We start from the raw sequence: 57,671 nt of genomic DNA, 5'->3' as shown, positions 1-57,671 counted from the left end.
TTCGGTGACCCAGGCGCCCTGGACGCGCATCGGCTTCGACGCGCCCATCGGCAGGAAGAGCGCGTCACCCTGACCGATCAGCTTCTCGGCACCCGGCTGGTCGAGCACCACGCGCGAGTCGGCGAGGGAGGAGGTCGCGAACGCCATCCGGCTGGGCACGTTGGCCTTGATCAGGCCGGTGACGACATCGACCGAGGGGCGCTGCGTCGCGAGCACGAGGTGGATGCCGGCGGCGCGGGCGAGCTGGGTGATGCGGACGATCGACTCCTCGACGTCGCGCGGGGCGACCATCATCAGGTCGGCCAGCTCGTCGACGATCACCAGCAGGTAGGGGTAGGGCTGCATGACCCGCTGCGAGCCGGGCGGCGGCTGCACCTTCCCGGCGCGCACCGCCTTGTTGAAGTCGTCGATGTGCTTGTAGCCGAACGCGGCGAGGTCGTCATACCGGGTGTCCATCTCGCGCACGACCCACTGCAGCGCCTCGGCGGCCTTCTTGGGGTTGGTGATGATCGGCGTGATCAGGTGCGGAATGCCTTCGTATGCCGTGAGTTCGACGCGCTTGGGGTCGACCAGCACCATCCGGACCTCGTCCGGCGTGGCGCGCATCATGATCGAGGTGATCATCGAGTTGACGAACGACGACTTACCGGCACCAGTGGCACCCGCGACCAGCAGGTGCGGCATCTTCGCGAGGTTGGCGATCACGTAGCCGCCCTCCACGTCTTTGCCGACGCCCATTACCATCGGGTGGTCGTTGCCGCGGGCGGCGCCGCTGCGCAGGACGTCGCCCAGGCTGACCTTCTCGCGGTCGGTGTTGGGGATCTCGATGCCGATCGCGGACTTGCCGGGGATCGGGCTGAGGATGCGGACGTCGGCCGACGCCACGGCATACGCGATGTTCTTGGACAGTGCGGTGACGCGCTCGACCTTGGTGCCCTGGCCCAGCTCGACCTCGTAACGGGTGACCGTCGGGCCGCGGGAGAAGCCGGTCACCTGCGCGTCGACACCGAACGAGTCGAGCGTCTGGGTCAGCGCCTCGACCACCCGGTCGTTGGCCGCGGAGCGGGCCTTCGGCGGGGTGCCGGGCTTCAGCACGTCGTTGGCGGGAAGCGTGTAGGTGACGTCCCCCGCCAGCTGCAGCTGCTCGACCCGCTGCGGCAACGGTGTGGTCGGCGGCGCCTGCAGCGGTGCGGCGGCCGGCTCCGGCGGTGCGCCCTTCGTCCCGGGCAGCGGCACCGCGCGCGTGTCCCCCACCGGTCGTGGATCGGCCGGCTTCGCCGGCGGCGTCTCGCCGTCGACGTCGTAGACGTCGCGGTCGCCCGGGTCCTTCTCGCCCGGGTCCTTCTCGCCCGGACGCAGCACCCGGCCGCTCTTGGTCCGCCGGGGCACGACGGTCGCAGCCTGCTCGAACGGCTCGTCCCCGTCGAGGCCGGCCTGGTCCTGCGGCTGATCGTCGTTCTTCTTGCGGCGGCGCTTGCGTTTGCCGCCGTCGATCTGGTCTCCGTGCAGATCCTGCGCCACGGCGTCGACGGGCTCGTCGTCGTCATACGACTCCGGCCGCCCGTGCTCGAACAGCCGCACGCGCAAGGTCGCCAGCCGTGCCGGGATCATCGAGACAGGGGTCGCGGTCATCACCAGGACGCTGAAGAACAACAAGATCGCCAGCAGCGCCATGGCTCCGGCCGTGTGCACGGCCGCAACCAGCGGACTGCTCGCCATGAAGCCGACGATGCCGCCGGCCCCGCGGAGTGCGTCGGTCTCACTGGGCTGTGGAATGCCCTTGGCGATGCTGGTGATCCCGCACACCGCGATCGCGAAGAGCGCGAGCCCGACCATCACCCGGTTGGTGCCCTGGTCGCCGCGCGGCGACCGCATCAGGTGCACGCCGATCAGGACCAGCACCAGCGGCAGCACGAGCGCGCCCAGCCCGAAGGTGCCGGCAACGACGGCGTGTATGACGTCGCCGACGGCTCCCGTCAGCCCCCACCATTCGCGGGCAGCGATGACGATCGCGGCGGCGACCAGCGCGAAGCCGAGGCCGTCGCGGCGCAGCTCCGGCTCGAGGTCGCGCGCGGAGTGGCCGACGCGCCGGGCAGCGCCGCCCGCCACGTGGGCCACACCCATCCAGGTGCCCCTCGCAGCGCGCAACGGCAGAGGCAGCCCGCCACTGGACGGCTTGCCTCCCGACCGAGGTTTCGCACCGGTCGCCTTCTTGGCGGGCGGGCGCGTCGAGGTGGGTCCCGACGCAGGTCGGGAACGCGAACCGGATCCTGCGGACCCGGATTTGCTGCGGGTCGCACGCGTGGTCGCCTGCGACGATGACGGACGGGTAGGCACGAAAACACCGTACGCGAGAGTCGCAGCAACCACATACGTCACACGCCGAGACGGCTTGCGAGCCGCGCCATACCCCCGTTCCGGTCCGCGGACCGGGTTTGACTCCGCCGCCGGAGATCCCGCTACATTTGACCCAGGTCATGAGTCTCAGCGACAAGCCCCGGCTTGCTGAGCGGCAACCCTCCAACCGCGGTGGGGTGCTCCGGGTGACGACCGGGCCGACGTGAGAAGCACGCCGGCAAGCGCGGATCGACTCTGCTTGCACCGCTGTCGATCCCTCGATCGGCGAAGGAGCAGCACGTTGAGCATCACCATCGACCCCCAGCAGGACACCACGCCGCACCAGCTCGGCATACCTCGCGTCTCGACGCCGGCGCCGAAGCGCGCCGCGGAGGGACTGCCGAAGACCGTCTCCGCAGACCTCGGTGTTCCCACGGTCCATCGGACGGTGACCGATTACGCCAACTTCGATCATGGCGCGACCACGCCGGCGCTGGTGGCCGTCGCGAACGCCGTCGCGACGGTGCAGCGCCGTTACGGGTCCGTGCACCGCGGCGCCGGCTACGCGAGCCGGGTGACCACCTCCTGGTTCGAGGCGGCGCGGGCGGAGGTCGCCGAGTTCGTCGGTGCGCGCCGAGGTGACGAGGTGGTCTTCACCCGCAACACGACGGATGCATTGCGTTTGCTGGCGCATTGCGTCCCGCAGGACGCCGAGGTCTTCGCCTGGGAGTCGGCGCACCACGCAGCGCTGCTGCCGTGGCCGGAGGGACGCACCACCCGCCTGCCGGTGCCGCGCAGCACCGAGCACGCACTCGAGCTGCTGAGGGAGGCGCTCGGCCGGTCCGCAGCGAACCACAAGCTGGTCGTCCTCACCGGCGCCTGCAACGTCACCGGCGAGATCTGGCCAGTCGCCGAACTCGCTGACGTCGCAAGAGAGCTGGGCGCACGCGTCGTGCTCGACGCCGCGCAGTACGCGCCGCACGTCACCATCGACCTCGGCACGCTGGGCGTCGACTGGGTCGCGTTCTCCGGTCACAAGCTCTACGCCCCGTATGGCGCAGGCGTGCTCGCCGGACGCAGCGACTGGCTGGATGCCGCCGACCCCTACCTGCCGGCGGGCGGCGCGACCGCTCGGGTCCGCCGAGGTGGGACGCAATGGCAGACCGGACCGGCACGGCACGAGGGCGGCACGCCGAACGCCGTCGGAGCGGTCGCGATCGCCGCGGCGTGTGCGACCCTGCGCGAGCACCGCGCCACGATCGAGGCGCACGAGGCACAGCTCTACACGAGGCTGCGCTCCGGCCTGGCGGCGATCGACGGCGTGCGCGTCGTGGAAGCTCTGGGCGATCGGCCGAACGTCGGCGTGGTGACCTTCACCATCGCCGGCTACGACCCGTCGCTGGTGTCGCAGGTGCTGGCCGACGAGCACGCCATCGCGGTGCGGGACGGCCGGTTCTGCGCGCATCTGCTCTGCGACGCCATCGTCGGCGACGGGGCGACGGCGGTCCGCGCCAGCCTCGGCCTCGCGACCACCGGCGAGCACGTCGACCGGCTCGTCGCCGGCGTGCGCCGACTGGTCGAGCACGGCCCGGCACTCTCCTACGTGCACACCGACGAGGGCTGGTCGGCTCCGGCCGACCCTCGTGATCTGGCCGAACCGCTCCCCTGGTGACGTTTCAGCGGTGACCTGTCACGGCACCAGGCCTAGACGCCGGGACGCGTCCGACATACGCTGTCCGGCCTCTGACCACCACTCAGGGCGCCTGGCGTCGCGCGCGACACTACGGTGACGTCTGTGACGGATGTGCCGACCGAGGTGTGACGCTCACTACACTCCCGAAAAAAGTCACGAAATGGTCACGCTTCGACTTGGAAATGCCGGTCGGACCACGTACCTTCGTGGATCGGTGGTTCAAAAACTTCGTCCCCCTGTCGAAGGTCAGATCCATCACGGAGCCGCGCTACCCGGCATGGCTCCGGCCCTTTATGCCTGTGGTCCGTTGCGCACAACCTCGTTGAGCGGACACCGACGCCTGGGACGGTCCCGGAGGCACAACGAGGGTGGGGAACCCAATCCGGCCGGTCTCCGGCCTTGGGGTGAGAGCAGGCCACAAGCCTGCCGGGCACCTGACAGCCCGACCCGACAGCTAACCCCGCATGCGCACGTCAGGAGAGGAATCCATGGACCTCAGCACGAACATCACCCGTAAGACCCGCGTCGTCGGCATCGGGGTTGCCGCCGCCGCAGCCCTCGCCGCCGCCGGAGTTGCCACCGCAAGTGACGCCCACGCCGCATCGGCGAGCACCTGGGACCGCGTCGCCGCCTGCGAGAGCGGTGGCAACTGGGCCATCAACACCGGCAACGGTTTCTACGGTGGCCTGCAGTTCACCCACTCGACCTGGATCGCCTACGGCGGTGGCGCTTACGCCTCCAACGCCAACCTGGCGAGCAAGTCCGCCCAGATCACCATCGCCGAGAAGGTGCTGGCCTCCCAGGGCCCCGGCGCCTGGCCGGTGTGCTCGGTGCGCGCGGGTCTGACCCGTGGCGGCGGCTCGCCCGTCGTGGCGCCCCCGGTGGCCTCCGCCCCCCGGACCAGCACCCCGAAGAAGACCTACACGGCCCCGAAGCGCACCTACACCGCGCCGAAGGTTTCCCGGTCTGCCACGCGTCCGACGGTCACACGGGCCTACACGGCTCCCAAGGCCGCCGCGCTGCCGCAGGTGAAGGTCTCCAAGAAGACCATCACGGTCAAGTCCGGTGACACCCTGAGCCAGCTCGCGCAGAAGCTGCACGTCAAGGACGGTTGGAAGGCACTCTGGGCCGCCAACAAGGGCACCGTGAACAACCCGAACCTGATCTTCGTCGGCCAGCACCTTCACCTGCCGGCCTGATCTGGTCCGATCGTCACCGCCACCGCGGCGACAACCTCGAAGGCCCCGCTCCCACCTCTGGTGGGCGGGGCCTTCGGCGTATGACGGGGGCCGGCCCTCCCCCGAGATGTGAGTTGTCGTCGTTTCGAGCGCCTCATCACCACAACAACTCATATCTCGCCGAGTGCCCAACGATCCCGCCGGTTGGGGCGCCGCCGAGATCGAAGCCGCGGCGACGACCCGTCCGCCTGACTCGCCGAGTCGAAGCGGAGGACTACGCGTCGATGACGATGGGAATGATCATCGGCCGGCGGCGCAGCTTGCCACCGACGAAGCCGCCGACGGTGCGCCGGATGACCTGCTGCAGCTGGTAGGTGTCGCTGATGCCCTTCTCGCGTGCCTCCTCGAGCGCGGCCTCCAGCTTGGGACGGACCTTGTCGAAGACGTCGTCCTCCTCGGCGAATCCGCGGGTCTGGATCTCCGGGCCGGCGGCGATCTTGCCGGTGTCGGCGTCCCGCACCACGATGATCGTCACGAATCCCTCGTCGCGCAGGATCCGACGGTCCTTCAGCATGGTCTCGTCGGTCGTGCCGACGAGGGAGCCGTCGACATACACATAACCGCACGGGACCGCGCCGACGATCTCCGCTCGCCCGTCGACCAGGTCGACGACGACACCGTCCTCGGCCAGCAGCACGTGGTCGCGCGGCACGCCGGTCGCCTCGGCGAGCTCGCCGTTGGCGACGAGGTGGCGCCATTCGCCGTGGATCGGCATGACGTAGCGCGGCTTGACGATGTTGTAGACGTAGAGCAGCTCGCCGGCGCTGGCGTGCCCGGACACGTGCACCAGCGCGTTGCCCTTGTGTATGACGCTCGCCCCGCGCCGCATCAGCCCGTTGATGACGCGATAGACGGCGTTCTCGTTGCCGGGGATGAGCGAGGACGCCATCAGCACGGTGTCGCCGGGACCGACATCGATGGTGTTGTGGTCGCCGTTCGCCATACGCGACAGGGCTGCCATCGGCTCGCCCTGCGACCCGGTGGACACCAGCACGATCTGGTTGTCGGCGTACTTGTCGACCTTCTTGAGGTCGACCAGCACACCGTCGGGCACGTGCAGATAGCCGAGCTCGGCGGCGATGCCCATGTTGCGCACCATCGAGCGGCCGACGAACGCGACCTTCCGCCGGTGTGCCCGTGCGGCGTCCAGCACCTGTTGCACGCGATGCACGTGCGAGGAGAAGCAGGCGACGATGATCCGCCGCTGCGCCTTCTGGAAGACCCGCTCGATGGCCGGCGCGATGTTGCGCTCAGGGGTGGTGAAGCCGGGCACGTCGGCGTTGGTCGAGTCGGTGAGGAAGAGGTCGACCCCCTCCTCCCCCGCCTTGGCGAACGCCCGCAGGTCGGTGATCCGGTTGTCGAGCGGCAGCTGGTCCATCTTGAAGTCGCCGGTGATCAGCAGGTTGCCGCCGCCGGTGCGGATGAACACCGCGAGCGCGTCGGGGATCGAGTGGTTGACGGCGATGAAGCTGCAGTCGAAACCGCCGAGCTTCTCGCGCCCGCCTTCCTTGACCGCCAAGGTGTATGGCGTGATCCGGTGCTCCTTGAGCTTCGCCTCGACCAGTGCCAGGGTCAGCGTGGAGCCGACGAGCGGGATGTCCGGCTTGAGCCGGAGCAGGTAGGGCACGGCGCCGATGTGGTCCTCGTGCCCGTGGGTCAGCACGATGGCTTCGATGTCGTCGAGCCGGTCGGAGATGTACTCGAAGTCGGGCAGGATCAGGTCGACGCCCGGGTGGTCCTCCGGGAACAGCACGCCGCAGTCCACGACGAGCAGCCTGCCGGCATACTCCACGACCGTCATGTTGCGGCCGATCTCGCCGAGGCCGCCGAGCGGGACGACGCGTACGCCGCCCCTCGGGAGCGGTCCGGGCAGTTCGAGCTCGGGGTGCGGGTGGCTCATGAAAGCTCTGACTCCTCAAGGGCGCGGCGCAGGATCTCGTGGTGCTCCGGGGTGGCGGGCAGCAGCGGCAACCGGCAGAAGTCCGACTCGATGATGCCCAGTTGCTTGAGCGCGGCCTTGGCCATGATCGCTCCTTGGGTGATCGTCATGATGGCGTCCATCGCGGGGATCAGGCGCCGATGTATGTCGCGAGCGGTGGTCAGGTCTCCGGCATCCACCGCCTTGATCATCGCGGCGAACTGGTCGCCTGCGACGTGCCCGGTCACCGCCACGTGACCGACGGCGCCGATCGACAGCCAGGGCAGCGCGAGGACGTCGTCGCCGGAGTACCAGAGCAGGTCGGTCTGCGCCATCACCTTGCTGGAGCCGTAGAGGTCGGCCTTCGCGTCCTTGACCGCCTGAACCTGCGGGATCTCGGCCAGCCGGAGCAGAGTGTCGGGTGCCAGCGCGGTGGCCGTGCGACCCGGTATGTCGTAGAGCATGACCGGCACGTCGGCCGCTGCCGCGACTGCGCGCACGTGCTCGACGATGCCGGCCTGCGGCGGCTTGTTGTAGTACGGAGTGACGACGAGGGCCGCACGAGCGCCCGCAGCCACCATGGCCTTCGCCGCGGCGACCGAGTGGGCGGTGTCGTTTGTGCCGACGCCGGCCATGACGGTGACGCGGTCACCCACCGCCTCGACCACCGCGCGGACCGTCGCGACGTTCTCCTCGTCGGTCGTGGTGGCCGACTCACCGGTCGTCCCGTTGACCAGGATGCCGTCGTGGCCGTGCCGCGCCAGGTGGTCCGCGAGCTTCTGGGCGCCGTCCAGGTCGAGTGATCCGTCCTCGTGCATGGGCGTGACCATGGCGGTGAGCAACCGTCCGAAGGGGTTCGTCATGCCGCCAAGGCTAGCGAGGTGGCCGCGCTGCGTGCGGAGGGCTTCCGGGTGCCGGGCTCTCGGCATACCCGCCGGAAATGACTGATCGCGTCGTCACCCGCTCGGGGGTCCGGGTGACGACGCGATCAACGGTTACATCGGGCACGCCCCGAAAGTGTTACAGCGGCCTCCTGTGATCTGGATCACAATTTCTAACGACCGTCCACATGGTTATCCCGGCGCCCGCCGCGGGCCTGCCGAACGCCGTCGATCGGCCCTATGTCGGCGCCCGCTGATAGCGTCTGATGCCGTGAAGCAGTACCTCGACCTGCTCGACCGGGTCATCTCCGACGGCACCCGCAAGGACGACCGCACCGGCACCGGGACCCTGTCGGTCTTCGGTTATCAGATGCGCTTCGACCTGTCCGCCGGATTCCCGGCACTCACCACCAAGAAGCTGCACCTGCGCTCGATCATCGGCGAGTTGCTGTGGTTCCTGCGCGGCGACACCAACGTGCAGTGGCTGCACGACCGGGGCATCACCATCTGGGACGAATGGGCCGACGAGCACGGCGATCTCGGTCCGATCTACGGGCATCAATGGCGGTCCTGGCCCACGCCTGACGGGCGCACGATCGACCAGCTGGCCCGGGTGATCGACGGACTCCGCACCAACCCCGACTCACGCCGGCACATCGTGTCTGCCTGGAACGTCGCGGACGTCGACGACATGGCCCTGCCGCCCTGCCACACGATGTTCCAGTTCTACGTCGGCGCGCCGACCGAGGACGGCCGCCGGTCGCTGTCCTGTCAGCTCTACCAGCGGTCGGCCGACATCTTCCTCGGCGTGCCGTTCAACATCGCGTCCTACGCCCTGCTGACCGCGATGGTCGCGCAGGTGACCGAGCTGGTGCCCGGCGAGTTCGTACACACCCTCGGTGACGCTCACCTCTATCTCAACCACCTCGACCAGGCACGGTTCCAGCTGACCCGCCAGCCGGGCCCGCTGCCGACGCTGCGGCTCAACCCGGAGATCCGGGAGATCGACGCGTTCGACCTGCCGGACGTCCAGCTCGAGGGATATGTCGCGGCGCCGACGATCAAGGCGCCGATCGCCGTATGACGATCAGCTTCATCGCCGCCGTCGCGCGCAACGGGGTCGTCGGTCGCGACGGGACGATGCCGTGGCGAGTGCCCGGCGAACAGAAGGGCTTCAAGGCCGCCACGATGGGTCATCCGATGGTGATGGGCCGGCGCACCTTCGAGTCGCACGGGCTGCTGCCGGGACGCCGCCACATCGTGCTGACCCGCGACCCGGAGTGGACGGTCGAGGGTGTCGAGGTTGCGCACTCCGTCGACGAGGCGCTCTTCCTCGCCGGCGACGAGGATTTCTTCGTGACGGGCGGCGCGCAGATCTGGGCGCTCTTCGCGCCATACGTCGACCGGATGGTGATCTCCGAGATCCCGCTCGATCCGGCTGGTGACACTGTCTTTCCCGGCTGGCCGTTCACCGACTCGCCCGTATGGCGGGAGATCTCCCGCGAGCCGCACGACGGCTGGACGGTGGTCGTCTACGAACGCCGCACACCGCGTGCCCAGGTCGATGTCGGCCCGCGCATCGCCGCATCGGCGGAGGCCGGCGCGACCCAGATCAAGGCCGGAGCCAGCTGTGCCATCGGCGACGGTGACCGGCTGCTGCTCACCCGGCGGGAGGACAACGGCCTCTGGTGTCTGCCCGGAGGCGGCGTCGAGGTCGGCGAGACCTGGTCCGAAGCCGCGGTGCGGGAAGCGCGGGAGGAGACCGGGCTGGACGTGGCCGTGGACTCCGTGCTGGCGGCATACAGCAACCCGGATGTGGTGATCGTCTACCCGGACGGGCGCCGGCGCGCGATCTTCGGCGTGTGCTTCCGGGCCCACGTGGTGGCCGGCTCGGCCGGCGTGTCCGACGAGGTCACGGAGTCGGCGTGGTTCACGGCGGAGGACACGGCGCGGTTGCCGATCATCCCCGCGCACCGGCCGCTGGTGCGCGCGTTCTTCAAATCCGACACATCGACAACGCTTTTCGACTGACCGCCAACCCGACGTATTTCCGGCCCCCGGCTCGCTCCTGGACGACGACATCGATTCCGTGATGGTGTTCTGACACCACCGACTGGCACAGTCGCCGCCGAACGGCACAGCTGCAGGTGTGCCACTCGGCGGTACGTGTGCGAGTCGGCGAATCAGGTCTGGAAGAACTCCTCGTGACGCACGTGCGCTGGGTCGACGCCCAGCGCCGCCAGCTCCTCGCGGACGGTGCGCACCATGCCCATCGGGCCGCAGAGGAACCACTCGTCGATGCTGGCGACCGGCACACCGAGCCGCGCGAGGATGCGGGTCAGCCGTTCCCCGTCGATCCGGCCGCCGAGCAACGGGTCGGTCACCGGCGCCCGCGAGAAGACCTCGACCAGGTCGAACCTGTCGCCATACGTCTCGGCGAGCGCGTTGAGCTCCGCGGCGAACATGGTGCTCTCGGGCGTCCGGTTGCCGAAGATCAGCGTGACGCGCGAGCGCGGCTCGTCCTCCAACACCGACCGCACCACCGAGAGGACCGGCGTGATGCCCGAACCCGCCGCGACGGCAACGATCCCTCGGGTGGCGTCGGGCAAAGTGGGACAGACGAACTCACCGAGCGGAGCCAGCACCTCGATCCGGTCCCCCACTGTCACCACGCGATTGAGCCACCGCGACATCGCGCCGCCGTCGACCTCGTTCGAGGCGATCCGCAGCCTCCCGCTCTCCTCGGCCTGCGCGCGCGACATACAGATGGAGTAGGACCGGCGCACATCCACACCGTCGATCTCCGCCCGCAGGGTGAGGTGTTGCCCCGGCTCGAAGCGGAAGGTCACACGCAGTTCCTCCGGGATGTCGAAACTGACCGCCACCGCACGATCGGTCAGCCGGTCCACGCCCGCCACCCGCAGCAGGTGGAACTGCGGACGGCGATGCCGGACGCCGGAGGGTTTCAGCAGGCTCACACTCAGACAAGCTACCCAGACCGATCGCGGGTTCTGCACGGGCACCACCGCGCGCGGCCGTGCATTCACCCGGGGTGAAAAACTGGCGCCATGAGCGATACCGGTGTCCGGACCGCGCGAGCAGCCGACGTGCCCGCGGTCGCACACGTGCAAGCCGACGTATGGCGGGCCGCCTACGGCCGCCTCGTCGACACCGAGGTCCGTGACGCCTTCACTCCCGAGGCGTTCGAACCGGCCTGGCGCGAGTCGCTCCAGTCACCGCCGACACCGCGACACCGACTGCTGGTCGCCACCGAGGGCGACACGGTCATCGGCTTCGCGGCGATCGGTCCGGCCACGGACGACCATCCTGCAGCCGACCACGGATCGGCCGGCGAGATCTACGCCCTCGGCATCGACCCCGGCAGCCGCGGCCGCGGCAACGGTTCGCGCCTGCTCAACGCGGCGGTCGACACCTTGCAGGCCGGTGCGTTCGAGAGCGTCACGACCTGGGTGCTGAGCGACGACGAGCAGCTTCGCGGCTTTCTCGGTTCAGCGGGATTGCACCCGGACGGCGCCTGGCGGGACAGGGTGATCGCCGCCGACGGCCGGACCGCTCGCGAGGTGCGACTCGTCGCCTCCCTGTCGGAGCCAGCCGCACCCGACGTCTCGTGACAGCGACACCGCCCGAGTCGGAGATCGACCTCAGCGCGAAAGCCGTTGCCCGCAAAGGTGTCTGGGTCGGCATCGCCACGGGCGCTTACGGCATCAGCTACGGTGCCCTGGCCGTCGCCGCCGGCCTGAACTTCTGGCAGGCCGTGCTGCTGTCCCTCCTGCTCTTCAGCGGTGGCTCGCAGTTCGCACTCGTCGGGGTGATCGGCGCAGGCGGATCGGGTGCCAGCGCCGTCGGCACCTCGACGCTGCTCGGACTGCGCAACGGTTTCTACGGCCTGCAGGTCAGCAAGCTGATCCAGGAGACCGGGTGGCGGCGGGTGCTCGCGGCACAGCTCACGATCGACGAGTCCACCGCGGTCGCCATCACCCAGCCGAACCGGCCACTGTCGCGCGTCGGCTTCTGGTGGACCGGCCTGGCCGTCTACCTGCTGTGGGGTTTGATGTCGGCCGTCGGCGCCATTCTCGGCAATGCCATGGGAGATCCGGCCCGCTTCGGACTGGACGCCGCCGCCCCCGCGGCGTTCTGCGCACTCGTCTGGTCGCGACTGGGCACCCTGCGCGCTCAGCTGGTCGCCGTCGCGGCGGGCCTGATCGCGCTGCTCGTCTCGCCGCACACCGCCTCCGGCATACCGGTGCTCGTCGCCGCGCTGGCCGCGGTCGTCGCGGGCCTCCTGCCCGACCGCTCCATCACGAGCGCCGAGGAGATCTAGCGTGAGTCTCTGGGTCACCGTGCTGATCGCGAGCGCCTTGTCGTTCCTCACCAAGTTCGCCGGGTATGTCGTGCCGCAGACGGTGCTCGACCACCCGCTCACCGACCGGATCATGCATTACCTGCCGGTGGCGTTGCTGGCGGCATTGATCGCCGTGCAAACCTTCACCTCGGGCAGCGGGTCATTCGCGTTCGACGCGCGTGCTGCCGGGCTCGCCGTGGCCATCATCTGCCTGCTGCTCCGGGCGCCCTTCCTGGTGGTCGTCGTCGCGGCGGCCGCCACCGCTGCCCTGCTGCGCGCGGCGGGCATCGGCTGACGATCTACGGTGGTCGGGTGAGCGACGAATCTTCCACGCAACCCACCTGGATCGAGCTCGACGGCGTGGTCAACATGCGCGATCTGGGCGGTCTGCCGACGTCCGACGGGCGCGCTGTGCAGCCGCACCGGCTGCTGCGGTCGGACAACCTCCAGGACCTCACCGCTGCCGACATACAGGCCCTGGTGAGGGAGCACGGCGTCACCGACATCGTCGACCTACGCAGCGACGTCGAGCTGCGCATCACCGGTCCCGGTCCGCTGCGACAGGTCGAGACAGTCACGCACCACCACCACTCGCTCTTCCCCGACGACGAAAACCTTGACGCGCGCGACGTGCTCGTCCTCCCCTGGCACCAGGCCGACGAGCCCAAGCACGTCGAGCACACGCGGGCCAGCCACTACCTCGGCTATCTCGCTCGCCGCCCCGACTCCGTCGCGGCGGCACTCGAGGTGATCGCGACGAGTGCCGGCGCCACCGTCGTTCACTGCGCCGCGGGCAAGGACCGGACCGGCACCATCGTCGCCATGGCGCTGACGGTCGCCGGCGTCCCCCGCGACGAGATCGTCGCCGACTATGTCCTGAGCACCGAGCGCACGGAGCAGATCGTCCGCCGGCTGGAGCACCTGCCCGGCTACTCCGACAATCTCAAGGACGTCCCGATGACCGCTCATCACTCGCGCCCGGAGACGATCACCCAGGTGCTGGAGGCGATCGACGCCGAGCACGGATCGGTCGAGGGCTGGCTGCGATCGGTGGGCTGGACGGAGCCGCAGATCGAGCAGCTGCGTGCCAAACTCGTGCAATGACCAGCGTTGTTGCATTGTTCGCGACGTGCTTCAACGACACCATGTGGCCGCAGACGCCGCGGGCGACCGTGCAACTGCTGGAACGACTCGGGGTCGAGGTCCGCTTCCCGCAGCAGCAGACCTGCTGCGGGCAGGTGTTCACCAACACCGGCTACGCCGACGAGGCGATCCCGCTGGTGCGCAACTTCGTCGCGACTTTCGCGCTGTATGACGCGGTCGTCGCCCCGTCGGGCTCGTGTGTCGGTTCCGTGCGCGAACAGTACGAAGCGCTGGCCCGTCGAGCCGGAGATCCTGGCCTGCTGCGGGCGGTCGAGCAGCTCGCGCCCCGGGTCCACGAGCTGAGTGAGTACCTGGTGGACGTGTTGGAGGTGACCGAGGTGGGGGCCTACTTCCCGCACCGGGTCACCTATCACCCGACCTGCCACTCGCTGCGCATGCTGCGGGTCGGTGACCGGCCGCTGCGTCTGCTCCGCGCCGTTGCGGGCATCGAGCTCGTCGAGCTGCCCGGTGCCGAGGAGTGCTGCGGTTTCGGCGGCACCTTTGCGATCAAGAACGCCGAGGTGTCGGCCGCCATGGGGACCCAGAAGATCGACAACGTGCAGTCGACCGGTGCGGAATACGTTGTCGCTGGCGATAATTCATGCCTCGCGCAGATCGGCGGGCTGCTCGGCCGGCGGCGCCGCACCGGAGATGGGACGGCCCGCGTCGCCACACCGATCCACCTCGCCGAGGTGCTCGCGTCGACGAAGGAGGCAGAGGCGTGAGGAATCCTGTCGGCGTCACGACGGACCTCTTCCTCGGGATGCCCGCCTTCCCCGAAGCCGCGCACCGCGAGCTCGGCAAGGCGCAGCAGCGCCGCAATCTGGAGCACGCGACCCACACGATCCGGGCCAAGCGTGCGGCCGCCGTGGCCGAGGTGCCGGAGTGGGAGGACCTGCGGCTGCGCGCGGCCGCGATCAAGGATCACACGCTCGCCCACCTCGATGACTACCTGCTGCAGTTGGAGGAGCAGCTCACCGCTGCCGGCGCCACGGTCCACTGGGCGCGCGATGCCGATGAGGCGTGCCGCATCGTGATCGAGCTGGTGCGGGCCACCGGCGAGAGGGAACTCGTCAAGGTCAAGTCCATGGCGACGCAGGAGATCGGCCTCAACGAAGCACTCGAGGCGGCCGGCGTCCATGCGTGGGAGACCGACCTCGCCGAGCTCATCGTGCAACTCGGCGACGACTGGCCGTCGCACATCCTGGTCCCGGCTATTCACAAGGGCCGGAAGGAGATTCGCGACATCTTCGTCCAGCGTATGGCGCAGGCGGGTCGTCCTGCGCCCGCGGACCTCACCGATGACCCGGCCGCGCTGGCCGAGGCCGCGCGGCTGCACCTGCGGGAGAAGTTCCTCCGTGCGAAGGTCGCGATCTCCGGTGCCAACTTCGCGATCGCGGACACCGGCACGCTCGTCGTGCTCGAGTCGGAGGGCAACGGGCGGATGTGTCTGTCGCTGCCGGAGACCCTGATCTCGGTGGTCGGCATCGAGAAGGTGCTGCCGACCTGGTCGGACCTCGACGTCTTTCTGCAACTGCTGCCCAGGTCGAGCACCGCCGAGCGGATGAATCCCTACACCTCGACCTGGACCGGTGTCAGCGAGGACGACGGACCACAGGACGTGCACGTCGTCCTCCTCGACAACGGTCGCACCGCCGTGCTGGAGCAGCGCGACACGCGCACTGCCTTGCGCTGCATCCGCTGCTCCGCCTGCCTCAACGTGTGCCCGGTCTACGAGCAGGTGGGCGGCCACGCCTACGGCTCGGTCTATCCCGGTCCGATCGGTGCGGTGCTCACGCCCGCGTTGCGTGGAACCGCAACTGAACTCGACCAATCGCTGCCCTTCGCGTCCAGCCTGTGCGGTGCCTGCTTCGACGCCTGCCCGGTCCGCATCGACATCCCGCGGATGCTCGTCGCGTTGCGGACCCGCGTCGTCGACGAGCACCGCCACGGCATGCCGAAACCGGAGGCCGCCGGCATGCGCGCCACCCAGTGGGTGCTCGGCAAATCGGGCCGGCTGACACTCGCGCAGCAGGGCGTCACCGCGGCCGCGCGGGTGCTGCGTGGCCGTCCGATCGGCGCCCTCCCCTGGCCCGTGCCGAAGCCGCTGCGGGCCTGGACCACCTTTCGCGACGCGCCGAGCCCACCCCCGGAGACTTTCCGGCAGTGGTGGGCGCGCACGCACCCTGACGATGCTGCTGAGGCAGGGTCATGACGGCCGCGCGAGAGCAGATCCTGGAGCGCATCCGCCGCGCGAATGGCGCTGCCACAACAGCAGGTCCACTCCCCGAACCTCCATCGCGCACCACGGTTCCGGACACGGAGTCACTCGTCCGGCTGTTCGTCGAGCGGGTCGCCGACTACCGCGCCGAGGTCACCGTGGTTCCGGCCGACACCGTCGCGAGCGCCGTGGCGACGGCGCTCGAGGGGTGCGCGGACGTCGTCATACCCGAGGGCCTGCCCGGCGGGTGGCTGACCGAGGTGACCGCCACTCCCCTGCCGGACGACGGATTCACCGCCACCGCGCTCGACCGCATCGACGCCGTCGTCACGGGGGCCACGGTGGGCATCGCGGTGCCGGGCACCATCGTGCTCGACCACGGACCCGGCCAGGGACGCCGCGCACTGTCGCTCGTGCCGGATGTGCACGTGTGCGTCGTGCGCTCCGCTCAGCTGGTGTATGACGTGCCCGACGCGGTGCCCGTCCTGAACGACGCGGTGCGCGCCGGACGTCCGCTGACCTGGATCAGCGGACCGAGCGCCACCAGCGACATCGAACTGTCCCGCGTCGAGGGCGTCCACGGTCCGCGCACGCTCCGCGTCATCGTCGTGCGGTGACCGCGCCGACCGCCGCTCTCCTCGCGACCACCCGCAGGAAGCGGTCGACGAACGATCGCCAGGTGCGTTCCAACTCGTCGGCGTGCGCCCGCGCCACGCGTTTGACCTCCGCCGGGTCGAACCCGCGATCACGGATGCTGGTGTCGCTCCAGCCCGCCACCCGTTCGGCGCCGCACTCCGGATGCCACTGCGTGGCCCACGCATGGTGGCCGAGCCGGAACGCCTGGTTGCGGCACCGCTCGCTGGACATCAGCAGCTGCGCACCGTCCGGGAGCCGGGTGATCTGGTCGCGGTGGCTCTCGATGCCGATCACCGGCGCCGAAAAGTGCCGGAACAGAGGGTCGTCCGCCGCGGCAGGCTGTGGTGTCAGCTCGGTGACGCCCTTCTCGGGCAGACCGTGGTCACCTTCGACCCGGCCGCCGCCGACGTGCGCCAGCAACTGCGCGCCCAGGCAGATCCCGAGCACCGGCACCTGCTTGTCCAGGCAGTCCCGCACGAGGGCTCGCTCGGCCAGCAGCCAGGGGTGCTGCTCGTCCGCATCCGGCAGAAACCCGCCGCCCAGCATGATCACCGCATCGAGTTGCTCGGCAGCAGCGGGGATTTCGTCCCCTGCGTCGGCCTTGACCAGGTCAACGGCGACCCCGGCCGCCTCGGCCCAGTCGAGGAGTCGGCCCGGCCCGCTCTCCTCGTCGTTGCGGATGACGGTGAGCGTGCGCGACGTCGCCGTCATACCAGCCCCAGGAAGTGCTCCAGCCCGACGGTGAGTCCCGGGTGCGACGGCACCGCCCGCACGCCGGCGAGCACACCGGGCATGAAACTGAGCCGGTCGAAGGAGTCGTGCCGGATCGTCAGCGCCTCGCCCTCGCCACCGAACGCCACCTCCTGGTGGGCCACTCGGCCGCGCAGCCGCTGGGCGTGCACCCGGATGCCGTCGATGTCGGCGCCACGAGCGCCCTTCGGGTCGGACGTGGTGGCATCCGGCACCGGCCCGACGCCCGCCGCTCTGCGGGCCCGCGCGATGAGTTCGGCGGTGCGCGCGGCCGTGCCGGACGGAGCGTCCACCTTGCCGGCGTGGTGGGTCTCGACGATCTCGACCGACTCGTAGAACCGGGCCGCCTGCTGCGCGAACGACATCATCAGCAGCGCGCCGACGGCGAAATTGGGGGCGATGAGCACCCCGACGGACGGGTGCTCGGCGAGCAGGTCCCGGAGCGCATCGAGCCGGTCGGCGGTCCAGCCGGTGGTCCCGACGACCGCGTGGACGCCCTGCTCGATGCAGTGCCGCACATTCGTGGGCGACGCGTCCGGGACAGTGAAGTCGACTGCGACTTCTGCGTTTCCGAGATCGCCGAGGTCGTCGCCTGCGTCATACCGGCCGACCAGGGTGAGGTCCGGCGCGTCCTCCACGGCGGCACACGTCGTGCTGCCCATGCGCCCGGAGGCTCCGATCACGGCCACGGCAAGAGTTGAGGTCACGCGGCCAGGGTAGACGCGTGGCAGAAGGTGGCGCCGCGGGCCGCTCACGGACCGGGACTCCTTCCATTCCGGTGCTATATTATTCATTACCTAGGTTAACGATTTGTATGACGCCTGACCGCTCCCCGAACGACACACAACCCGAAGGCCCGCACCGACGATGACCGAAGCACCCACCCCCGATCTGGGCAACCAACGCGTGCGTGGACCGCGCCGCCGCGTCGAGGCGGACCACCCGCACTACAAGTGGGTCGCGCTGTCCAACACGACCCTCGGGGTCCTGATGGCGACGATCAACTCCTCGATCGTGATCATCTCGCTGCCCGCGATCTTCCGCGGGATCAACCTGAACCCGTTGGCAGCCGGCAACATCAGCTACCTCCTCTGGACGCTGATGGGCTACCTCGTCGTCTCCGCCGTCCTGGTCGTCACCCTCGGCCGGCTCGGCGACATGTTCGGCCGGGTCAAGATGTACAACCTCGGGTTCGTGGTCTTCACCGTCGGCTCCATCCTGCTGTCGCTCGACCCGGCGTCCGGCGGCACCGGAGCCATGTGGATCATCATCTGGCGCGTCGTCCAGGGCATCGGCGGGGCCATGCTGATGGCCAACTCGACCGCGATTCTCACCGACGCGTTCCCCGCCACCCAGCGCGGTATGGCGCTCGGCATCAACCAGGTCGCGGCGATCGCGGGGTCCTTCCTCGGCCTGATCATCGGCGGCGTTCTCTCCGAATGGGATTGGCGCGCGGTGTTCTGGGTCAGCGTGCCGATCGGCCTCATCGGCACCATCTGGGCCTACAAGTCGCTGCACGAGCTCGGCGCCAAGCGCGGCGGCCGGCTCGACCTACCCGGCAATCTCACCTTCGCGATCGGCGTCACCGCGATCCTCGTCGCGATCACCTACGGCATCCAGCCCTACGGCGGCCACACGATGGGCTGGACCAGCCCGTGGGTGCTCGCCGGCCTGATCGGCGGCACCGCGCTGCTGGTGGTCTTCTGCATCGTCGAGACCAGGGTCGACAACCCGATGTTCTCGATGAGCCTGTTCAAGATCAAGGCGTTCAGCGCGGGCAACTTCGCCGGGTTGCTCGCGTCGATTGGTCGCGGCGGGATGCAGTTCATGCTGATCATCTGGCTGCAGGGCATCTGGTTGCCGTTGCACGGCTACAGCTACGAGTCGACGCCGCTGTGGGCCGGCATCTTCCTGCTGCCGCTCACCTGCGGGTTCCTCATCGCCGGGCCGCTGTGCGGCTTCTGGTCCGACCGGTTCGGCGCCCGGGCCTTCGCCAGCGGCGGGCTGCTGATCAACGCGGCGACCTTCATCGGGCTGATGCTGATCCCGGTCAACTTCCACTACTGGCTGTTCGCCCTGTTGCTCTTCGTCAACGGCGTCGGCTCCGGCATGTTCTCCGCACCGAACACGACCGCGATCATGAACTCCGTCCCCGCGAACGAGCGCGGCGCTGCCTCCGGGATGCGCGCCACGTTCTTCAACGCCGGCACCTCGCTGTCGATCGGCATCTTCTTCTCGCTGATGATCGCCGGCCTCTCCCAGAACCTGCCGACCGCCATGCGCTCGGGTCTGGTCGCCCAGCACGTCCCCGCCGCGGTCGCCGATCAGATCGCCGGGCTGCCGCCCGTCGGCTCGCTGTTCGCAGCGTTCCTCGGCTACAACCCGATCCAGAGCCTGCTCGGGCCCACCGGCGTGCTGGGCAAGTTGCCGGCGTCGAACGCCTCGACGCTGACCGGCAAGGAATTCTTCCCGCACCTGTTGTCGGGGTCGTTCCACGATGGCCTCGTCGTCGTGTTCGTCGCCGCCGCCGCGATGATGATCGTGGCCGCGATCGCGAGTCTGTTGCGTGGCAGCAAGTACGTCCACGACGATCTCGCCGGGACCGGGACGGGCAGCGGGCCGACGCCGGACGCCACGCCCCCAGCCGATATTGCGGTTGGTCGGCGATAATCGGTCGGTGACCGATCTCGCACCCGGACCACTCAGCACCTCCAGTTGGTGGACCGCCTGGCGGTTCGACGCGGTCGGCGTGGTGCTCGCGGTGCTGCTGGTCGCGCCATACCTCTGGCTCTTGGTGTCCGCCCGGCGGCGCGGAGTGCGCTGGCCCTGGTGGCGCGTGGCGTCATACCTCGTGCTCGGCGTGGGCACGCTGATCTACGTCACCTGCGGGGTCGTCGGCGTCTACCGCCAGACGTTCATGTGGATGTTCGCCGCCCAGGTCGGCGTGATCGGCACCGTCACTCCCGTCGGGCTCTCGGTCGGGGATCCGCTGCGGCTGCTCGCCGCTGCGCGAGGGACGACGGACACGGCGGTGCATCGCGTCTTGCAGTCACGCGCCGCGCGGGTGCTCACCTTTCCCGCGGTGAGCTTCCTGCTCGACCTCGCCGGGATCCTCGCGATCTTCTTCACTCCGTATGGCGATCACGCGGTCCGCTCGTCGCTGATCGGCACGTTGCTCATCCTGCAGTTGCTGATCGTCGGCCTGCTCTACGTGCTGCCGACGCTCGGCGACGACCTGCTGCCGGACTGGGCCACTCCCCCGGTACGGACCTTCCTCGCGTTTCTCGACGGTGTCGCCGATGCGGTGCCCGGCATCCTGGTGATGACCGCGAACTCGCTTCTCTTCCAGCACTTCCCGGGCTTCTCACACGCGGCGGACGCGTTGCGCGGCGGGTTGAGCCACACGATGGACCAGAAGTATGCCGGCGGCGCGCTGCTCGCGGTCGCGGAGTCCATCGGTGTGCCGATGATCGCCGCCGTCTTCATCGAGTGGATGCGTCACGACGCCGACGAGGCACGTGCCACGGACGCCGAACTGGACCGCGCCGAAGCGGAGCGGGCCCTGCCCAGCCCGGACGCCGCCACAGACGCCGCTGATGACGCGCAGCCTCCGGCCGAGCAGCAACCGACCGACCAGCCGTGGTGGCTCACCGACCCGCGGCTGGCCGACCGCTTCGGTCGCCGCGACGATTGAGCCATGTCCCATCCCCTCGCCCACGCCTGGGTGGCCGACGTGGCCGCGCTGGCGCCGGCCGCCGACAAGGCAGCCGTGCGGCTCGCCGGCAGCGGCCTGGTGGCGCGCTGGGCGGAGCCCCACCGTCGCTATCACACCCGGCAGCACCTGACCGAGATGCTCTCCGCCATCGACACCCTCGGTGCGGCGGCCGGCCTCGACGCACGGATGTCGTGCGTCGCGCGGGTGGCCGCCTGGCTGCACGACGCGGTCTACGACGTCCACGCGGCACCCGGCGACAACGAACGCGCGAGTGCGGGCGTCGCGCGAAAGCTCTTGATGTCCTTGGCCGTTGACGAAAGCGACGTCCGCGTGGTCGAAGAGCTGATCGTGCTCACGATCGACCATGGCACCGGTCTGTCCGGCCCGCTCGCGGACGCCTTCACCGACGCGGACCTGGCGATCCTGGCGGCGCCGCCGGACCGGTTCGACGAATACTGCGTCCAGGTGCGTGCGGAGTACGCGCATGTGCCGGAGGCGGCATACGCGACGGCACGCAGCGCGATCCTCACCGCACTGGTCGACCGGCCGGAGGTCTACCGCACGGCATACGCGCGCGCCACCTGGACCGCGGCAGCTCGCAGCAACGTCCGCCGCGAACTGAGCAGGCTCGTCATTGCGCGGAGGTTTCCCCATGCCAGGCGGGCGGAATAGCTCCCGTCTGACATGGGAAAACTGCGGATCAGCCGGTCGTGTGCTGGTCGGCCACGTCGAGCGCAGCGTCGATGACGTCGAGGCCGGCGCGCAGCTCCTCCTCGCCGACCGTGCACGGCGGCACCACATGCGTGCGGTTCATGTGGATGAACGGCCAGAGCCCGTTCTTCTTGCACGCGGCCGCGAACGCCGTCATCGGAGCCGCAGCCTCCCCCGAGGCATTGAACGGCACGAGCGGCTCACGCGTCTCCTTGTCCTTGACGAGCTCGACCGCCCAGAACATGCCGAGCCCGCGCACATCGCCCACGCTCGGGTGCTTGGCCTTCAGCTCCTGCAGCCGCGGCTCGACCACCGTCTCCCCGAGCTTGCGCACGTTGTCCAGGATGCCCTCGTCCTCGAACGCCTTGATCGACGCCACCGCGGCGGCGCAACCGAGCGGGTGACCCGAGTAGGTGAGGCCGCCCGGATAGGGCTCGTCGGCGAAGCGTTGGCAGGTGGCCGGCCCGAGCAGCACCCCACCCAGGGGGACATAGCCGGAGTTGACGCCCTTGGCGAAGGTGATCAGGTCAGGCACGACGTCCCAGTGCTGGATCGCGAACCATTCACCGCACCGGCCGAACCCCGACATCACCTCGTCGGCGATGAGCAAAATGCCGTATTCGTCGCACAATTCGCGCACGCCGGCCAGATAACCGGGCGGCGGGACCAGGATCCCGTTGGTGCCGACCACCGTCTCCAGCACGATCGCAGCGATGGTCGACGGCCCCTGCAACTGCACGACGTCGCGCAGATGCTGCAGTGCGCGTTCGGTCTCCTGCTCCGGCGACTCGCTGTGAAACGGGGACCGGTAGGGATAGGGCCCGAAGAAGTGCACGACCGACTGCCCGGTCGGCGTGTTGGGCCACCGGCGGGGATCACCAGTGAGCGCGATGACGCCGTTGGTCGCGCCGTGATAGCTCCGGTATGCCGCCAAGACCGTGGGACGCCCGGTCTGCAGCCGCGCCATCCGGATGGCGTGCTCGTTCGCGTCCGCGCCGCCGTTGGTGAAGAACACCCGGTCCAGGTCGCCGGGCGCCCGTTCGGCGATCAGCCGGGCGGCTTCGCCCCGCACGTCGTTGCCCAGTGCCGGCGCAATCGTCGCAAGCCGAGCAGCCTGCTCCTGGATCGCTGCGACGACCTTCGGGTGACCATGGCCGATATTGAGGTTGACCAGTTGCGAGGAGAAGTCGAGATAGCGATTGCCGTCGTAATCCCAGAAGTACGAACCGGATGCGCCCGCCACCGGCAGGGTGTTGAGGTGCGCCTGCGCACTCCAGGAGTGGAAGACGTGATCACGGTCGTCTGCCAGCACCTGCTCGGCAGCAGCGGCGTCCAGCTCACCCCGGTCGGCGCTCATGTCAGTGGTCTCCGTTGGTCGGGAAGCCCAGGTCGATCTTCGAGGTGCCCGGGTCGGGCCAGCGGCTGGTGACCACCTTGCGACGGGTGCAGAAGTTGATGCCCTCGGGTCCGTACATGTGTGTGTCACCGAAGAGCGAGGCCTTCCAGCCGCCGAACGAGTAGTAGCCGACGGGCACCGGGATCGGAACGTTGACGCCGACCATGCCCACCTGCACGTCAAACTGGAAGCGGCGCACCGCGCCACCGTCACGAGTGAAAATGGCTGTGCCATTGGCGAATTTGTGGCTGTTGATCAGCTCGAGTCCTTCGTCGAACGTGTCGACCCGGACGACGGCGAGCACCGGACCGAAGATCTCGTCGGTGTAGGCCACGTTCTCGGGGCTCACCTCATCCAACAGCGTGCAACCGAGGAAGAAGCCGTCCTCGCTGCGGCCGGTCCGGCCGTCGACGACGACCTTCGCGCCCTCCTGCTCGCCGCGGTCGATGTAGTCGACCACCTTGTCGCGGTGAGCAGCGGAGATCAGCGGCCCCATCTCCGAGCCCTCCTGGTCGCCCGGGCCGATCCGCAGCGACGGCAGCCGGTCCTTGATCGCATCGATCAGCGGGTCGGCGACCGAGCCGACGGCGACGATGACCGAGATCGCCATACAGCGCTCCCCCGCAGCACCGTATGCCGCCGAGACCGCAGCGTCCGCAGCGACATCCAGGTCGGCATCGGGCAGCACCATCATGTGGTTCTTCGCCCCGCCGAGCGCCTGCACCCGCTTGCCGGCCTTGGTGCCGGTCTCGTAGATGTACTGCGCGATCGGGGTGGATCCGACGAAGCTGACGGCGTCGACGTCAGGGTGCTGGAGCAGTCCGTCGACCGCGACCTTGTCACCCTGGAGAACGGTGAAGACGCCGTCCGGCAGACCCGCCTGCTGCCACAGCTTGGCCAGCAGCAGCGATGCGGACGGGTCCTTCTCGCTCGGCTTGAGGATGAACGCATTGCCGCAGGCGATCGCGTTGGCGCACATCCACAGCGGCACCATGAGCGGAAAGTTGAACGGTGTGATGCCGGCGATGACACCGACCGGCTGCCGGATCGAGTAGACGTCGATGCCGGTCGACGCCTGCTCGGAGAACTCGCCCTTCATGAGATTGGCGATGCCACAGGCATATTCGACGTTCTCCAGGCCGCGGGCGACCTCGCCGGCGGCATCGGCCAGCACCTTGCCGTGCTCCGCGGTGACCAGCGCGGCCAGCTCGTCGCTGTGTGCGGCAAGCAGCTCGCGGAAGGCGAAGAGAACCTTGGTGCGGGCAGCGAGCGAGGTCAGCCGCCAGGAGTCCGCCGCGGCTCGGGCAGACACGACGGCGGTGTCCACGTCCTCCGTCGTCGCGAGCGTCAGTTCGGCGGTCTGCTCACCGGTGGCCGGGTTGAAGACCGGAGAGGTCGAGGTCGATCCACCTGCAGTGAGGCGGCCATTGATCCAGTGCTGCACGTGTTCCATGACGGCAACACTACGTGCCACTAGTTGCCGACACAATAGCGATTATGTACTGTCACATACGTGATGAAGCTTCTCCAGGCGCATCTGACCGAGCCGACATCCCGCGGTCTAGCCGATGCCGTGGCGCGTGCGGTGGCGACTGGATCGCTCGAAGCGGGAACGCGGTTGCCACCGATCCGCGTGGTCGCCGAGACGTTGCAGCTGTCACCTACGACGGTGAGCTCGGCGTGGGCCACCCTGCGCCGCGCCGGGACCATCCGCACCGAGGGCCGGCACGGCTCGTTCATCGCCGGCACCGGGGCCGCGGCCGCCGACGGCCGCTACCGGCGGGCCATCGGCAACGCCGTGCAGTTCCGGCTGGATCTGTCGACCGGCGTGCCGGATCCGGCCCTGCTGCCCTCGTGGAGCAGCGCGCTCCGCGCCCTGGGAGACACCTCTACCCCGCACAGTTATCTCGACGACCCGGTCGTTCCGGCGCTCGCCGAGACCATCCGCACGACGTGGCCGAACGCCGCCGAACGGTTGACCATCGTCGACGGCGCCACCGATGCGGTCGCGTCGCTCCTCGCCGTGCTCGGCGGATTCGGCAGCCGGGTCGCCATCGAGAATCCGGCCTTTCCACCGTTTCTCGATCTGCTCGAGAGCTCGGGGATGCGGCCGCTGCCGCTCGCGCTCGATGAGCACGGCCCGCGCCCGGACAGCCTTTCCGGCGCACTGTCGGAGGGCGCCGAGATCGTCCTGCTGCAACCGCGCGGCCAGAACCCCACCGGTGTGTCGCTCACCGCGAGCCGCGCGCGCGAACTCGCCCGAGTGCTGGCCGGAAGCGCGGCCATCGTGGTCGAGGACGACTCTCTCGACGCGATCGCGAGCACCGACCTGGTCAGTCTGAGCAGCCATCTGCCGGATCGTGTCCTCCACGTGCGCAGCTTCTCCAAGGCCTACGGCCCGGACCTGCGCCTCGCTGCGGTCGGCGGACCCGAGCGGCTGATCCGAGCCCTGGAGCAACGCCGTCAGCTCGGTCAGGGCTGGAGCAGCCGGTTGCTGCAGCGCCTGCTGCTCCAGTTGCTCACCGACACCGGCACCCAGCAGGAGGTGGCGAACGCGCGAGCGGCATACGCACGCCGGCGCGAGTCGCTCGTCGACGCGTTGGCTGCGCACGGGGTCCGGGTGGGTGGCGACGACGGGATCAACGTTTGGGTGCCGGTCCTCGACGAGGTGTCCGCGCTGCAGAGCCTGGCTGCGAAAGGCATTGGTGCTGCGCCGGGTTCGCCGTTCCAGATCGAGAACGGCGAGCGACCCGGACCACACATCCGGGTCACCTGCGGTCTGCTGGCGGAGGGCATCCGCGACGTCGCCGAAGCGCTGGCGGCGGCGGCGAAGGCGGGCGGCCCGATCAGTCGGTGACGCCGGTCAGCACCCTGCCGCGCTGGATCAGACGACGCCGAGGGCCACCATCGCGTCCGCGACCTTGATGTATGCCGCCAGATTGGCGCCGATCACGTAGTCCCCCGGGTGTCCCACGGCGTCCGCCTGCTCGACGCACGTCGCGTGGATGGTCCGCATGATGTCCTGCAGGCGTTCCTCGGTGCGCTCGAACGTCCACGAGTCGCGGCTGGCGTTCTGCTGCATCTCCAGCGCGCTGGTCGCGACCCCGCCTGCGTTCGCCGCCTTGCCCGGTGCGAAGAGCACCCCCGCGTCCCGCAGGATGTCCGCGGCGCCCGGCGTCGTCGGCATGTTCGCACCTTCGGCGACCAGCCGAACGCCGCCCGCCACGAGCGTCTTGGCGTTCGGCTCGTCCAGCTCGTTCTGCGTCGCGCACGGCAGCGCCACCTGACAGGGCACGTCCCAGATCGAGCCGTCGGCGACGAAGCGGGCTCGGTCGCCGACCTGATCGACGTACTCCGACACCCGCCCGCGACGGACTTCCTTGATGCCCTTCAGTATGTCGAGGTCGATCCCTCGCTCGTCGACGACGTAGCCGCTCGAATCGGAGACGGCGACGACCCGCGCGCCGAGCTGCTGCGCCTTTTCGACCGCGTAGATGGCGACGTTGCCGCTGCCGGAGACGACCGTCGTCCTACCGTCCAGGGAGCTGCCGTGGGCGGCGAGCATCTCCTGGGCGAAGAAGACCGTGCCGTAACCGGTCGCCTCGGTCCGCACCTGTGACCCGCCCCAGCTCAGCCCCTTACCGGTGAGCACACCGGACTCGTAGCGGTTGGTGATGCGCTTGTACTGCCCGAAGAGATAGCCGATCTCGCGACCGCCGACGCCGATGTCACCGGCGGGCACGTCGGTGTATTCGCCCACGTGCCGGTAGAGCTCGGTCATGAACGACTGGCAGAACCGCATCACCTCCGCGTCGCTGCGGCCCTTCGGGTCGAAGTCGGAGCCGCCCTTGCCGCCGCCGATCGGCATACCGGTGAGGGCGTTCTTGAAGATCTGCTCGAACCCGAGGAACTTCACGATCGACAGGTTGACGCTCGGGTGGAAACGCAGGCCGCCCTTGTAGGGGCCGAGGGCGGAGTTGAACTCGACCCGGAAACCGCGGTTGACCCGCACCTCACCGGTGTCGTCCACCCACGGCACGCGAAAGATGATCTGCCGCTCCGGCTCGCAGATGCGTTGCAGGACCGACCACTGCGTGTAGTGCGAGTGCTTGTCCGCCAAGGGCGTCAGGCTCTCCATGACTTCGTGGACGGCCTGCTGGAACTCCGGCTCCCCCGGATTGCGGGCGAGCACGTCGTCGAACATCGGCCGGAAGGTCTCGTGCAGGGAGCTCACGGGACGGCACTCTAGATCTTCCCAGCAAAGTATGCTTCTGGTGTCCACGACTCGTCGTCGTGACCTTCGGCACGGGACGTCCGGGGTCCGCCGGGCCTAGGGTCGGAGGGTGCGGATGATCGATCGGTTGCACCGGACGCGTGCCGTGCTTCCCGCGCTCGACCTGGACCTCGTATGACGGTCGACGACGTGGAGTCACTCGCCCGGTCGGCGGCCGACTGGCTGGCCGACCCTGCGACCTGGGATGTTGCGGATCCGACTCTCTACCACGGCATCTCGGGCATCGTCCTCGGGCTGCACGAGGCACGGGTGCACTTCGGGGACGATCGGTTCGGCACGGCCGTCGAGCACGGACTCGACCTGGTGTCTGCACAGGTCGACCGGACGGACAACGCATCGCTCTACTTCGGTCTGGCCGGTATGGCGATGTGCCTGCGCCAGCTCGGCCGGGACGACGCGGCCGGGCGCGCATTGACGCGGCTGCGAGCGGCGTTCGACGGGGTGCGTTGGAACGAGATGTTCGAGTTGCTGATGGGCAATGCGGGCATCGGGCTGGGCGCGCTGCATGCGGGAGATCTCGAGCTTGCGGTGATGGCGGTGACGCCATACCTCACGACCGCGGACCGCACAGACCATGGCGTCAACTGGCCGGTGCGGCCGAGTCCGCCCCGATCGCATCACCTGGCACACGGCACGCTCGGCATCGCGTTCGCGCTTGCCATGATCGGCGACGCGGCTGGCCAGTCCGACCTGGTGGATCTGTCCATCCAGGCGACTCAGGACGTGATCTCCCGCAACACGGCGGGACCAGCGGAGTTCCTCGTGCCGCACTCGGATCCGCCCCACCGGCCGGACATCATCGAGCGCTACAGCTACGGCTGGTGCAACGGACCCGCGGGCGACGCGCAGCTCTTCCGGCTGCTCGCTCAACTGACCGGTGACGCGTGCTGGGGCGACCTGCAGGACCGGTGCTGGACCACGGTGGTCGGCTCCGGCCTGCCGGAGCGACGGCGACCGGGCTTCTGGGACAACAACGGACGCTGCTGCGGTACCGCTGGGGTGCTTGCGACGTCGTGCGACCGGATCGTCGAACGCGCCGACGACTTCAGCTTCACCGACCGGCTCGTCGCGGATCTGCTGGCTCGGGCGACCGTCGACGCCCAGGGTGCCCGATGGTCCAACGTCGAGCACCGAGCCGCTCCCCCGGAGCTGCCACCCGCGGCCGGCTGGGCCATGGGCAATGCGGGCATCCTTCGCGAATTGCTCCGCTATGTGCGGCTGCGGCGCGGCACCGGCAGCGGCTACGCCGTGCAGTGGCCGGACCAGGCTGCGGCGGCCCGTACAGCTTCGTGATCGTCGGTCAGCGGCTCCTCGTCTTCTTGGGACGCCGGCTGCGCCGCACGATGTATGCCGTGGGCGTGACGCCGTTGTAGCGGATGACCCGCTCGCCCGCGATCTTCAAACCCCTTGCATGCGCGACGGATTCGGCGAAGATCCGCTTGTCGTCGGAGAGCAGCACCGCCCGGCCGTCGGCGCTGAGCACGCGCTCGATCTCCCGCAGGATCGCCGGATAGAGCGTCTTGTTGAGCTCGTTGCTGCCGATCCGCTTCCCGAACGGTAGATCGCTCACCACGCGGTCGACGCTGCCGTCCTCGAACGGCAGAGCTGCCGCATCTGCCTGATATACCGAAACACGTTGCCGCAGACCCAGATTGGCGACGTTCTCGGCGCCAAGGCGAGTCGCCACGGGGTCCTGCTCGACGCTGATGGCCGGCCCGCCCCGGACGAGCGCGTCGACGATCGGGACGGTGCCGACACCCGCACACGGGTCGAGCAACGTGTCCCCATCGCGCAATTTCGCCAGCCGCACCAGGCCGGACGCCACCGGTCCCGGCGTCGTCGCCGGCAACCGCTGTAACTGGCCGAACCGCATCGACCAGTGCCACGGCCCGAGGTCGACGACGCCCCCGTCGACGTCGATGTTGAGGAGCCAGTCGCGGGGATCGTTGGTCCAGCCCAGGCTCTCGAAGCGGCCGATCCAGTCCGCCCGGACAGCCGGATCCGCTGCCTGCACACGGAAACTCGGCGCGGGCACGCCGAGCAGCTCGGCCGCTGCGACGACCGCCGCTTCCCCGTCCAGCGGGACGCTCACGCGCTCGACCATCGCGGGCAACTGCTCTCGTTCGACCGGATCAGTGCACCGAATGGTGCCGGGTTCGACGAGGTCGGAGCGGACGCCGTCGCGGTCCCGCAGGTCGCCCCGCACGAGGTCTTCCAGACCCGCCGGGCAGGCGAACAGCAGCGGGGTCGTCATAGCGGCGAGCCTAACGACCGCAAGAACGCGAAACGGCCCGGCATACGCAGGAATGCGCACACCGGGCCGGACCTCGATACGCTCGCTCGTTCCTCGCGAGCTACTCGGCCACCGTGAGGTATGCCGGGGTCAGTCCTCGACCGCGACCGGCTCGGCGCCGGCGTCCGCCGACTCCTCGCCGTGCTCGCCACCGTCCTTGCCACGACCGCGGCCACCGCGACGGCGATTGCGCTTGCGCGGCTCACGGGCCGACGTCTCGTCGTCGGACGAGGCGTCCTCGGACGAAGCATCGTCGGCTGCGGCAGCCGGCGCGTCGTCGGCGACGACGGCCGGAGCGGCGACCGAGGCCGGAGCCGGCTCGGCTGCCGGGGCCGCTTCGGCAGCGGCAGCGCTGTCCGCGGAGCCACCCTCCTCGACGACGGCCAGCGACAGCTTGCCGCGCGGGTCGATCTCCTTGAGCTCGACCTGGACCTTCTGGCCGATCTTCAGCACGTCCTCGACGGCGTCGATCCGCTTGCCGCCGACGAGCTTTCGCACCTCGGAGATGTGCAGCAGACCGTCCTTGCCCGGCAGCAGCGACACGAACGCACCGAAGGTCGTCGTCTTCACGACGGTGCCCAGGAAGCGCTCGCCCACCTCGGGCATCTGCGGGTTGGCGATCGCGTTGACCGCGGCACGGGCCGCCTCGGCGGACGGGCCGTCGGTCGCACCGATGTAGACGGTGCCGTCGTCCTCGATGGACAGGTCGGCGCCGGTGTCCTCCTGGATCTGGTTGATCATCTTGCCCTTCGGGCCGATGACCTCGCCGATCTTGTCGACCGGGATCTTCACCGCGATGACGCGTGGGGCGTAGGGCGACATCTCGTCGGGAGCGTCGATCGCCTCGTGCATCACGTCCAGGATGTGCAGGCGCGCGTCGCGAGCCTGGGTCAGTGCACCGGCCAGCACGTCGGCGGGGATGCCGGCGAGCTTGGTGTCCAGCTGGATCGCGGTGACGAACTCCCGCGTGCCGGCGACCTTGAAGTCCATGTCACCGAAGGCATCCTCGGCGCCGAGAATGTCTGTCATCGCTGCATATTCGGTCTTGCCGTCAACCTCGGCGGAGACCAGACCCATCGCGATGCCGGCCACCGGCGCGCGCAGCGGCACACCGGCGTTCAGCAGCGCCAGGGTGGAGGCACAGACCGAGCCCATCGACGTGGAACCGTTGGAGCTCAGCGCTTCCGACACCTGACGGATCGCGTAGGGGAACTCCTCACGCGTCGGCAGCACCGGCATCAGCGCCCGCTCGGCGAGCGCGCCGTGGCCGATCTCCCGGCGCTTCGGCGAACCGACCCGGCCGGTCTCACCGGTGGAGTAGGGCGGGAAGTTGTAGTTGTGCATGTAGCGCTTGCGCGACACCGGCGACAGCGTGTCCAGCTGCTGCTCCATACGGAGCATGTTCAGCGTGGTGACACCCAGGATCTGGGTCTCGCCGCGCTCGAACAACGCCGAACCGTGCACCCGCGGCAGCACCTCGACCTCGGCCGACAGCGCGCGGATGTCCGCCAGGCCACGACCGTCGATGCGGACCTTGTCGCGCAGGATGCGCTCGCGCACGAGCTTCTTCTGCACGGCGCGGTATGCCGCGGAGATCTCCTTCTCCCGGCCCTCCAGCGGCTTGCCCTCGCCACCGAGCTCCGCCTTCAGCTCGGACTTGAACTCGTCCAGCTGTGCCTCGCGGTCCTGCTTGTCCGCGATGGACAACAGGTCGCGCAGCTTGTCGGCGGCCGCGGACTCGACGGCGGCATACGCGTCGTCCTCGTAGTCGAGGAAGAGCGGGAACTCCTGCACCGGCTTCGCGGCGGTCTGCGCCAGCTCGCTCTGCGCCTCGCAGAGCACGCGGATGAAGGACTTCGCGGCCTCCAGACCCTGGGCCACGACCTCCTCGGTCGGCGCCTGCTTGCCCTGGTTCTTGACCAGGTCCCAGGTCGCCTCGTTGGACTCCGCCTCGACCATCATGATGGCGACGTCATCGCCGACGATCCGGCCGGCGACGACCATGTCGAAGACCGAGTGCTCCAGGTCGGAGTAGTTCGGGAACGCAACCCACTGGCCGTCGATCAGGGACACACGGGTGGCACCGATCGGACCGGAGAACGGCAGTCCCGAGATCTGCGTCGACGCCGAGGCGGCGTTGATCGCGAGCACGTCGTACTGGTGGTCCGGGTTCTGGGCCAGGACGGTGATGACGACCTGGACCTCGTTGCGCAGGCCCTTGACGAAGGCCGGACGCAGCGGGCGGTCGATCAGCCGGCAGGTGAGGATCGCGTCGGTCGACGGGCGGCCTTCGCGACGGAAGAAGCTGCCCGGGATCTTGCCCGCGGCATACATCCGCTCCTCGACGTCCACGGTCAGCGGGAAGAAGTCGAACTGGTCCTTGGGCTGCTTGCCCGCGGCGGTAGTGGACAACAGAGTCGTCTCGTCGTCCAGGTAGGCGACGACCGCACCCGCGGCCTGCTTCGCCAGACGGCCGGTCTCGAACCGGACCGTGCGAGTGCCGAACTTGCCATTGTCGATGACGGCTTCGGCGAAAGTGATTTCTGGACCCTCCATTGGGCCCTCCTGTTCTTGTTTCTGGCCACGCATCGTCGTTGTGCGTGGTTTCTCTCCTACTACTACGGATGTATGCCGGGCACGGCCGCTTCCTGTCGGGCCGCCTGCGGCATCACCCGCCTACGACAGCAAGGCGGCTACCCGTGGTAGCCGCCTTGCTGGCGTTGGTGTGAAATTCAGCGACGCAAACCCAGTCGCTTGATCAGCGCGCGGTAGCGCTCGATGTCGACCTCTTCGAGGTAACGCAGCATGCGCTTGCGCTTGCCGACCAGGAGCAGCAGGCCACGCCGGCTGTGGTGGTCGTGCGGGTGCTGCCGCGAGTGCTCGGTGAGATCCTTGATGCGCTGCGTCAGCATCGCGATCTGCACCTCGGGCGAACCGGTGTCGCCCTCTTTGGTGCCGTATTCGGTCATGATCTGCGCCTTGGTGGCGGTGTCCAGAGGCATGAGTGGGCGATCTCCGTTCTTCGTGTGGTTGCGCGGTGCACCTGGGCATTTCCACCAGGGCGCTCTTGGTCCGCGGCCGGTTTCACGGCCTTGACAGGTTATCAGCCCGGGGCGTGCCGCCCCTAATCGACGCCGGCCCGGGCGAAACGCGGTGCGGACGCCGCCGACGGCATACGTTCTAATGTGCCTCATGGGCAAGTCTGGGAAGACCGAGCGGAGCCGCTACGAGACCGAGGTGGCGGCGTATGTCGCGGCCGGCGGCGACGAGCAGGTCCAGCGTGTCATCACCGCCGTCCACGGGCTGGCCCGGCGGCTGTCGCAGTGGTACACCCAGCAGTTGTCCGCCCTCGACCTCTCACCGGGCGAGTGGGCGGTCATCCGCTACCTGGCTGCCGAGGCGGACGACAACATCTCCACACCGTCCCAGCTGGCCGACGCCGCCGCGGTGGCGCCATCCTCGATGACGCACCGGCTGGACCGGATGGCCAAGCGCGGCTTGATCGAACGAACCCCGGACCAGCACAACCGCACGCGCATCCTGGTGCAGCTCACCCGCGACGGCTGGGAGATGTTCCGTCAGGTGATCCGACAGGGCGACATGGTCGAGTCCGACGTGCTCGCGCAGGTCCCGCAAGCCCAGCGCGCCAAGCTCGCCCAACTGCTCGAGCTGGCGATCGCCGGACTGGACGACGCACTGAAGTAACGCGCAGCGACTCGCGCGGCCTCCCTTTGCCGAGAGGCTCAGAAACACATCGAGAGGCTCAGATATCCGGTGCGATGCACCCGGATTTTCTGAGCCTCTCGGCGTTGTGTGAGCCTTTCGGCGTTGAGGGTCAGCGGTTCGAGCGGAGCCGGCGACGCAGGCCGGCACCGGCGAGTGCGGCGCCGCCGAGCAGCGCTGCTCCCGCGAGCAGCACCCGGCCGTTGCCGGGCTGCTGCGGGCCGTCGGTGATGATCGGCGGACCGGTGGTGGTCGACGTCGCGGTCGCCGTTGCCGTGGCCGTCGAGCTGTCGGTCGGCGTGGACGTCGGCGTGGAGGTCGGGCTGGCAGTCGCACAGGAGAGCGCAGGCGCCGTGGCGGCCCCGCCGGCCCTGATCGTCAGGTAAGGCTGCTGGGTGAACGCGAGCACCGCCTGTGTCGTCGCGCGGCGCTCCTGGTCGCTCACGGTGGCCTTGCCGCCCGCCGCCTTGACGGCGTCGAACGCCTTCCGGTCGAAGGCGAAACCACCGCGCAGGGCGCTCGGTGCCGAGCAGCCGAACTGCAGGCTCGCGACGAAGCTCTTGGCCTTCGCCGCCTCCGCGGACCTGCCCGCCACCGCGAACGCGACCGCCGCCAGTCCGGTGCTGTTCGCGTTGGCCGCTGCCTGCGCGGCCGGCTCGATGACACCACCGTCCGCCTGCTGCTTGCGGACGAGGAAGTTCACCGCCTTGGTCACTGCTGCCTGGTGCCCGCCCGCCGCGCTCAGCGCCTGCACGGCCAGCGACGTCGCGTCCGTGTCGCCGGTACACGAGCCGGTGAACGACATCCGGAACCCACCGTCGGAGCACTGCTGCTTGGCCAGGAAACCGACCGCGGCCGGGTCCGGCTGTCCGGCGCGCACGAGCCCGATCACCCCGAGCGACTGCCCGATCGCATTGGAGTAGTCGCCGTACGCCGACTTGTCCTTGAACTGCCCGCTGGGCTGCTGCAGGGACTTCAGCTGCTTGACGTAGCCGCTCGTCGGCAGGCCCTGCGCCTCGGCGAAGACGAGCAGCTTGGCGGTCGCACCGGCATACAGGTCCGTGCCGTAGGAGTTGTACGACGCGGCGTTCTTGGCGACGTATGCCGCGGCGCGCGCCGCCTCGTGCTGCCCGCTGTGCGCGGAGTCGAGGGCCAGGACACCGTCGATCGTCAGCCCGTAATCGGCGTAACCGCTGACCGTGAAGTGGTCTCCCCCGGCCGCCAGCTGGCTCGCGAGGAAATGACCCGCGGTGCCGGCGTCAGGAGTTGCGGCGTGCGCCGGCGCGGCCGTCACGAGACCGGTGAGCCCGGCACCGGCCAGGGTGAGAGCACCCGCGAGACCCGCACGGGTGAGGAGCGAAGCTGTCATTTGGTTTGCCTTCCACGAGATCACGCGGCCCGCAGAGGTCAACCGCCGACGTGCTCGCGGGGCCGCGACGAGCTCGTCGTCGGACGCCAGGTTTTCCGGCTCGCCGGACACGGATTCCGTGTGCGGCATACGGTTGCGGGTCAGCGCCGGATTTGCACCGGCTTTCCCTGTGGTTGCGTCCGAAGCGGAGCCTACCGGCAAAGCTCCGGGAACCAGATGCCGATCTCGCGTTCGGCGGATTCGGGCGAGTCCGAGCCGTGCACGATGTTCTGCTGCACGGCGAGACCCCAGTCCCGGCCCAGGTCGCCGCGGATGCTGCCGGGTGCCGCCGCGGTCGGGTCGGTGGCGCCGGCGAGCGCGCGGAAGCCCTCGATGACGCGCTCTCCGCTGACGACGGCGAAGACGGCCGGACCACCGGCCATGAAGTCCACGAGCGGCTGGTAGAACGGCTTGCCCTCGTGCTCGGCGTAGTGCTGCGCGAGCCGGTCGCGGTCGGCGGTCATGACCTGCAGCGTCTGGAGGGTGTACCCCTTGGCCTCGATCCGGCGCAGCACCTCACCGGTGAGGCCGCGTGCGTAGCCGTCGGGCTTGACGATGACGAGGGTGCGTTCCATGACGCACATTCAATCGGACGGCTCGTATGACGCCTCGCCCGGGCGTGGCCTAGGCCGCGATCTTGCCCATGACGAGCATGCCGAAGAGGAAGACCGCGAGCGCGATCCGGTAGTAGACGAACGGCCGGAAGTTGTGGGTGGAGATGTACCGCATGAACCAGGCGATCACGGCGTACCCGATGCCGAAGGCGAGCAGGGTGGCGACGGCGGTCTGACCCCACCCGTCACCGTCGCTCCCGTGCAGGTCCTTCAGTTCGAAGAGCCCGGACAGGACGACGGCGGGTATGGCGAGCAGGAACGAGTAGCGGGCGGCAGCGCTGCGTGTGTAGCCCATGAACAGACCACCGGAAATCGTTCCGCCGGAACGGGACACGCCGGGGATCAGGGCAAGCGCCTGCCATAGACCGAAGCGGATGCCGTCCTTGGCGTCCAGGTCCTCGAGAGTCTTGCCGTGCTGTTCCACGGGGGTGAGCTCACCCGTCCCGTCGATCGCGTCGTTCACCGCGTCACCGGGGGCGGCACCGACCGGCACGGACACGTGCCGCGAGGAGGACGACCGAGTCTTCACATCGGCCGTCGCGTCGGCGACCGCGATGACGATCGCGAAAACGAGCAGCATGCTGGCGGTGACCCACAGGTTGCGCAGCGGGCCTTCGATGAAACCCTTGAAGACCAGCCCGAGGACGCCGATCGGGATGGTGCCCACGATGACCAGCCACCCCATCCGGGCGTCCGGCTCGGAGCGTGGCACCTTCCCCGCCACGGACAGGCCCCACTGCTTGATGATCCGCACGATGTCGCGCCAGAAGTAGACGATGACGGCGGACTCGGTCCCCAACTGGTTCACGGCGGTGAAGGCGGAGCCGCCGCCGTCGTTGCCCCAAAAGAGCCGGCCGACGATGAGTTGGTGCGCCGAGGAAGAGACCGGCAGGAACTCGGTCAGCCCCTGCACGATCCCCAACACGATTGCTTCGAGCCAGGTCATTCTCCGGATATCTCCTCGTGACGGGCGGTCAAGGCGTCCATCTTTCGGCCCTGGACCAGGGCCGTGACCCAGAGTGCCAGGAACATCAGGCCGACGACGAACATCATCGGCAACACGAAGCCCGCGAGCAGGGTCGCGATCTCGACGATCCAGCCGAGCGTGACACCCCAGGGGCGGCGCAGCGTGCCGGCAGCGACGGTGCACAGGACCGCCAGCACCAGCCCGACCACCAGGTATGACGTGTGGGCGTCGTCGTGCTGGGCGTTGGCGATCGCCCAGGCGACGAGAGCACCGAGGAACACCGCGACGGTCTGCGAGCCGACGACGATGCCGGCGAAGCGGCGGGTCATACGCTCGCCGACGCCGTGGACCAGGACGTTCCCGATCACGTTTCAGTGACCCCGAGCAGGGCACGCACGTCGGCCGCCGTGGTGATCGAACCGGTGGCCAGCACACCGCCCGACACGCCGCCCTCGTCGGCGAGTTCGGCAGCACGGTCGATGCCGTCCGCGAGATTGGGCACGACATCGACCCGGTCCTCACCGAAGAGGCCCACCGCGATCTCGCCGAGGTCCTCCGGGCGCATGCTGCGGTGCGAGGAATTGCGAGTGACCACAACGTGGTCCAGCACCGGCTCGAGCGTGGACAGCATGTCCTCCGCGTCCTTGTCGGCGAAGATGGCCAGCACGCCGATCAGCCGGCTGAAGGTGAAGGAGTCGTTCAGCGCGTCCCGCAGCGCGCGCACGCCGGCTGCGTTGTGAGCGGCGTCGACGAGCACGGTCGGTGAACGCCGCACGATCTCCAGCCGTCCCGGCGAGTCGAGGTCGGCGAGCGCCGCACGCAGCAGCTCGATGTCGAGAGAACGCTCCCCTCCCCCGAGAAACGCCTCGGCGGCGGCGACCGCCGTCGCGACGTTGTGCGCCTGGTGTGCGCCGAAGAGCGGCACGTAGAGCTCGGGGTAGACCGCCGCAAGCCCTTGAACGGTCAGTTGCTGCCCGCCGACCGCCTGGTCGCGCTCGAGCACCTCGAAGTCGACGGTTTCGCGCCGCGCCGTGCCGCCGACCTCGGCGACCCGCTCTGCGATCAGCTGGTCGACGCCCGGCTGCTGCTCCCCCACGACGGTGATCGACCCCGGTTTGATGATGCCGCGCTTCTCCAGCGTGATCTCCTCGACCGTGGACCCGAGCAGCCGCGTGTGGTCCAGCGAGACCGGGGTGATGACCGCAACCGCGCCGTCGGCCACGTTGGTGGCGTCCCATTCACCGCCGAGGCCGACCTCGACGATCGCGACGTCGACCGGCGCGTCCGCGAAAGCGGCGTATGCCATGACGACCAGGATCTCGAAGTAGGTTGTCGTCGGCTCACCGGCCGCGCGCGCCTCGGCGTCGATCAGCTCCACGTAGGGCAGCACGTCATCGTAGGTGGCGATGAAGCGCTCCGGGTCGATCGGCTTGCCGTTCAAGGCGATTCGCTCGCGCACGTTGTGCAGGTGCGGCGAGGTGAACCGCCCGGTGCTGAGGCCGGTCTCGCGCAGGATGCGCTCGATCGCGCGCGTGGTGGTGGTCTTGCCGTTGGTGCCGGTCAGGTGCACGAGCGGGAAGGTTCGCTGCGGGTCGCCGAGCAGCTCCATGATGCGGCGCACCCGCTCCAGGGACGGCTCCGGACTGGACTCCGGTGTGCGGGCGAGGATTGCCTCCTCCACCTCACGCAGCCGCTTGCGAACCTCGAGGTTGCGCGCCGCTTCGCGTTGCGCGGCGTCCGGTCGACCACTAACCATGGGCTTCATCCAACACTGCGTCGTTCGGGTCGTCGGTCAGCGGGAGGCGGATCCACACCGAATCAGGCACTCCGCCGCCGGTGCTCTCACGGGCGGTCTCGGTGAACCCGTAGTGCTCGTAGAAACCACGGGCCTTGTCGTTGCCGTCCAGGTAAGAGAGCACGATCTCGTCATACCCGTCGGCCTTCGCCCGGGCGATCGCCGCGCGCATCAACATCCCGCCGACGCCGAAGCTCTGGAACTCCGGCAGGACGTAGAGCTTCCACAGCGCCAGGTGGCCGTCGAGCGGCCCGACCGAGGTCATCCCGATGATCCGGCCGTCGTATTCGGCGACGGTCACCCGGCCGGCGCGGATGGCGGGAATGGTCGCGTCCGCGGTCCACCACTTGGCCAGCCCCATCGCCACGTAGTCTTCGCCGGCGATCGGGCCGTAGGTCACCGGCCAGGTCTGCTGGCCGACCGCGATCACGTCCTGCAGGTCGTCACCGGTCGCTGCGCGCAGCAGCACGCCGCTCGCAATTTTCATTTCGCCGTTCGCTCCTGCGCCCTCATCGCGACGCCCCTTCCGCGGCCGGCTCCACCCGCTCGACCGAGATCGACACATGCTTGCCACCGCCCAGGTCGGCGTCGGTGGCGCCCGGCAGCTCGTGCCCTGCTCCGGCCGAACCGAACTGCACGGCCAGCGTCTCACGCATGATCAGCTGTTGGTGGGCAACCGTCGCCTGCCACGCGTCGTCGTCGCCGGCGATGCCGAGCCGGATGCGGTCGCTGACGTCGAGACCGGCCTCCCGGCGGGCCTGCTGGACCGCGCGGATGATGTCGCGGGCCAGGCCCTCCACCCGCAGCTCGTCGGTGACCTCGGTGTCGAGCACGACGAAACCACCGCCGGGCAGCATCGCCGGGACATTGCCTTCCTCGCCCTGGTCGTCGACGACCGATTCGAGGGTGAATTCGCCTGCCTGCAGGACCAATCCGCCGCTCGTGACGGTGCCGTCCGCGGCGACCGACCAGTCACCGGACTTGCTGCCCTTGATGGCCCGTTGCACGTCCTTGCCGAGGCGCGGGCCCGCCGCACGCGCGTTGACGCTGAGCTTCTGCCGGATCCCGAAGTCGGCCTCGCTGGCGTCGGCGAGGTCCACGAGACGCACTTCGCGCACGTTGACCTCGTCGGCGATCAGCGCGGTGAAGTCGGTGAGCGCAGCGGCGTCGTCGGTCACGACGGTCAGTTTCGCCAGTGGCAGACGGACCCGCAGTTGCTGAGCCTTGCGGACCGACAGCGTGGTCGAGCAGATGGCGCGGGCCCGGTCCATGGCGTCGACCAGCTGTGCGTCGGACGGTAGGTCCGTGGCGACCGGCCAGTCGGTGAGGTGCACCGAACGGCCGCCGGTCAGCCCGCGCCATACCTGCTCGGTGACGAAGGGCAGCAGGGGCGCGGCGACCCGGCACACGGTCTCCAGCACCGTGTAGAGCGTGTCGAACGCGGCCTGGCTGTCCTCGTCCACTCCGCCGGTCGACCAGAAGCGTTCGCGCGACCGGCGGATGTACCAGTTGGTGAGCACGTCGAGGAACGACTGCACGGCGTCACAGGCGCCCGCGACATTGAACTCGTCGAGGTCCATGCGCACCGTGTCGACGAGGTCGCGGGTCTTGGCCAGCACGTACCGGTCCATGACATTGCTCGAGTCGGTGCGCCAATGCCCTGCTGCGCCGGCCGCGTTCGCGTAGAGGCTGAAGAAATACCAGCTGCTCCACAAGGGCAGCAGCACCTGGCGCACGCCGTCGCGGATGCCCTGCTCGGTGACGATCAGGTTGCCACCGCGCAGGATCGGGCTGCTCATCAGGAACCAGCGCATCGCGTCCGCACCGTCGCGGTCGAAGACCTCCGAGACGTCCGGATAGTTGCCCAGCGACTTGGACATCTTCTGCCCGTCGGAGCCCAGCACGATGCCGTGGCAGATGACGTTCTTGAACGCCGGACGGTCGAAGAGCGCGGTCGCCAGGATGTGCAGCGTGTAGAACCAGCCGCGGGTCTGGCCGATGTATTCGACGATGAAGTCGGCGGGGTAGTGGTGCTCGAACCAGTCGGCGTTCTCGAAGGGGTAGTGCACCTGGCCGTAAGGCATCGAGCCGGAGTCGAACCACACGTCGAGCACGTCCTCGACGCGACGCATCGTCGAATTCCCTGTCGGATCATCGGGGTTCGGCCGGGTCAGCCGGTCGATCCCCGGCCGATGCAGGTCGTCGACCGTGACGCCGAAGTCGCGCTCGAGTTCCTCGAAGGAGCCGTAGACGTCGACGCGCGGGTATGCCGGGTTGTCCGACTTCCACACCGGCACGGGGCTGCCCCAGAACCGGTTGCGGGTGATCGACCAGTCGCGGGCGTTGGCCAGCCACGTCCCGAACTGGCCGTCCTTGACGTTGCCAGGCACCCAGTTGATCTCCTGGTTGTGCGCCAGCATCCGACCCTTGAACTCGGTGACGCGCACGAACCAGGAGCTGACCGCCTTGTAGATCAACGGGTTCCGGCACCGCCAGCAGTGCGGGTAGGAGTGCTCGTAGGTCTCGCGGCGCAGCAGGACCGTGCCCGGAGTGACAGCGCCGGCCCCTGCCTTGAGGTCGTCGATGATGTGCGGGTTGGCGTCGAAGACCAACATGCCTTCGTATTCGTTCACCGGGTGGGTGAACCGCCCGTCCGGCCCGACCGGCATGACGGCGACGATGCCCTCGCGGTCGGTGACCATCATGTCGTCCTCACCGAACGCCCCGGCGGTGTGCACCAGCCCGGTGCCGTCCGTGGTGGTGACGAAGTCGGCCGGCACGACACGGAACGCCTTGTCGTGGCCCGCGTAGTAGGTGAACGGGGGCGCGTAGACCGACTCCAGCAGGTCGTTGCCGGTGAGCCGCGCCACGACATACGGCTCGGGGTCGGCCTTGGCGTCACCGAACAGCTCCTTCGCGTATGCCGCCAGCCGGGCGTGCGCGAGCACGTATCGCTGGGTGGTGCCGGTCGGCACATCGGTCTCGACCACCACGTAGTCGATGTCCGGCCCGACCATGACCGCGAGGTTGGCGGGCAGCGTCCACGGCGTGGTGGTCCACACGAGGAACAACGCGTCCTGCAGCACGTCCAGTTTGCTGCTGGTGCAGCGGAATCCGACGGTGACCGCCGGGTCCTGCCGCATCTGATAGACGTCCTCGTCCATCCGCAGCTCGTGGTTGGACAGCGGCGTCTCGTCGTTCCAGCAGTAGGGCAGCACGCGGAAACCCTCGTAGATGAGCCCCTTGTCGTAGAGCTGCTTGAAGACCCAGATCACCGACTCCATGAAGTCGGGGTTCAGCGTCTTGTAGTCGTTGTCGAAGTCGACCCAGCGACCCATCCGCTCGACGTAGTCGCGCCACTCGTCGGTGTAGCGCAGCACCGAGGCCCGGGCGGCCTTGTTGAACTTGTCGACCCCCATCTCGAGGATTTCGTCCTTGGTCTTCAGGCCCAGCTGCTTCATCGCCTCCAGTTCGGCGGGCAGACCATGGGTGTCCCAGCCGAACCGTCGCTCGACGCGCTTGCCGCGCATCGTCTGATAGCGCGGGATGAGGTCCTTGACGTAGCCGGTCAGCAGGTGGCCGTAGTGCGGCAGCCCGTTGGCGAACGGCGGGCCGTCGTAGAAGACGAACTCGTTCTTGCCGTTGGTGCCCGGGTCACGCTGCTCCACCGATGCACGGAACGTGTCGTCGGCGTCCCAGTACTTCAGCACCGCCTTCTCGATGGCGGGGAAATCGGCGGACGGCGCGACACCGGTGGGTTCGGCTGTGGTCAGGTCGACCTTCGGGTAGGTCATCTGTGGTGCGTCTCTCTCGCGGTCGGGCTCGTCCTGGCCGAGGACGACGCCTGCCCGTCGGGCCGGCACCGCGGTACCACCTCGCTTGCCGTATGGCGAGAAGCCTCTCGTCATACGACCGCTCGTGCATGAGCTGTGACGGGCTCGTCCCGTCCGGTTCTACTGGGCACCCGCCGTTGGACTGGCACGGGCGCTGTTCTTCCGGAAGCTCGCCGCTGATGACGGCTCGAACGCTGGTGCCACCAGTGTATTCGCCCGGCATACCGGTCACCAACTCGATTGCGGCCACCGTGTAACACCAGGGCGCATTGTCGTGACATCACGACGGGTTCCGCGGCCGGCGCTCCGGACTAGCGTCGCTGCATCACCGACGAAAGCGATCGCGGGAGGCCGCCCATGACCACTGTCAAAGCCGCTCTGTTCCAGACCCACTGGCGCGGGGACAAGGATAAGATGCTGGACGCTCACGAGGAGATCGCGCACGAAGCAGCCCGGCAGGGCAACCAGGTGATCTGCTTCCAGGAGCTGTTCATGGGGCCGTTCTTCGCCCAGGTCCAGGACAAGGCCTGGTACGAGTACGCCGAGGCGATCCCGGACGGCCCGATCGTGCAGCGGTTCAGCTCGATCGCCAAGGAGACCGGGCAGGTGATGATCCTGCCGATCTACGAGGAGGTGCAGCCGGGTGTGCTGTTCAACGCGGCGGCGGTGATCGACGCGGACGGACGCTACCTCGGCAAGTACCGCAAGACGCACATCCCGCAGCTGCACGGGTTCTGGGAGAAGTTCTACTTCCGGCCGGGCGCCAACGACGGCTGGCCGGTCTTCGAGACCGCGGTCGGCAAGGTCGGCGTCTACATCTGCTACGACCGGCACTTCCCGGAGGGCTGGCGCGGCCTCGGGCTGGCCGGCGCGGAGATCGTCTTCAATCCGTCGGCGACCTCGCGCGGACTGTCCAACCACCTGTGGAAGCTCGAGCAGACCGCCGCCGCGGCCGCCAACATGTATTACGTCGGGGCGCTCAACCGAGTCGGCATCGAGCCGCTCGGTGACGACGACTTCTACGGCACGTCCTACTTCGCCGATCCGCGCGGGCAGTTCGTCGGCGACGTCGCCTCCGACCAGGTGGAGGAGTTGCTCGTACGCGATCTGGACCTCGACGCAATCCGGGAGCAGCGCGCCACCTGGGCTTTCTACCGCGACCGGCGGCCGGACACCTACACGGCGATCACCGAGCGATAGGTCGTATGGCGGAGGGCGCTCGATTAGCGACTGTCACCGGCCACGCGCACGCAGCGCCAGCAGCGCGACATGCAGGCCCGCGACGGCACGCACGTCGTCCAGGTCGATGCCGAGCCGCTCGGTGATCTGATCCAGCCTGCGGTAGACCGCCGGCCGGGACAGGTGGTGCGCCTGCGCCGTCGAGGACTTGTTCAGCCCGTTGGCGATGAAACTCTCCAGCAGGTCGATCAGCTCCGGGCTGTCCAGCAAGGGGCCGAGCTCGCGGTCCACGAAATCCTGCACGTCGGGGTTGGCCGCCAGCACCTCCACCAGCCCGGGCAACCGCAGGTCGGCGAGCCGGACGACGGCGGGGTCGGTCCAGCCGAGCCGGGACGCGGCGGCCAGGGTATGCCGGGCCTGCGCGAACGATCCGGCGAGACCACGCAATCCCTCCACCGTCGGCCCGGCCGCGGCCAGCACGACGCGCCCGTCGGACTCCGCGGCCAACCGCCGGCCGAACTCGTCGACGGTGGTTACCGGGTCGACCGCCGGCCGGCTCGACACGAGCATCCGCACGGTCCCCTGCTCCACCGGGCCGAGCAGCACCCCGACCCCGTGCCGGCCCGCGACCGACCGAGCGTGCTCGAGCAGCATCGAGCACTCCCGCTCCGCCCGGCCGAGCCGCACGATCAACGGCGTCAGCCGCCGGTGCCGAATGGGGAAACCCGATGCCCGGGCACGTAATTCGAGCAGGTCCGCGCCGCCATGACCGCCGAGCAGATCGGCCAGCAGCACCTCCTGCGCCTCACGCTGCCAGTCGCGGCCGCCGCGGGAGGCCAGCTTGTGCAGGTTCAGTGCCTCCACCCCGCACCGGGCGATGACCTCCGTGCGCTCGGCCGGCTCGCCGTGCGCGAAGAGGATCAACGACCCCCACGGGCGGCCGCCCTCGGTCAGCGGCGCGGCGACGATGCCGTCCGGTGTGGTGTGGACGTCGCCGTCGCCACCGAAGCGGGACACGTACTGCGACAGCCGCGTCCAGTCGCGCAGCACCTCTCGCAACCCGGCCTCACCGGCGGCCAGTTGCACCTGCCGCGCGGTGTTCTCCACGACCACCGGGCACTCGGCCAGACCGGCCAGCTCGTCGACCAGCGCTTGCATCGGCGCCCGCTGAATCGTCAAGCGGTGCAACGTGTCCCGCACGGTTTCGGAAACGGTGGAGCGGCTGGTCGCGTGCGCCAGGATGATCGTCTGCACCTGCTCGGTGATGGTGACGAACGCGACCGGACGCCACATGACGATCAGCGGCAGATCCACCGACCGGCACGCCCGCAGCATGGCGCGCGGCACGTCGTCGAAGGCGCGGCCGATGCCGAGGAACACCGCTGCCGCGCCGGCGGCGGCCAGCCGCTCGACATACTCCACCTGATCCTTCTCCGAGGTGAGTAGGGCACCGGTCGTCAGCACCACCTCGCCGCCGCTGAGCATGGTGCCGATGTCCGGCACCTCGCCGACATGACACCACCGGACCGGGTCGGACAGGTGCTCGTGTCCGTGCAGCACCTCCGGCTGGCCCTCCCGGCTCGCGGCGAGCTCGATCACCTCGGCCAGGGTCATCGAATGCGTCACTCCTCCACTCTCGCCGATCCGGCGCCTCGCCGATGGCCAAACGAGCCGATACAACACGCAACGCAACGGCTGTGATGCGTGACACAGTGAACGAGGACGCCCGCCACTGCCGCGATTACTGTGACGCGCATTCTCGTTCCCCGGAGGAGCCCCGTATGACGATCGACGCCCAGCACACCGTCCACCACGGCCAGCTCGAACACGCCGACGGCCGGGTCACCCTCGAGGACAAGTCGGTGCTGGCCAACACGGCGTTCGCGAACAGCGATCTCAGTCCCGTCGAATTGCCCGAACGGCACTGGAACACCTACAACTACAGCGCCTTGTGGATCGGGATGAGCCACAACATCCCGTCCTGGCTGTTGGCGTCCGGGCTCGTCGCGGCGGGGATGAGCTGGCAGCAGGCGGTGCTGATCATCCTGCTGGCCAACGTCATCGTGCTGATCCCGATCCTGCTCAACGGGCACGGCGGCACGAAGTACGGCATACCGTTCCCCGTCCTCGCCCGGGCGAGCTTCGGAGTGCTCGGCGCCAATCTCCCTGCGTTGATCCGGGCATTCGCCGCCACCTGCTGGTTCGGCGTGCAGAGCTGGATCGGCGGCGAAGGCATCTTCCTGCTGGCCGGCAAGATGTTCGGCTCCGGCTGGGCCGACGCATCCCACATCGGTGCCTATCCGTGGACCCAGTGGCTCAGCTTCTTCGTCTTCTGGCTGATCGAGATCGCGATCATCGTGCGCGGCATCGAGACGCTGCGCCGGTTCGAGAACTGGGCGGCGCCAGTGGTGCTGGTGGCCGCCGTCGCGTTGCTGGTCTACATGTGGATCAAGGCCGGCGGGGTGGGCAACATCCTGTCTCAGCCGGGCACGCTGCACGGCCACGCGTTCTGGAAGGCGTTCGGGCCGGCGCTGATGGGCATGATCGCGTTCTGGGCGACGCTGTCGCTGAACATCTCCGACTTCACCCGGTTCGGCGGCTCCCAGAAGAAGCAGATGCTCGGCCAAACCTACGGGCTGCCGACCACGATGACCTTCTTCGCGTTGCTGTCGGTGCTGGTCACGTCGGCGTCCGAGCAGGTCTACGGCAAGGCCATCTGGGATCCGATCCAGCTCGCCGCCAAGATCAACAGCTGGGTCGGCACCCTGGTCGCGCTGGCGGCCGTGATGATCGCGACCCTGTCGGTCAACATCGCGGCCAACTTGGTGAGCCCGTCATACGATTTCGCCAACGCCGCACCGAAATACATCACCTTCCGGCGCGGTGCGCTCATCACCTGCGTCCTCAGCGTGCTGATCTTCCCGTGGGAGCTGGTCTCCAACCCGCACGTCTACATCTTCACCTGGCTGGGCGTCGTCGGCGCGATCCTCGGGCCGGTCGCCGGCATCCTCGCGATCGACTACTGGTACGTCCGCCGCCGCTACATCGTGGTCCGCGACCTCTACCGCACGGACGGCCTGTACTGGTACTCCGGCGGCTGGAACTGGCGCGGTGTCGTCGCGTTCGTCGTCGCGGCCCTGCTCGCGGCGGGTGGTTCGTATTCAGCGGTCGCTGCCGACGGCACCAAGTCGGGCCCGTTCCCGGCCGACGGGCTGATCCCCTTCCTCAAGCCGCTCGCGGACTACGGTTGGATCGTCGGTCTCGTCTCGGCGGCGGTCATCTACGCGGTGTTGATGAAAGTGTCGAGAATCCCTGTCTCGTATGACGATTCGGCTGACACGGCCGAGCAGGACGAAGGAGTCACAGTATGACGACAACACTCATCTCGGGCGGTCAGGTCGTCACACCGCAGGGTGCCGCGCCCGCCGACGTGCTGGTCGACGGCGAGACCGTGTCCGCCGTGCTCGCCCCTGGCATCGCCGCAGCACTCGGCGTCACCGCCGATCGCACCATCGACGCATCGGGCAAGTACGTCCTACCGGGTGGCATCGACGTGCACACCCACATGGACATGCCGTTCGGTGGCACCTTCAGCGTCGACGACTTCGAGACCGGCACGCGGGCCGCGGCCTGGGGCGGCACGACCACGATCGTCGACTTCCCCGTGCAGAAGAAGGGCGGCTCGCTGCAGGAGGCGGTCGACACCTGGCACGCGAAGGCCGAGGGAAAAGCCTGCATCGACTACGGGTTCCACGCGATCCTGGCCGATGTCAACGACATGTCGCTGAAGGAGATGGACGGCCTCGTCGACCAGGGTGTCACCAGCTTCAAGCTGTTCATGGCCTATCCGGGCGTGTTCCTGTCGACGGACGACCAGATCATTCAGGCGATGTACCGCGCAGCGGACAACGGCGCGACGATCATGATGCACGCCGAGAACGGCACCGCGATCGACCAGATCGTGCAGCGGGCCGTCGCCGCCGGCCACACCGAGCCCAAGTGGCACGGCCTCACCCGGCCGATCGCGCTGGAGGCGGAAGCCGTGAACCGGGCGTCGCAGATGGCGGCGGTCACCGGCACGCCGGTCTACTTCGTGCACCTGTCCAGCGGGGCAGCAGTCGATGTGGTCGCCGCCGCGCGTGATGCCGGCCGGAACGTCTTCGGTGAGACCTGCCCGCAATACCTCTTCCTCGACGAATCCGATCTCGCACGACCGGATTTCGAGGGGGCCAAGTACGTCTGCACCCCAGCCCTCCGACCGGTGGAGGAGCAAGCGAAGCTGTGGCGCGGCATACGCACCAACGACCTGTCGGTGGTCGCCACCGACCACTGCCCGTTCTGCTTCGTCCCCGACAAACAGCTGGGCCGGGACGACTTCCGCGCCATACCCAACGGCCTGCCCGGTGTCGAGCACCGGATGGACCTGCTGCACCTCGGGGTCACCAAGGGTGAGATCAGCCTGGCCCGCTGGGTGGAGATCTCCTCGGCGACACCGGCGCGAATGTTCGGCATGTACCCCAAGAAGGGCGTGATCGCGCCCGGGTCCGACGCCGACATCGTGATCTACGACCCGAACGCGACGCAGACCGTCTCGGCGCAGACCCATCACATGAACGTCGACTACTCGGTCTACGAAGGTTGGGAATTCACCGGCAAGGTGGAAACTGTGCTGTCCAGAGGCGAGATCGTCGTGGATGCAGGCGAATTCAGCGGTGCACCGGGCCGTGGACAGTTCATCAAGCGCTCCCTGTCGCAGTACCTCGTGTGATGGACTTCGGCGTCGTCCTGCAGACCACTCCCCCGTCGGCACGGGTGGTCGATCTCGCGGTGCAAGCCGACCGGCTCGGGTTCAGCCACGTCTGGACCTTCGACAGCCACATCCTGTGGCAGGACCCCTACCCGATCTACAGCCAGATCCTGGACCGCACGCGCCGCGTCACGGTCGGGCCGATGGTGACCAACCCGACCACGCGCGACTGGACCGTCACCGCCTCGCTGTTCGCCACGCTCAACGAGATGTACGGCAACCGCACGGTCTGCGGAATCGGACGCGGTGACTCGGCGGTGCGGGTGGAGGGCGGGCGGCCCAGCACGCTCGCCGCCCTGCGCGACGCAGTGGGCGTCATCCGCGGTATGGCGTGCGGCGACGCGGTTTCCTACGGCGGCACGACCTTGCGGCTGCCGTGGGCGACCGGGTCGCGCCTGGAGGTGTGGGTCGCCGCCTACGGGCCGAAAGCCCTCGCCCTCGCGGGTGAGGTGGCCGACGGCTACATCCTGCAACTCGCCGATCCGCAGATCACCGCGTGGATGGTCGACGCGGTCCGATCCGCCGCGGCGGCCGCCGGCCGCGATCCCGCGTCGATCACGATCTGTGTCGCGGCCCCGGCATACGTCACCGACGGCACCGCCGAGTCGGCCGAACACGCCCGCGACCAGTGCCGCTGGTTCGGCGGGATGGTGGGCAACCACGTCGCCGACATCGTCAGCCGGTATGGCGAGTCGTCAGGCGTGCCAACGGCGCTGACCGACTACATCGCCGGGCGCCAGGGTTACGACTACAACCAGCACGGGCGCGCCGGCAACACGCACACCCGGTTCGTGCCCGACGAGATCGTCGACCGGTTCTGCATCGTCGGGCCGCCCGAGGAGCACGTCAAACGCATCGAGGAGTTGCGCGAGCTGGGCGTCGACCAGTTCGCGGTCTACCTGCAGCACGACGACAAGGAGCACACGCTGGCGTCATACGCCGACCACGTGATGCCCGTCGTCAACGTGCCGAAGGAGGCGCGTTCCTCCTCCTAGCCGCGACCCATGCCGAGAGGCCCACAAAATCTCCAGAGGCTCAGAAGTGGCGCCGCGGATCCGCCGCCGTTCTGAGCCTCTCGATGCGGTTGTGAGCCTCTCGGCGAGGGGGACTACTCACCCCGGGACCGCGACCGTGAGCTGCACCCCGTCGGCGATGCGGTAGGGGCTGCTGTCCACGATCGCGCCGAGCGTCTTGCGCAACCGCGAGACCTCGGCGCGCACCGCCACCACATGGTCACCGTCGCCGAACAGCGCCACGCTGAGGTCGTATGGCGTGAGCCCCTCGCGCCCGGCACCGGCCAGCCGCTGGAGGATCTGCGCGTGCCGCTGGGACAACGCCACCCGCCACGGGTCGGCATCCGCGCGGATCTCGATGACCGGCTTGCGGCCCACCTCCAGACGCGCCGTGAGATGCCGGTCGGTCGCGGCCGGGCGGACCAGCCAGCCGAGGTCGAGGCGTTCCGGCATACACAACCCCAGACCGGGGACGGCCAGCGGCCGGTCCGGCTCCGGCACGCCGATGCGGTCACGGGTCGTCACGCCCGCACTGTGCGCCACCCAGCCCGCGTCGTCGACCACCAGGGCCGGCCCACCGGTCGCCGCCACGATCGGCTCCGCGGCCAGTCGCAGCCGCTCCAGCGCCGCCTCGTGGTGTCGCCGCAGCAAGGACTCCGCCAGCAGCACCGCGGTCTCCACCAGCGCACTGATCGCCGGGTGCAGCGTCAGAGCTGGACCGCTGATGTCGACGATGCCGAGCAGTTCGCCGGTGCGCGGCTCATGAATCGGGAAAGCGGTGCAATACCAAGGGTGTTGGGCTTGTTCGAAGTGCTCTCCCGAGAAGAGCAGCACCGGGCTGGCCTCCTCCAGCGCGGTGCCGATGGCGTTGGTGCCCACCTCGTCCTCGGTCCACCGAGCGCCCTCGCTGAAGCCGAGCTCGTCGGCCCGACGGCGTACGTTGCTGGCACCGCGGCGCCAGAGGATGATGCCGTCGCCGTTGGTCACCACCATCAGGAAGTGTGAGGCGTCGGCCACGCTCGAGATCACCCGCGCGAGGTCGTCGATGACCAGCCGCAGCGGGGACATCCGCCGCAACTGCTCCAGCCGCTCGGGCGACACCGGCTCGCGCGGACCCGGACGGTCGGGCACGAGCCCGAAGCCGAGGACGCGCTGCCAGGATCGGGACACGACCGGCCGCGGCTGCATCGCGGCGCGGCCGCCGCCGATCAGCGCCTCGTGCATCCGCATGAGTTCACGCGCGTATCCGGCGAGGTCGGTGCCCCGGGCGAGGGCGTTGTAGTCGGCCACCAGAGGGTCTCCTTCGCCGACGCCGGGACGGACCGGTTGCAACGTGTTGCAACGCTTCCATCCAGCGTAGCCGCGAGGTGTGCTGTACCTCACATTCGGTTCGGAAAGGATGAGTCATGACCGAGACCCTGGACCCGCAGACCGCTGCTCTCGACACCACCAGTCCCCGGGGGCGGGCCGAGAAATGGCTCGCCGACTTCGATGAGGCGCTGCGCACCCGCGACATCGACGCGGCCGTCGACCTTTTCGCGCTCCAGAGCTTCTGGCGTGATCTGGTGTCGTTCACCTGGAACATCAAGACCTCGGAGGGCCGGGACGGCATACAAACCCTTCTGCAGGAGACCCTCGAGCGCACCGAGCCCGTCGGCTGGGCGTTCAGCGAAGAACCCACCGAGGCAGGCGGGGTCATCGAGTGCTGGCTCACCTTCGAGACCGCGGTCGGCCGCGGCAAGGGCCACCTGCGTCTCAAGGACGAGGACGGCGAGCTCAAGGCGTGGACGCTGCTCACCAGCCTGCGCGAGCTCAAAGGACACGAGGAGAACCAGGGCGCGAACCGTCCGCAGGGCGTCGAGCACCAGCTGGCCCCCGGCCGCAAGTCCTGGCTGGAGAAGAAGCAGGAGGAGGAGGCCACCCTCGGCCGGGAGATGCAGCCGTATGTCGTGGTCATCGGCGGCGGCCAGGGCGGCATCGCTCTCGGTGCGCGCCTCCGCCAGCTCAAGGTGCCGCACGTCGTGCTGGACAACCATGACCGCCCCGGCGACCAGTGGCGCGGGCGCTACAAGAGCCTGTGCCTGCACGACCCGGTCTGGTACGACCACCTGCCCTATCTGCCGTTCCCCCCGAACTGGCCGGTCTTCGCGCCGAAGGACAAGATCGGCGACTGGCTGGAGATGTACACGCGCGTCATGGACGTGCCGTACTGGCCGAAGTCGCGCGTCACGTCGGCGACGTTCAACGAGAGCACCAAGACCTGGTCGGTCACCGTGGACCGGGCCGGCGAGGAGATCGTGCTGCACCCCAAGCAACTGGTCTTCGCGACCGGTATGTCGGGCAAGCCCAACCTGCCGAGCTTCCCGGGCATGGACGTCTTCGAGGGCGAGCAGCAGCACTCCAGCCAGCACCCCGGCCCGGAGGCCTACACCGGCAAGAAGGTCGTGGTCGTCGGCTCCAACAACTCGGCGCACGACATCTGCGGCGCGCTCTGGGAGCACGACGCGGACGTCACGATGGTGCAGCGGTCCTCCACCCACATCGTGAAGTCGGCGACGCTGATGGACATCGGGCTCGGCGATCTTTACTCCGAGCGGGCGGTCGAGGCCGGCGTCACCACCGACAAGGCGGACATGATCTTCGCCTCGCTCCCCTACCGGATCATGCACGAGTTCCAGATCCCGCTCTACCAACAGATGGCCGAGCGCGACAAGGACTTCTACGACCGGCTGGAAAAGGTCGGTTTCCAGCATGATTGGGGCGACGACGGGTCGGGCTTGTTCATGAAGTATCTGCGGCGCGGCTCCGGCTACTACATCGACGTGGGCGCCTCGGAGCTGGTCTGTGACGGCAAGGTGAAGCTCGCGCACGGCGACGTCGACCACCTCACGAAGAACTCGGTGGTGCTCGAGGACGGGAGCGAACTGCCCGCCGACCTGGTCGTCTACGCCACCGGCTACGGCTCGATGAACGGCTGGGTCGCCGACATCATCGACCAGCAGACCGCGGACAAGGTCGGCAAGGTCTGGGGTCTCGGCTCGGACACCACCAAGGACCCCGGGCCGTGGGAGGGCGAGCAGCGCAACATGTGGAAGCCGACCCAGCAGGAGGCGCTGTGGTTCCACGGCGGCAACCTGCACCAGTCACGCCACTACTCGCTCTACCTGGCGCTGCAGCTGAAGGCCCGCTACGAGGGCATCCCGACCCCGGTCTACGGCCTCCAGGAGGTTCACCACACGAGTTGAGCTGATCTCGCCGAGAGGCTCACCTAAACGCGAAAGGCTCAGTAAATCCGGCGATTTCGCCCCCGATTTAATGAGCCTTTCGGTCGTTGCTGAGCCTCTCGGCGAAAGGGGGCGGCTCAGGGGCGCTGGCGGCTGGCCGCGATCTGCCGATGTATGTCGGACACGTGCTCCGGGCCGTCGCCCTTGGCGAGGTTGTCCAGGTTGACCTTGCCGCCGAGCGCGAGAATCGGCTCGAAGTAGAAGATCTCGTTCTCGCCGAGTTCGCCCTTGGCCGCGATCGACGCCTTGTGCAGCTCCCGCAGGTCCGCCGGGTGCGAGTTGGAGCCGGTCAGGTGCTCAGTGAAGAACGTGGTGCCGTCCTCGGAGACCACCACGTTGTGCTGGAAGTGCGGATCGAGGCACTGGATGCGGTCGTGCCCGTCGACGCGGTCGAAGTGGTAGACGTGCCCAAAACTGGTCACCGCGAACGGGGTGCTGCCGACGCCCGATCCGAACCACGTCTGCAGCGTCGGCATCCAGGCCCCCGGATCGACGAGCGCGACCCGGCTCCCGCCATACCAACCGAGACCGTGGGCGCGCCAGAGCTCGATGAGTGCATCCGGGAGGCGCGTCTCGCCATACGCCACGAAGTCGTCGCTCGGGACGCGTGTGCCGGCGTCCGGCGGGAAGGTGTCGATGAACGGCTGCACCGCGTTGGCGTCGGGCATGGGTCACTCCACAGTGTTCCGGCGATCGGACAGGTCAGGACGACCGTATCGTCCGGCCCGGCCAAGTTGCGGTATTGCCCGACGTGCCACGCCTCACCACGCACCTTGTGGTCCTCCCGGCCACCCTGACGGTCCACTTCACGTCTGACGGTCGAATCCGACCGTCAGACGATCAATACGGGCGTCAGAGTCGCCGCGCGAGCCGGCGGTATGCCGTCACGCCGACGCACGCAGGCCATACCCGGAAACCGATTGGGCACTCCGCGCGCACGGATGGGATCATGTGCGGCATGACTGATCCCGCCGACAGCACGACATCCCGCATCCCCGACAAGCCGACCGTGGACGGCTTGGAGGACAAGTGGGCGGCTGTATGGCGCGAGCAGGACACCTACAAGTTCGACCGCGAGCGCGCGCTGTCCCTGCCCCGCGAGCGCGTCTTCTCCATCGACACCCCGCCGCCGACGGCGAGCGGCAGCCTGCACGTAGGACACGTCTTCGGCTACACGCACACGGACGTGGTGGCGCGCTACCAGCGGATGCGCGGCAAGGAGGTCTTCTACCCCTTGGGCTGGGACGACAACGGCCTGCCGACCGAGCGCCGCGTGCAGAACTACTACGGCGTCCGGGGTGACCACGCGGCGGCATACGACCCGGACTTCACCCCGCCGCTGCGCGGTGCCGAAGGCAAGTCGGTCAAGGCAGCCGACCAGGTGCCGATCAGCCGCGCCAACTTCATCCCGCTGTGCGAGGAGCTGACGACCGAGGACGAGGTGGCCTTCGAGTCGCTGTTCCGCCGGCTCGGGGTGTCGGTGGACTGGTCCCAGACCTACCGCACCATCGACGACCGCTCCCGCGCGGTCGCGCAGGAGGCGTTCCTGCACAACCTGGAGCGCGGCGAGGCTTACCAGGCGGAAGCCCCCGGGCTGTGGGACGTCACCTTCCAATCGGCTGTCGCCCAAGCCGAATTGGAGGCCCGCGACTACCCCGGCGCGTTCCACCGCATCGCCTTCCACCACGGCGACGACAAGGTCTACATCGAGACCACTCGCCCCGAGCTCATCCCCGCCTGCGTGGCGCTGATCGCCCACCCGGACGACGAGCGCTACCAGAGCCTCTTCGGATCGACTGTGACCTCACCGCTTTTCCGTGTCGAGATCCCAGTGCTGGCGCACCACCTCGCCGAGCCCGACAAGGGTGCCGGCATCGCGATGTGCTGCACCTTCGGTGACCTCACCGACGTCACCTGGTGGCGGGAGCTCCAGCTGCCGACCCGCTCGATCATCACCCGCAACGGCCGCCTGCAGGGCGAGATCCCGTCCTGGCTCGTGGGCGGCCCCGGCGAGCAGTTGTATGCCGAGGGCATGGCCACCAAGACCGTCCACTCGGCGCGCGTCGCGATCGTCGACGCCCTGCGCGAGTCCGGTGACCTGGACGGCGAGCCCAAGCCCACCCAGCGCAAGGCGAACTTCTTCGAGAAGGGCGACAAGCCGCTGGAGATCGTCACCTCGCGCCAGTGGTACCTCACCAACGGTGGCCGCGACGCCCACCTGCGCAAGGCGTTGGTGGCGCGCGGTGAACAGATCGACTTCCACCCCACCTTCATGCGCAGCCGCTACACCAACTGGGTCGACGGCCTCAACGGCGACTGGCTGATCAGCCGGCAGCGCTTCTTCGGCGTGCCGTTCCCGATCTGGTATCCCCTCGACGCCGACGGCGAGCCGGACCACGACCACCCGATCGCGGCGGCTGCCGACACGTTGCCGGTCGACCCGGCCACCGATGTGCCGCCCGGCTACACCGCCGAGCAGCGAGGCGTGCCAGGCGGATTCGTCGGCGACCCGGACATCATGGACACCTGGGCGACGTCGTCCCTGTCCCCGCAGATCGCCACCGGATGGCCGGTGACCAGCAACGCCGGCGGGCGCAACGACGACGAGCTCTTCGCCAAGATCTTCCCGATGGACATGCGCCCGCAGGGCCACGACATCATCCGCACCTGGCTCTTCGCGACGGTCGTGCGCAGCCACTTCGAGCACGACTCCGTGCCGTGGACCGACGCGGCGATCAACGGCTGGATCCTCGACCCGGACCGCAAGAAGATGTCCAAATCCAAGGGCAACGCCGTCACCCCGGAGGACGTGCTCACCCAGCACAGCGCCGATGCGGTGCGCTATTGGGCCGCCTCGGGACGCCTCGGCATGGACGCGGCATACGACGAGAGCCAGATGAAGGTCGGCCGTCGCCTGGCAATGAAGCTGCTCAACGCCAGCAAGTTCGCGCTGGGCATGGGTGAGGTCCAGGGCGACCTCGCCGAGGCGGTCACCGAGCCGCTCGACCTGGCACTGCTCGCCGGTCTGCGCACCCTGGTGGAGCAGGCGACCCGCAGCTTCGAGTCGTGGGACTACACGCGCAGTCTGGAGCTCACCGAGACCTTCTTCTGGACCTTCTGCGACGACTACATCGAGTTGGTCAAGGACCGTGCGTATGGCGCCCAGGGCGAGGCCGCCGCCGCGAGCGCCCGTGCGGCGCTGCGGATCGCCCTCGACGTTCAATTGCGTTTGTTCGCACCGTTCCTGCCCTACTCGACCGAAGAAGTCTGGTCCTGGTGGCACGAGGACTCGGTGCACCGCGCCGCGTGGCCGCTGCCGGCCGAGTGCGGTCCGACGACCGGTGACCCGGCCGCTCTGCAGGTCGTCGGTGAGGCCCTCGCCGGCGTCCGCAAGGCCAAGTCGGACGCCAAGCTGGGCATGCGCGCCGAGGTCACCGCGCTGACGCTCGCCGCACCTGCGGACCTGCAGCGGCTGGTGCGCGCGTCGGAGGCCGACCTGCGGGCAGCCGGCAAGCTCACCGGCGAGCTGACGTATGACGACGCCGACACCCTCGAGGTGCGCGACGTGCAGCTGGTGCCGCCGCCTCCTCGGCAGAAGTGACACCGCGCCCGACCAACCCACAGCGGTCCCCGGTTCGCGGGTAACGAATGGGCCGCTTTCGGCCACCCGCGAGCCGGTCGGGACCTAGGTTGGAGCGGTGAGTTCTGGGGAGGACCGATCGCCGAGACGTTCGGACCGACGATGGCTGCTGGTGGCCGCCGGAACGGCTCTGGCGCTCATGGTGCTGATCGTGGTGACCACCGCCCGGCGTCCGCCGATCCTGCAAAGTCCCGGGCGTGACCCGAATCTGCATATCCGGTACGGCACCTTCACGGCACCGACGCTGCTCGGCGGAGGAACGTCGCAGCCGACCAACAAGATGTCCCAGAACCTGGCCAACACGGTCGGGACCATCGTGCTGGACATGCTGCTCGTCCTGCTGCTGCTCGTGCTGCTCTGGCTGATCGTCGCCATCGCGGTCTCCACCATCCGTCGCTGGCGGCTGCGGTTGCGGATAGCCCGGGAGGGTCCCCTGCCCGAGGCGGACGACGCCGTCCTGGACGCGGTCGGCCGGGCCGCACGGCGCCAGCAGACGCTCCTGCACGAGGGCGTGCCCTCCAACGCGATCGTCGCCTGCTGGGTCGACCTGGAGCAGGCCGCAGCGGCCGCCGGCATCGCGCGACGACCCAGCGAGACCTCGGCCGAGCTGACCATCCGGGTGCTCGACGAACTCGACGTCGACCACCGGGCCCTGCGCACGCTCGGCCGGCTCTACCGTGAAGCCCGCTATTCCGCGCACCCGCTCACCGAGCGGGATCGCGAGTCCGCCGTGGCTGCGCTCGATGCGCTGCGCCGGTCGCTGCCGGACGGCACGCACACGGAGCGGGTATGACGAGCCACGACACCGAATCCGACCGCACCCACCACTGGGTCAAGCGCATCACCATCCTGGTCGTGGTGTGGCTGGCCGTGTGGATCTTCACGGCCTGGCTGCAGATGCGCCCCCAGCCGCTCGGCCTGCTCGCAGCTCTCGGCGCGCTGTTCGCGATCGGCTGGTGGGCGCACGACCGCGGCAGCGCGTGGGACCCGGTCGAGTGGTCCGGCAGCCCGGTGGGACGCCGGCTGAAGACCAGTCAGGACTCCCGGATCAGCTACCTGCGCCGGCTGATCGACGATGCCGTCGAGCCCGGGACCCGCGGCGACCCCAATGCCAGCGCGGTCAGCCTGCAGGCCATCGTTCGCGACGTCGCCATGGACCGCTTGCGCAAGCGCGCCACCGCCGCCGGTGCGGCGCAGCTGCCGGACGACGCCGAGCTGCTCGCCCATTCCGACCCCGAGCTGGCGGCATACCTGCTCGCCCAGCCGCCCCCATCGATCACCCGACAAACCGTGACCGACATCATCGACCGCATCGAGGCACTGTGAGCCAGCAATTCCCCGTCATACCGACCATCGCCGAGACGACCCGGCGCGCCGAGCAGATCCTGGACAGCGTCGACAAAGCGGTCGTCGGCAAGCGCCACGCCCTGGAACTGGTGCTCGCGACCCTGCTCGCCGGTGGCCATGTGCTGCTCGAGGACAATCCGGGGCTCGGCAAGACGCTCGCCGCGCGGTCGCTGGCCCAGACCCTCGGACTGGATTTCGCGCGAGCACAGTTCACGCCGGACCTGCTGCCCGCGGATCTGACCGGGTCCTTCATCTTCGACCAGCGGACGGCGACCTTCGACTTCCGGCACGGGCCACTGTTCACCGGCCTGCTGCTCGCCGACGAGATCAACCGCACACCGCCCAAGACCCAGGCCGCGCTGCTGGAGGCGATGCAGGAGCGACAGGTCACCGTCGAGGGCCAGACCTTCATGCTCCCCAAGCCGTTCCACGTCATCGCCACCGCGAATCCCGTGGAGTACGAAGGCACTTA

At 68.9% G+C, this 57,671-nt stretch carries 48 protein-coding genes and 3 riboswitches (2 of these 51 only partly in view); of the genes, 26 read left to right on the top strand and 22 right to left on the bottom strand.

All coding sequences use genetic code 11. The features are described from left to right. On the bottom strand, positions 1–2,124 hold the 5' portion of the coding sequence (locus ACN8HC_RS05080) for an FtsK/SpoIIIE family DNA translocase (RefSeq protein WP_490073791.1). 435 nt of this gene lie to the left of the window's left edge; only the first 2,124 of its 2,559 coding nucleotides appear in the window; its start codon is at positions 2,122–2,124; its stop codon lies off the left edge, out of view. Positions 2,125–2,473: 349 nt separating this feature from the next. After that, positions 2,474–2,588: riboswitch (SAM riboswitch) on the top strand. Between the two features lie 50 nt (positions 2,589–2,638). Here ACN8HC_RS05080 and ACN8HC_RS05075 point away from each other — a divergent pair. Next, the gene (locus ACN8HC_RS05075; protein ID WP_490073790.1) at positions 2,639–4,009 is read left to right on the top strand and encodes an aminotransferase class V-fold PLP-dependent enzyme; all 1,371 of its coding nucleotides are present in this window, start codon (positions 2,639–2,641) and stop codon (positions 4,007–4,009) included. Positions 4,010–4,376: 367 nt separating this feature from the next. Next, a riboswitch (cyclic di-AMP (ydaO/yuaA leader) is annotated at positions 4,377–4,514 on the top strand. A 4-nt stretch (positions 4,515–4,518) separates the two neighbouring features. Next, positions 4,519–5,229, top strand: a complete 711-nt coding sequence (locus ACN8HC_RS05070) for a transglycosylase family protein (RefSeq protein ID WP_490073789.1) — start codon at positions 4,519–4,521, stop codon at positions 5,227–5,229. Positions 5,230–5,482: 253 nt separating this feature from the next. Here the strand turns inward: ACN8HC_RS05070 and ACN8HC_RS05065 are convergent, their stop codons facing one another. Then, positions 5,483–7,168, bottom strand: coding sequence for a ribonuclease J (locus ACN8HC_RS05065; RefSeq protein WP_490073788.1), 1,686 nt, complete (start codon positions 7,166–7,168; stop codon positions 5,483–5,485). Further along, positions 7,165–8,049 (bottom strand): 4-hydroxy-tetrahydrodipicolinate synthase, encoded by an 885-nt coding sequence (gene dapA / locus ACN8HC_RS05060; protein WP_490073787.1) that lies wholly within the window; start codon positions 8,047–8,049, stop codon positions 7,165–7,167. Before dapA ends, ACN8HC_RS05065 begins: the two co-directional genes overlap by 4 nt. A 289-nt stretch (positions 8,050–8,338) precedes the next feature. On the opposite strand from dapA, the gene ACN8HC_RS05055 reads away from it, so the two are divergent. After that, positions 8,339–9,151: a thymidylate synthase gene (locus tag ACN8HC_RS05055; protein WP_490073786.1), complete on the top strand. Its 813-nt coding sequence runs from the start codon at positions 8,339–8,341 to the stop codon at positions 9,149–9,151. Further along, the gene (locus ACN8HC_RS05050) at positions 9,148–10,098 is read left to right on the top strand and encodes a dihydrofolate reductase (RefSeq protein ID WP_490073785.1); all 951 of its coding nucleotides are present in this window, start codon (positions 9,148–9,150) and stop codon (positions 10,096–10,098) included. The genes ACN8HC_RS05055 and ACN8HC_RS05050 overlap by 4 nt, the downstream gene beginning before the upstream one ends. Positions 10,099–10,250: 152 nt before the next feature. Here the strand turns inward: ACN8HC_RS05050 and ACN8HC_RS05045 are convergent, their stop codons facing one another. After that, positions 10,251–11,045 carry an FAD-binding oxidoreductase gene (locus tag ACN8HC_RS05045; RefSeq protein ID WP_490073784.1) on the bottom strand — a complete coding sequence of 265 codons (795 nt, stop codon included), beginning with the start codon at positions 11,043–11,045 and terminating at the stop codon, positions 10,251–10,253. Positions 11,046–11,135: 90 nt separating this feature from the next. Here ACN8HC_RS05045 and ACN8HC_RS05040 point away from each other — a divergent pair, with 90 nt between their 5' ends. The 7 genes from ACN8HC_RS05040 to ACN8HC_RS05010 are packed head-to-tail and all read left to right on the top strand — an operon-like array spanning position 11,136 to position 16,411. Continuing rightward, the gene (locus ACN8HC_RS05040) at positions 11,136–11,699 is read left to right on the top strand and encodes a GNAT family N-acetyltransferase (protein WP_490073783.1); all 564 of its coding nucleotides are present in this window, start codon (positions 11,136–11,138) and stop codon (positions 11,697–11,699) included. Further along, the gene (locus ACN8HC_RS05035; RefSeq protein WP_490073782.1) at positions 11,696–12,409 is read left to right on the top strand and encodes an AzlC family ABC transporter permease; all 714 of its coding nucleotides are present in this window, start codon (positions 11,696–11,698) and stop codon (positions 12,407–12,409) included. Before ACN8HC_RS05040 ends, ACN8HC_RS05035 begins: the two co-directional genes overlap by 4 nt. 1 nt (position 12,410) lies before the next feature. Then, positions 12,411–12,725, top strand: a complete 315-nt coding sequence (locus ACN8HC_RS05030) for an AzlD domain-containing protein (RefSeq protein WP_490073781.1) — start codon at positions 12,411–12,413, stop codon at positions 12,723–12,725. Between the two features lie 17 nt (positions 12,726–12,742). After that, complete coding sequence (locus tag ACN8HC_RS05025) at positions 12,743–13,534, top strand: tyrosine-protein phosphatase (protein ID WP_490073780.1); 792 nt, start codon at positions 12,743–12,745, stop codon at positions 13,532–13,534. Continuing rightward, complete coding sequence (locus ACN8HC_RS05020; protein ID WP_490073779.1) at positions 13,531–14,298, top strand: (Fe-S)-binding protein; 768 nt, start codon at positions 13,531–13,533, stop codon at positions 14,296–14,298. Before ACN8HC_RS05025 ends, ACN8HC_RS05020 begins: the two co-directional genes overlap by 4 nt. A 38-nt stretch (positions 14,299–14,336) precedes the next feature. Further along, the gene (locus ACN8HC_RS05015) at positions 14,337–15,788 is read left to right on the top strand and encodes a lactate utilization protein B (RefSeq protein ID WP_490073990.1); all 1,452 of its coding nucleotides are present in this window, start codon (positions 14,337–14,339) and stop codon (positions 15,786–15,788) included. After that, positions 15,785–16,411, top strand: a complete 627-nt coding sequence (locus tag ACN8HC_RS05010; protein WP_490073778.1) for a LutC/YkgG family protein — start codon at positions 15,785–15,787, stop codon at positions 16,409–16,411. Before ACN8HC_RS05015 ends, ACN8HC_RS05010 begins: the two co-directional genes overlap by 4 nt. On the opposite strand, the gene ACN8HC_RS05005 is transcribed toward ACN8HC_RS05010, so the two are convergent. After that, positions 16,395–17,141 carry a type 1 glutamine amidotransferase gene (locus tag ACN8HC_RS05005; RefSeq protein WP_490073777.1) on the bottom strand — a complete coding sequence of 249 codons (747 nt, stop codon included), beginning with the start codon at positions 17,139–17,141 and terminating at the stop codon, positions 16,395–16,397. The two genes, ACN8HC_RS05010 and ACN8HC_RS05005, sit on opposite strands and share 17 nt — an antisense overlap. Then, positions 17,138–17,887 (bottom strand): 4-hydroxy-tetrahydrodipicolinate reductase, encoded by a 750-nt coding sequence (gene dapB, locus ACN8HC_RS05000; protein WP_490073776.1) that lies wholly within the window; start codon positions 17,885–17,887, stop codon positions 17,138–17,140. Before dapB ends, ACN8HC_RS05005 begins: the two co-directional genes overlap by 4 nt. A 160-nt stretch (positions 17,888–18,047) precedes the next feature. Between dapB and ACN8HC_RS04995 the strand changes: the two genes are divergently transcribed. From ACN8HC_RS04995 to ACN8HC_RS04985, 3 genes are read left to right on the top strand one after another with little or no spacing between them, the layout of a single operon-like run. Beyond that, the gene (locus ACN8HC_RS04995) at positions 18,048–19,850 is read left to right on the top strand and encodes an MFS transporter (protein WP_490073775.1); all 1,803 of its coding nucleotides are present in this window, start codon (positions 18,048–18,050) and stop codon (positions 19,848–19,850) included. A 7-nt stretch (positions 19,851–19,857) separates the two neighbouring features. Then, the gene (locus ACN8HC_RS04990) at positions 19,858–20,874 is read left to right on the top strand and encodes a cytochrome c oxidase assembly protein (protein ID WP_490073774.1); all 1,017 of its coding nucleotides are present in this window, start codon (positions 19,858–19,860) and stop codon (positions 20,872–20,874) included. 3 nt (positions 20,875–20,877) lie between these two features. Next, the gene (locus tag ACN8HC_RS04985) at positions 20,878–21,567 is read left to right on the top strand and encodes an HD domain-containing protein (RefSeq protein ID WP_490073773.1); all 690 of its coding nucleotides are present in this window, start codon (positions 20,878–20,880) and stop codon (positions 21,565–21,567) included. Positions 21,568–21,595: 28 nt separating this feature from the next. On the opposite strand, the gene ACN8HC_RS04980 is transcribed toward ACN8HC_RS04985, so the two are convergent. Both ACN8HC_RS04980 and ACN8HC_RS04975 read right to left on the bottom strand, forming a co-directional pair. Continuing rightward, positions 21,596–22,963, bottom strand: coding sequence for an aspartate aminotransferase family protein (locus ACN8HC_RS04980; protein WP_490073772.1), 1,368 nt, complete (start codon positions 22,961–22,963; stop codon positions 21,596–21,598). A 1-nt stretch (position 22,964) separates the two neighbouring features. Beyond that, positions 22,965–24,455 carry a CoA-acylating methylmalonate-semialdehyde dehydrogenase gene (locus ACN8HC_RS04975; protein ID WP_490073771.1) on the bottom strand — a complete coding sequence of 497 codons (1,491 nt, stop codon included), beginning with the start codon at positions 24,453–24,455 and terminating at the stop codon, positions 22,965–22,967. 63 nt (positions 24,456–24,518) lie between these two features. Between ACN8HC_RS04975 and ACN8HC_RS04970 the strand changes: the two genes are divergently transcribed. After that, positions 24,519–25,859 carry an aminotransferase-like domain-containing protein gene (locus ACN8HC_RS04970; RefSeq protein WP_490073989.1) on the top strand — a complete coding sequence of 447 codons (1,341 nt, stop codon included), beginning with the start codon at positions 24,519–24,521 and terminating at the stop codon, positions 25,857–25,859. A 27-nt stretch (positions 25,860–25,886) separates the two neighbouring features. Here the strand turns inward: ACN8HC_RS04970 and gdhA are convergent, their stop codons facing one another. Further along, complete coding sequence (gene gdhA, locus ACN8HC_RS04965) at positions 25,887–27,236, bottom strand: NADP-specific glutamate dehydrogenase (protein WP_490073770.1); 1,350 nt, start codon at positions 27,234–27,236, stop codon at positions 25,887–25,889. A gap of 174 nt (positions 27,237–27,410) precedes the next feature. Here gdhA and ACN8HC_RS04960 point away from each other — a divergent pair, with 174 nt between their 5' ends. After that, the gene (locus ACN8HC_RS04960) at positions 27,411–28,589 is read left to right on the top strand and encodes a lanthionine synthetase LanC family protein (protein ID WP_490073769.1); all 1,179 of its coding nucleotides are present in this window, start codon (positions 27,411–27,413) and stop codon (positions 28,587–28,589) included. Positions 28,590–28,596: 7 nt separating this feature from the next. Here ACN8HC_RS04960 and ACN8HC_RS04955 read toward each other — a convergent pair whose 3' ends face one another. The 3 genes from ACN8HC_RS04955 to rpsO all read right to left on the bottom strand — a co-directional run bounded on the left by ACN8HC_RS04955 (position 28,597) and on the right by rpsO (position 32,591). Then, positions 28,597–29,550 carry a methyltransferase domain-containing protein gene (locus ACN8HC_RS04955; RefSeq protein ID WP_490073768.1) on the bottom strand — a complete coding sequence of 318 codons (954 nt, stop codon included), beginning with the start codon at positions 29,548–29,550 and terminating at the stop codon, positions 28,597–28,599. A gap of 129 nt (positions 29,551–29,679) precedes the next feature. After that, a complete protein-coding gene (locus tag ACN8HC_RS04950) occupies positions 29,680–32,145 on the bottom strand; it encodes a polyribonucleotide nucleotidyltransferase (RefSeq protein ID WP_490073767.1) in 2,466 nt (821 codons plus the stop codon). Between the two features lie 176 nt (positions 32,146–32,321). Then, a complete protein-coding gene (rpsO, locus tag ACN8HC_RS04945; protein WP_490073766.1) occupies positions 32,322–32,591 on the bottom strand; it encodes a 30S ribosomal protein S15 in 270 nt (89 codons plus the stop codon). A 190-nt stretch (positions 32,592–32,781) separates the two neighbouring features. Between rpsO and ACN8HC_RS04940 the strand changes: the two genes are divergently transcribed. After that, the gene (locus tag ACN8HC_RS04940; protein WP_490073765.1) at positions 32,782–33,294 is read left to right on the top strand and encodes a MarR family winged helix-turn-helix transcriptional regulator; all 513 of its coding nucleotides are present in this window, start codon (positions 32,782–32,784) and stop codon (positions 33,292–33,294) included. 130 nt (positions 33,295–33,424) lie between these two features. Here the strand turns inward: ACN8HC_RS04940 and ACN8HC_RS04935 are convergent, their stop codons facing one another. The 7 genes from ACN8HC_RS04935 to ileS all read right to left on the bottom strand — a co-directional run bounded on the left by ACN8HC_RS04935 (position 33,425) and on the right by ileS (position 41,890). Continuing rightward, a complete protein-coding gene (locus ACN8HC_RS04935) occupies positions 33,425–34,681 on the bottom strand; it encodes a prenyltransferase/squalene oxidase repeat-containing protein (protein ID WP_490073764.1) in 1,257 nt (418 codons plus the stop codon). Between the two features lie 68 nt (positions 34,682–34,749). Then, a riboswitch (cobalamin riboswitch) is annotated at positions 34,750–34,902 on the bottom strand. After that, entirely contained in the window at positions 34,873–35,295 is a 423-nt protein-coding gene (gene ndk, locus ACN8HC_RS04930) for a nucleoside-diphosphate kinase (RefSeq protein WP_490073763.1), read from the bottom strand. (Overlaps the previous riboswitch by 30 nt.) 49 nt (positions 35,296–35,344) lie before the next feature. Beyond that, positions 35,345–36,280, bottom strand: a complete 936-nt coding sequence (locus tag ACN8HC_RS04925; protein WP_490073762.1) for an undecaprenyl-diphosphate phosphatase — start codon at positions 36,278–36,280, stop codon at positions 35,345–35,347. Beyond that, on the bottom strand, positions 36,277–36,669 hold the full coding sequence (locus ACN8HC_RS04920; protein ID WP_490073761.1) for a DUF4233 domain-containing protein: 393 nt from the start codon (positions 36,667–36,669) through the stop codon (positions 36,277–36,279). The genes ACN8HC_RS04925 and ACN8HC_RS04920 overlap by 4 nt, the downstream gene beginning before the upstream one ends. Further along, positions 36,666–38,057 carry a bifunctional folylpolyglutamate synthase/dihydrofolate synthase gene (locus ACN8HC_RS04915; RefSeq protein WP_490073760.1) on the bottom strand — a complete coding sequence of 464 codons (1,392 nt, stop codon included), beginning with the start codon at positions 38,055–38,057 and terminating at the stop codon, positions 36,666–36,668. Before ACN8HC_RS04915 ends, ACN8HC_RS04920 begins: the two co-directional genes overlap by 4 nt. Then, positions 38,050–38,583, bottom strand: a complete 534-nt coding sequence (locus tag ACN8HC_RS04910; RefSeq protein WP_490073759.1) for a GNAT family N-acetyltransferase — start codon at positions 38,581–38,583, stop codon at positions 38,050–38,052. Before ACN8HC_RS04910 ends, ACN8HC_RS04915 begins: the two co-directional genes overlap by 8 nt. 22 nt (positions 38,584–38,605) lie before the next feature. Further along, on the bottom strand, positions 38,606–41,890 hold the full coding sequence (ileS, locus tag ACN8HC_RS04905; RefSeq protein ID WP_490073988.1) for an isoleucine--tRNA ligase: 3,285 nt from the start codon (positions 41,888–41,890) through the stop codon (positions 38,606–38,608). Between the two features lie 396 nt (positions 41,891–42,286). Here ileS and ACN8HC_RS04900 point away from each other — a divergent pair, with 396 nt between their 5' ends. Continuing rightward, positions 42,287–43,129, top strand: coding sequence for a nitrilase-related carbon-nitrogen hydrolase (locus tag ACN8HC_RS04900; RefSeq protein ID WP_490073758.1), 843 nt, complete (start codon positions 42,287–42,289; stop codon positions 43,127–43,129). A gap of 33 nt (positions 43,130–43,162) precedes the next feature. On the opposite strand, the gene ACN8HC_RS04895 is transcribed toward ACN8HC_RS04900, so the two are convergent. Next, entirely contained in the window at positions 43,163–44,734 is a 1,572-nt protein-coding gene (locus ACN8HC_RS04895; RefSeq protein ID WP_490073757.1) for a PucR family transcriptional regulator, read from the bottom strand. A 155-nt stretch (positions 44,735–44,889) separates the two neighbouring features. On the opposite strand from ACN8HC_RS04895, the gene ACN8HC_RS04890 reads away from it, so the two are divergent. From ACN8HC_RS04890 to ACN8HC_RS04880, 3 genes are read left to right on the top strand one after another with little or no spacing between them, the layout of a single operon-like run. Continuing rightward, positions 44,890–46,479: an NCS1 family nucleobase:cation symporter-1 gene (locus tag ACN8HC_RS04890; protein WP_490073756.1), complete on the top strand. Its 1,590-nt coding sequence runs from the start codon at positions 44,890–44,892 to the stop codon at positions 46,477–46,479. Further along, the gene (gene hydA, locus ACN8HC_RS04885; RefSeq protein WP_490073755.1) at positions 46,476–47,876 is read left to right on the top strand and encodes a dihydropyrimidinase; all 1,401 of its coding nucleotides are present in this window, start codon (positions 46,476–46,478) and stop codon (positions 47,874–47,876) included. The genes ACN8HC_RS04890 and hydA overlap by 4 nt, the downstream gene beginning before the upstream one ends. Beyond that, on the top strand, positions 47,876–48,910 hold the full coding sequence (locus ACN8HC_RS04880) for a TIGR03842 family LLM class F420-dependent oxidoreductase (protein ID WP_490073987.1): 1,035 nt from the start codon (positions 47,876–47,878) through the stop codon (positions 48,908–48,910). The genes hydA and ACN8HC_RS04880 overlap by 1 nt, the downstream gene beginning before the upstream one ends. Positions 48,911–49,027: 117 nt before the next feature. Here ACN8HC_RS04880 and ACN8HC_RS04875 read toward each other — a convergent pair whose 3' ends face one another. Next, complete coding sequence (locus tag ACN8HC_RS04875) at positions 49,028–50,218, bottom strand: transcriptional regulator (RefSeq protein ID WP_490073754.1); 1,191 nt, start codon at positions 50,216–50,218, stop codon at positions 49,028–49,030. A 116-nt stretch (positions 50,219–50,334) separates the two neighbouring features. On the opposite strand from ACN8HC_RS04875, the gene ACN8HC_RS04870 reads away from it, so the two are divergent. Continuing rightward, positions 50,335–52,173: an NAD(P)-binding domain-containing protein gene (locus tag ACN8HC_RS04870; protein ID WP_490073753.1), complete on the top strand. Its 1,839-nt coding sequence runs from the start codon at positions 50,335–50,337 to the stop codon at positions 52,171–52,173. A gap of 116 nt (positions 52,174–52,289) precedes the next feature. Here the strand turns inward: ACN8HC_RS04870 and ACN8HC_RS04865 are convergent, their stop codons facing one another. Continuing rightward, a complete protein-coding gene (locus ACN8HC_RS04865) occupies positions 52,290–52,880 on the bottom strand; it encodes a T6SS immunity protein Tdi1 domain-containing protein (RefSeq protein ID WP_490073752.1) in 591 nt (196 codons plus the stop codon). Positions 52,881–53,170: 290 nt separating this feature from the next. Here ACN8HC_RS04865 and valS point away from each other — a divergent pair, with 290 nt between their 5' ends. The 4 genes from valS to ACN8HC_RS04845 form a co-directional block, all read left to right on the top strand. After that, positions 53,171–55,813, top strand: a complete 2,643-nt coding sequence (gene valS, locus ACN8HC_RS04860) for a valine--tRNA ligase (protein WP_490073751.1) — start codon at positions 53,171–53,173, stop codon at positions 55,811–55,813. A gap of 151 nt (positions 55,814–55,964) precedes the next feature. Continuing rightward, positions 55,965–56,645, top strand: coding sequence for a DUF4129 domain-containing protein (locus ACN8HC_RS04855; RefSeq protein WP_490073750.1), 681 nt, complete (start codon positions 55,965–55,967; stop codon positions 56,643–56,645). Next, a complete protein-coding gene (locus ACN8HC_RS04850; RefSeq protein WP_490073749.1) occupies positions 56,642–57,178 on the top strand; it encodes a hypothetical protein in 537 nt (178 codons plus the stop codon). The genes ACN8HC_RS04855 and ACN8HC_RS04850 overlap by 4 nt, the downstream gene beginning before the upstream one ends. Next, a protein-coding gene (locus ACN8HC_RS04845; RefSeq protein WP_490073748.1) for an AAA family ATPase crosses the window boundary here: on the top strand, positions 57,175–57,671 show its 5' portion. The gene runs 484 nt beyond the window's last position; the window shows 497 of its 981 coding nt (coding positions 1–497); its start codon is at positions 57,175–57,177; its stop codon lies off the right edge, out of view. Before ACN8HC_RS04850 ends, ACN8HC_RS04845 begins: the two co-directional genes overlap by 4 nt.

Source organism: Flexivirga sp. YIM B11880, assembly GCF_058148645.1.
The sequence above is the reverse complement of the archived record's forward strand: the minus strand, read 5'-3'. Positions and strand labels throughout refer to the sequence as shown.

Excerpts from the sequence above, each read along its gene's own strand:
- ileS (WP_490073988.1), bottom strand. The coding sequence starts at position 41,890 with ATGACCTACCCGAAGGTCGACCTGACCACAGCCGAACCCACCGGTGTC.
- ACN8HC_RS04975 (WP_490073771.1), bottom strand. The coding sequence starts at position 24,455 with ATGGAACACGTGCAGCACTGGATCAATGGCCGCCTCACTGCAGGTGGA.
- ACN8HC_RS04935 (WP_490073764.1), bottom strand. The coding sequence starts at position 34,681 with ATGACAGCTTCGCTCCTCACCCGTGCGGGTCTCGCGGGTGCTCTCACC.
- ACN8HC_RS05050 (WP_490073785.1), top strand. The coding sequence starts at position 9,148 with ATGACGATCAGCTTCATCGCCGCCGTCGCGCGCAACGGGGTCGTCGGT.
- ACN8HC_RS04925 (WP_490073762.1), bottom strand. The coding sequence starts at position 36,280 with ATGACCTGGCTCGAAGCAATCGTGTTGGGGATCGTGCAGGGGCTGACC.
- ACN8HC_RS05020 (WP_490073779.1), top strand. The coding sequence starts at position 13,531 with ATGACCAGCGTTGTTGCATTGTTCGCGACGTGCTTCAACGACACCATG.
- ACN8HC_RS04910 (WP_490073759.1), bottom strand. The coding sequence starts at position 38,583 with ATGAAAATTGCGAGCGGCGTGCTGCTGCGCGCAGCGACCGGTGACGAC.
- ACN8HC_RS04915 (WP_490073760.1), bottom strand. The coding sequence starts at position 38,057 with ATGGTTAGTGGTCGACCGGACGCCGCGCAACGCGAAGCGGCGCGCAAC.
- ACN8HC_RS04880 (WP_490073987.1), top strand. The coding sequence starts at position 47,876 with ATGGACTTCGGCGTCGTCCTGCAGACCACTCCCCCGTCGGCACGGGTG.
- ACN8HC_RS04985 (WP_490073773.1), top strand. The coding sequence starts at position 20,878 with ATGTCCCATCCCCTCGCCCACGCCTGGGTGGCCGACGTGGCCGCGCTG.
- ACN8HC_RS04900 (WP_490073758.1), top strand. The coding sequence starts at position 42,287 with ATGACCACTGTCAAAGCCGCTCTGTTCCAGACCCACTGGCGCGGGGAC.
- ACN8HC_RS05005 (WP_490073777.1), bottom strand. The coding sequence starts at position 17,141 with ATGACGGCGACGTCGCGCACGCTCACCGTCATCCGCAACGACGAGGAG.
- ACN8HC_RS05010 (WP_490073778.1), top strand. The coding sequence starts at position 15,785 with ATGACGGCCGCGCGAGAGCAGATCCTGGAGCGCATCCGCCGCGCGAAT.
- dapA (WP_490073787.1), bottom strand. The coding sequence starts at position 8,049 with ATGACGAACCCCTTCGGACGGTTGCTCACCGCCATGGTCACGCCCATG.
- ndk (WP_490073763.1), bottom strand. The coding sequence starts at position 35,295 with ATGGAACGCACCCTCGTCATCGTCAAGCCCGACGGCTACGCACGCGGC.
- ACN8HC_RS05070 (WP_490073789.1), top strand. The coding sequence starts at position 4,519 with ATGGACCTCAGCACGAACATCACCCGTAAGACCCGCGTCGTCGGCATC.
- ACN8HC_RS04995 (WP_490073775.1), top strand. The coding sequence starts at position 18,048 with ATGACCGAAGCACCCACCCCCGATCTGGGCAACCAACGCGTGCGTGGA.
- ACN8HC_RS04850 (WP_490073749.1), top strand. The coding sequence starts at position 56,642 with ATGACGAGCCACGACACCGAATCCGACCGCACCCACCACTGGGTCAAG.
- ACN8HC_RS04870 (WP_490073753.1), top strand. The coding sequence starts at position 50,335 with ATGACCGAGACCCTGGACCCGCAGACCGCTGCTCTCGACACCACCAGT.
- ACN8HC_RS04960 (WP_490073769.1), top strand. The coding sequence starts at position 27,411 with ATGACGGTCGACGACGTGGAGTCACTCGCCCGGTCGGCGGCCGACTGG.
- ACN8HC_RS04865 (WP_490073752.1), bottom strand. The coding sequence starts at position 52,880 with ATGCCCGACGCCAACGCGGTGCAGCCGTTCATCGACACCTTCCCGCCG.
- ACN8HC_RS04955 (WP_490073768.1), bottom strand. The coding sequence starts at position 29,550 with ATGACGACCCCGCTGCTGTTCGCCTGCCCGGCGGGTCTGGAAGACCTC.
- ACN8HC_RS04980 (WP_490073772.1), bottom strand. The coding sequence starts at position 22,963 with ATGAGCGCCGACCGGGGTGAGCTGGACGCCGCTGCTGCCGAGCAGGTG.
- valS (WP_490073751.1), top strand. The coding sequence starts at position 53,171 with ATGACTGATCCCGCCGACAGCACGACATCCCGCATCCCCGACAAGCCG.
- rpsO (WP_490073766.1), bottom strand. The coding sequence starts at position 32,591 with ATGCCTCTGGACACCGCCACCAAGGCGCAGATCATGACCGAATACGGC.
- ACN8HC_RS05040 (WP_490073783.1), top strand. The coding sequence starts at position 11,136 with ATGAGCGATACCGGTGTCCGGACCGCGCGAGCAGCCGACGTGCCCGCG.
- ACN8HC_RS04970 (WP_490073989.1), top strand. The coding sequence starts at position 24,519 with ATGAAGCTTCTCCAGGCGCATCTGACCGAGCCGACATCCCGCGGTCTA.
- hydA (WP_490073755.1), top strand. The coding sequence starts at position 46,476 with ATGACGACAACACTCATCTCGGGCGGTCAGGTCGTCACACCGCAGGGT.
- ACN8HC_RS04950 (WP_490073767.1), bottom strand. The coding sequence starts at position 32,145 with ATGGAGGGTCCAGAAATCACTTTCGCCGAAGCCGTCATCGACAATGGC.
- ACN8HC_RS05015 (WP_490073990.1), top strand. The coding sequence starts at position 14,337 with ATGCCCGCCTTCCCCGAAGCCGCGCACCGCGAGCTCGGCAAGGCGCAG.
- ACN8HC_RS05065 (WP_490073788.1), bottom strand. The coding sequence starts at position 7,168 with ATGAGCCACCCGCACCCCGAGCTCGAACTGCCCGGACCGCTCCCGAGG.
- ACN8HC_RS04940 (WP_490073765.1), top strand. The coding sequence starts at position 32,782 with ATGGGCAAGTCTGGGAAGACCGAGCGGAGCCGCTACGAGACCGAGGTG.
- ACN8HC_RS04890 (WP_490073756.1), top strand. The coding sequence starts at position 44,890 with ATGACGATCGACGCCCAGCACACCGTCCACCACGGCCAGCTCGAACAC.